At 74.0% G+C, this 57671-nt stretch carries 43 protein-coding genes (2 of these 43 cut by a window edge); 10 read left to right on the top strand and 33 right to left on the bottom strand.

Features of this window, described 5'->3' with window-relative positions; genetic code table 11:
* The 3 genes from LG396_RS05840 to LG396_RS05830 form a co-directional block, all read right to left on the bottom strand.
* On the bottom strand, positions 1-1060 hold the 5' portion of the coding sequence (locus LG396_RS05840; RefSeq protein ID WP_225793903.1) for a golvesin C-terminal-like domain-containing protein. Its footprint begins 2924 nt before the window's first position; only the first 1060 of its 3984 coding nucleotides appear in the window; the start codon lies at positions 1058-1060; its stop codon lies beyond the left edge, outside the window.
* Between the two features lie 49 nt (positions 1061-1109).
* Positions 1110-1664 (bottom strand): hypothetical protein, encoded by a 555-nt coding sequence (locus tag LG396_RS05835; RefSeq protein WP_225793902.1) that lies wholly within the window; start codon positions 1662-1664, stop codon positions 1110-1112.
* A gap of 148 nt (positions 1665-1812) precedes the next feature.
* Complete coding sequence (locus LG396_RS05830; protein WP_225793901.1) at positions 1813-3393, bottom strand: helix-turn-helix domain-containing protein; 1581 nt, start codon at positions 3391-3393, stop codon at positions 1813-1815.
* Positions 3394-3763: 370 nt separating this feature from the next.
* Here LG396_RS05830 and LG396_RS05825 point away from each other — a divergent pair, with 370 nt between their 5' ends.
* A complete protein-coding gene (locus LG396_RS05825) occupies positions 3764-4756 on the top strand; it encodes a LamG-like jellyroll fold domain-containing protein (RefSeq protein ID WP_225793900.1) in 993 nt (330 codons plus the stop codon).
* Between the two features lie 76 nt (positions 4757-4832).
* Positions 4833-6362: a PQQ-dependent sugar dehydrogenase gene (locus LG396_RS05820; RefSeq protein WP_225793899.1), complete on the top strand. Its 1530-nt coding sequence runs from the start codon at positions 4833-4835 to the stop codon at positions 6360-6362.
* A 47-nt stretch (positions 6363-6409) separates the two neighbouring features.
* Here LG396_RS05820 and LG396_RS05815 read toward each other — a convergent pair whose 3' ends face one another.
* Entirely contained in the window at positions 6410-7483 is a 1074-nt protein-coding gene (locus LG396_RS05815; protein ID WP_225793898.1) for a ParB/RepB/Spo0J family partition protein, read from the bottom strand.
* Between the two features lie 278 nt (positions 7484-7761).
* On the opposite strand from LG396_RS05815, the gene LG396_RS05810 reads away from it, so the two are divergent.
* Positions 7762-9204, top strand: a complete 1443-nt coding sequence (locus tag LG396_RS05810) for a vanadium-dependent haloperoxidase (protein ID WP_225793897.1) — start codon at positions 7762-7764, stop codon at positions 9202-9204.
* A gap of 78 nt (positions 9205-9282) precedes the next feature.
* Here the strand turns inward: LG396_RS05810 and LG396_RS05805 are convergent, their stop codons facing one another.
* The 11 genes from LG396_RS05805 to LG396_RS05755 all read right to left on the bottom strand — a co-directional run bounded on the left by LG396_RS05805 (position 9283) and on the right by LG396_RS05755 (position 21438).
* A complete protein-coding gene (locus tag LG396_RS05805; protein WP_225793896.1) occupies positions 9283-10890 on the bottom strand; it encodes an FAD-dependent monooxygenase in 1608 nt (535 codons plus the stop codon).
* 125 nt (positions 10891-11015) lie between these two features.
* Positions 11016-12776, bottom strand: coding sequence for a solute symporter family protein (locus LG396_RS05800; RefSeq protein WP_225793895.1), 1761 nt, complete (start codon positions 12774-12776; stop codon positions 11016-11018).
* Positions 12773-13108 carry a DUF485 domain-containing protein gene (locus tag LG396_RS05795; RefSeq protein WP_018839528.1) on the bottom strand — a complete coding sequence of 112 codons (336 nt, stop codon included), beginning with the start codon at positions 13106-13108 and terminating at the stop codon, positions 12773-12775. Before LG396_RS05795 ends, LG396_RS05800 begins: the two co-directional genes overlap by 4 nt.
* A 187-nt stretch (positions 13109-13295) precedes the next feature.
* Positions 13296-13997: an SDR family NAD(P)-dependent oxidoreductase gene (locus LG396_RS05790; protein ID WP_225793894.1), complete on the bottom strand. Its 702-nt coding sequence runs from the start codon at positions 13995-13997 to the stop codon at positions 13296-13298.
* Between the two features lie 38 nt (positions 13998-14035).
* On the bottom strand, positions 14036-14821 hold the full coding sequence (locus tag LG396_RS05785; protein WP_225793893.1) for a 2,3-dihydro-2,3-dihydroxybenzoate dehydrogenase: 786 nt from the start codon (positions 14819-14821) through the stop codon (positions 14036-14038).
* Complete coding sequence (locus LG396_RS05780) at positions 14821-16026, bottom strand: FAD-dependent monooxygenase (RefSeq protein WP_037748560.1); 1206 nt, start codon at positions 16024-16026, stop codon at positions 14821-14823. Before LG396_RS05780 ends, LG396_RS05785 begins: the two co-directional genes overlap by 1 nt.
* Positions 16027-16036: 10 nt before the next feature.
* Positions 16037-17356, bottom strand: a complete 1320-nt coding sequence (locus LG396_RS05775) for a phenylacetate--CoA ligase family protein (RefSeq protein ID WP_037748558.1) — start codon at positions 17354-17356, stop codon at positions 16037-16039.
* Complete coding sequence (locus LG396_RS05770; protein ID WP_225793892.1) at positions 17353-18153, bottom strand: amidohydrolase family protein; 801 nt, start codon at positions 18151-18153, stop codon at positions 17353-17355. The genes LG396_RS05775 and LG396_RS05770 overlap by 4 nt, the downstream gene beginning before the upstream one ends.
* 11 nt (positions 18154-18164) lie before the next feature.
* Positions 18165-19268: a 3-dehydroquinate synthase II gene (locus LG396_RS05765; RefSeq protein ID WP_018839522.1), complete on the bottom strand. Its 1104-nt coding sequence runs from the start codon at positions 19266-19268 to the stop codon at positions 18165-18167.
* A 63-nt stretch (positions 19269-19331) separates the two neighbouring features.
* Entirely contained in the window at positions 19332-20156 is an 825-nt protein-coding gene (locus LG396_RS05760) for a 2-amino-3,7-dideoxy-D-threo-hept-6-ulosonate synthase (RefSeq protein ID WP_225793891.1), read from the bottom strand.
* 16 nt (positions 20157-20172) lie between these two features.
* Complete coding sequence (locus LG396_RS05755) at positions 20173-21438, bottom strand: aspartate kinase (protein ID WP_018843291.1); 1266 nt, start codon at positions 21436-21438, stop codon at positions 20173-20175.
* A 296-nt stretch (positions 21439-21734) separates the two neighbouring features.
* Between LG396_RS05755 and LG396_RS05750 the strand changes: the two genes are divergently transcribed.
* Positions 21735-22865 carry a sensor histidine kinase gene (locus tag LG396_RS05750; RefSeq protein ID WP_225793890.1) on the top strand — a complete coding sequence of 377 codons (1131 nt, stop codon included), beginning with the start codon at positions 21735-21737 and terminating at the stop codon, positions 22863-22865.
* Positions 22862-23527: a response regulator gene (locus tag LG396_RS05745; protein ID WP_018839518.1), complete on the top strand. Its 666-nt coding sequence runs from the start codon at positions 22862-22864 to the stop codon at positions 23525-23527. Before LG396_RS05750 ends, LG396_RS05745 begins: the two co-directional genes overlap by 4 nt.
* 35 nt (positions 23528-23562) lie before the next feature.
* Here the strand turns inward: LG396_RS05745 and LG396_RS05740 are convergent, their stop codons facing one another.
* The gene (locus LG396_RS05740; protein ID WP_225793889.1) at positions 23563-24453 is read right to left on the bottom strand and encodes an aromatic prenyltransferase; all 891 of its coding nucleotides are present in this window, start codon (positions 24451-24453) and stop codon (positions 23563-23565) included.
* A 247-nt stretch (positions 24454-24700) separates the two neighbouring features.
* On the opposite strand from LG396_RS05740, the gene LG396_RS05735 reads away from it, so the two are divergent.
* Complete coding sequence (locus LG396_RS05735) at positions 24701-27370, top strand: helix-turn-helix transcriptional regulator (protein WP_225793888.1); 2670 nt, start codon at positions 24701-24703, stop codon at positions 27368-27370.
* Here LG396_RS05735 and LG396_RS05730 read toward each other — a convergent pair.
* The 4 genes from LG396_RS05730 to LG396_RS05715 all read right to left on the bottom strand — a co-directional run bounded on the left by LG396_RS05730 (position 27319) and on the right by LG396_RS05715 (position 33097).
* A complete protein-coding gene (locus LG396_RS05730) occupies positions 27319-29409 on the bottom strand; it encodes a LuxR family transcriptional regulator (protein ID WP_225793887.1) in 2091 nt (696 codons plus the stop codon). The genes LG396_RS05735 and LG396_RS05730 overlap by 52 nt on opposite strands.
* 292 nt (positions 29410-29701) lie before the next feature.
* Positions 29702-31906 carry an MMPL family transporter gene (locus LG396_RS05725; RefSeq protein WP_018839514.1) on the bottom strand — a complete coding sequence of 735 codons (2205 nt, stop codon included), beginning with the start codon at positions 31904-31906 and terminating at the stop codon, positions 29702-29704.
* 142 nt (positions 31907-32048) lie between these two features.
* Positions 32049-32525, bottom strand: coding sequence for a DUF6069 family protein (locus tag LG396_RS05720; RefSeq protein WP_225793886.1), 477 nt, complete (start codon positions 32523-32525; stop codon positions 32049-32051).
* 173 nt (positions 32526-32698) lie between these two features.
* Complete coding sequence (locus tag LG396_RS05715; RefSeq protein ID WP_018839512.1) at positions 32699-33097, bottom strand: DUF6223 family protein; 399 nt, start codon at positions 33095-33097, stop codon at positions 32699-32701.
* A gap of 250 nt (positions 33098-33347) precedes the next feature.
* Here LG396_RS05715 and LG396_RS05710 point away from each other — a divergent pair, with 250 nt between their 5' ends.
* Positions 33348-34619, top strand: a complete 1272-nt coding sequence (locus LG396_RS05710; RefSeq protein ID WP_225793885.1) for an MFS transporter — start codon at positions 33348-33350, stop codon at positions 34617-34619.
* 91 nt (positions 34620-34710) lie between these two features.
* Here the strand turns inward: LG396_RS05710 and LG396_RS05705 are convergent, their stop codons facing one another.
* From LG396_RS05705 to LG396_RS05680, 6 genes are all read right to left on the bottom strand, one after another.
* A complete protein-coding gene (locus LG396_RS05705) occupies positions 34711-35451 on the bottom strand; it encodes a DUF6081 family protein (protein WP_130457716.1) in 741 nt (246 codons plus the stop codon).
* A gap of 96 nt (positions 35452-35547) precedes the next feature.
* Positions 35548-36588 (bottom strand): ABC transporter ATP-binding protein, encoded by a 1041-nt coding sequence (locus tag LG396_RS05700; RefSeq protein ID WP_225793884.1) that lies wholly within the window; start codon positions 36586-36588, stop codon positions 35548-35550.
* A complete protein-coding gene (locus tag LG396_RS05695; protein ID WP_225793883.1) occupies positions 36585-37730 on the bottom strand; it encodes an ABC transporter ATP-binding protein in 1146 nt (381 codons plus the stop codon). The genes LG396_RS05700 and LG396_RS05695 overlap by 4 nt, the downstream gene beginning before the upstream one ends.
* A 2-nt stretch (positions 37731-37732) precedes the next feature.
* Complete coding sequence (locus tag LG396_RS05690) at positions 37733-38719, bottom strand: ABC transporter permease (RefSeq protein ID WP_018854384.1); 987 nt, start codon at positions 38717-38719, stop codon at positions 37733-37735.
* Positions 38716-39690 carry an ABC transporter permease gene (locus LG396_RS05685; protein WP_225793882.1) on the bottom strand — a complete coding sequence of 325 codons (975 nt, stop codon included), beginning with the start codon at positions 39688-39690 and terminating at the stop codon, positions 38716-38718. The genes LG396_RS05690 and LG396_RS05685 overlap by 4 nt, the downstream gene beginning before the upstream one ends.
* The gene (locus LG396_RS05680) at positions 39687-41420 is read right to left on the bottom strand and encodes an ABC transporter substrate-binding protein (RefSeq protein ID WP_225793881.1); all 1734 of its coding nucleotides are present in this window, start codon (positions 41418-41420) and stop codon (positions 39687-39689) included. Before LG396_RS05680 ends, LG396_RS05685 begins: the two co-directional genes overlap by 4 nt.
* Positions 41421-41606: 186 nt before the next feature.
* Between LG396_RS05680 and LG396_RS05675 the strand changes: the two genes are divergently transcribed.
* Positions 41607-43088 (top strand): aminopeptidase P family protein, encoded by a 1482-nt coding sequence (locus tag LG396_RS05675; RefSeq protein ID WP_037748523.1) that lies wholly within the window; start codon positions 41607-41609, stop codon positions 43086-43088.
* Positions 43089-43333: 245 nt separating this feature from the next.
* On the opposite strand, the gene LG396_RS05670 is transcribed toward LG396_RS05675, so the two are convergent.
* The 5 genes from LG396_RS05670 to LG396_RS05650 form a co-directional block, all read right to left on the bottom strand.
* Positions 43334-44044 (bottom strand): GntR family transcriptional regulator, encoded by a 711-nt coding sequence (locus tag LG396_RS05670; RefSeq protein ID WP_225793880.1) that lies wholly within the window; start codon positions 44042-44044, stop codon positions 43334-43336.
* 137 nt (positions 44045-44181) lie between these two features.
* Entirely contained in the window at positions 44182-45045 is an 864-nt protein-coding gene (locus tag LG396_RS05665) for a dihydrodipicolinate synthase family protein (protein WP_225794010.1), read from the bottom strand.
* Between the two features lie 299 nt (positions 45046-45344).
* Positions 45345-47741 (bottom strand): M9 family metallopeptidase, encoded by a 2397-nt coding sequence (locus tag LG396_RS05660; RefSeq protein ID WP_225793879.1) that lies wholly within the window; start codon positions 47739-47741, stop codon positions 45345-45347.
* A 123-nt stretch (positions 47742-47864) separates the two neighbouring features.
* Positions 47865-50126, bottom strand: coding sequence for a protein translocase subunit SecD (gene secD, locus LG396_RS05655; protein ID WP_225793878.1), 2262 nt, complete (start codon positions 50124-50126; stop codon positions 47865-47867).
* A gap of 75 nt (positions 50127-50201) precedes the next feature.
* Positions 50202-50648 carry a hypothetical protein gene (locus tag LG396_RS05650; protein ID WP_225793877.1) on the bottom strand — a complete coding sequence of 149 codons (447 nt, stop codon included), beginning with the start codon at positions 50646-50648 and terminating at the stop codon, positions 50202-50204.
* 313 nt (positions 50649-50961) lie between these two features.
* Here LG396_RS05650 and LG396_RS05645 point away from each other — a divergent pair, with 313 nt between their 5' ends.
* Positions 50962-51624, top strand: coding sequence for an HNH endonuclease family protein (locus LG396_RS05645; protein WP_037748515.1), 663 nt, complete (start codon positions 50962-50964; stop codon positions 51622-51624).
* 87 nt (positions 51625-51711) lie between these two features.
* Here LG396_RS05645 and LG396_RS05640 read toward each other — a convergent pair whose 3' ends face one another.
* Both LG396_RS05640 and LG396_RS05635 read right to left on the bottom strand, forming a co-directional pair.
* A complete protein-coding gene (locus tag LG396_RS05640; protein ID WP_225793876.1) occupies positions 51712-51903 on the bottom strand; it encodes a hypothetical protein in 192 nt (63 codons plus the stop codon).
* Between the two features lie 164 nt (positions 51904-52067).
* A complete protein-coding gene (locus LG396_RS05635; protein ID WP_225793875.1) occupies positions 52068-52598 on the bottom strand; it encodes a GNAT family N-acetyltransferase in 531 nt (176 codons plus the stop codon).
* A 282-nt stretch (positions 52599-52880) separates the two neighbouring features.
* Here LG396_RS05635 and LG396_RS05630 point away from each other — a divergent pair, with 282 nt between their 5' ends.
* Positions 52881-57671, top strand: partial view of a SpvB/TcaC N-terminal domain-containing protein gene (locus tag LG396_RS05630; RefSeq protein WP_225793874.1) — the 5' portion only. Its footprint extends 2292 nt past the window's final position; the window shows 4791 of its 7083 coding nt (coding positions 1-4791); the start codon lies at positions 52881-52883; its stop codon lies off the right edge, out of view.

Below are 57671 nucleotides of genomic sequence, written 5' to 3'. Positions count from 1 at the left end.
CGACCGCGCGGCCCCGGGTGCTGGCCACGGCGTCCCTGGCCAGCCCGCCGGGGTGGTGCAGATGCGCGGGGGCCTGCCCGCGGGCGGCGGCCTCCCCGGTGACGTACAGCTCCCCGGACGCCGAGCCGATGAGATCGAACGCGGTCAGCTCGCCGGTGGCGACGAGCCTCGGCTCGGCCCCGGTGCCGCCGCGCCCGGCCGCGGGCACCGCCGAGGCGGGCACGAACCGTACCTCGCCGGGGGTGTCGCCGGTCCGCGCGTCGCGGCCGGGCCGGTCCACGTAGCCGATGCCGCCTGCGGCGTCCCGGGTGAGCCGGAACGGGGTGGCGGCGGTGTCGGCGATCTCGGCGCGCCTGCCGCGCTCGTCGATCCGCACCAGGCGGGTGCCGTCGGCGGCGACGATCGTGTTGCCGTCGTACGGGATGGCGGAGGTGACCTGCCCGTCGAGTTTCAGCGGCGCGGCGGCCCGGCCCGCCGCGGCGTCGACGGTGATCAGCCGGGTGGTGTTCTCCCCCATCGATTCGTCCGCGTACTGCGCGAGCACCGCGCGCTCGCCCGCGCCGCAGCCGGGCGAGAAGTAGGCGAGCGACGCCTGCACCGGCAGCTTGGTGACCTCGCCGGTCCGCAGGTCGACGACCGCGGTGAACGCGCCCCTGCTCATCAGCTCGGGGTCGTTGGTGAAGGTACGCGGTGCGTACGCCACGACGGCCCGGTCACCGGACCCGGTCACGCAGGCGTTGCCGATCCAGGCGTCGGCCTCGAAACCGGGCTCGGCGAGTGTGGCGGCCGTACGCCAGCGGTAGCCGTCCGCGGCGTCGGCCACCAGCACGTGGAAACCGGCGGCATCGCCGGTGGTGGTCCACGCCCGGTCGTCCGACGAGCGGTATCCGTCCCCCAGCACGTCCAGCCGGTCGGCGGGGGCGATCCGGTCGGGGCGGTCGCCGGGGCCGGCCGCCGCCGGGGACACCGGCGCGCCCGGGCCGGCGGGATCGGCGACGGCAGGTAAGGCGAGCGGCAGCGACAGGGCCGCCGCCGCCACAAGGGAGACGACGGTCGGCAACAGGGATCTCCGGCTGCGTCGAAGGTTCGTCATGTCTGTCTTCCCGCCCTCAGTTGCAGGTGTTCGCGGTGCGGACGGCGTCGATGAGGGCGTTGTCGCTCTCCTTCGTGTTCTTCATGATCGCGACGACCTTGGAACACTGCGGGTACCGCCAGTGCAGCCCGGTGTAGACCGGTCCCGCGTACTGGCTGAAGTCACCCTGGTCCGTGCGGCACTCCGGGTCTTCGAGGGTGTACTCGCACGTCCTGAGCCGCATGTACTTCGTGCTGCCGGTGTTGTTGTCGAAAAGCATGCAGTAACGCCAGTTGCCGCCGGACGTCAGCTTCGAGTAGCGGAACAGCGTCCCCAGCCGCCAGCCGTCGTCCGGAAGCTGCTCGGCCCCGACGAGGTTGTAACCGTCGCCGCACAGCGTGGCCGTCGTCCGTACCGCCTGCGGGTCCGCGGCGGCGATCCGCCGCGTCTCCCCGTCCGCCTGCGGCGCGACCAGCTCGTCGAGCGCGTCGGCGGCGGACGCCTGCGCCGACCACGCTCCCACGGGAGTTACTCCTGCGATGCTCAGCGCCAGAGCCGCACCGACGGTTGCGCCGGCCCTCACCCACTTCATGCCGTCTCCCCGGATTCTTCGCTTTGTTCGGTTCATGACCGAACGGACGCTAAGCGGGGCGGGGTCCGGGGACAACGAGCACGGTGCGCAGCCGGGCCGGGCGGGCTGCGCACGGTGCACGGATTCTCAGGAGGTTCTCAGGAACCGTTCATGGCTGACGGGCCACACGCCCGTCCTCGATGGCGAGGGACTGGACGAGGTCATAGATACCGAAGCCGGTGGTGAGCAGGTCCCGGTTGAGCAGCACCTCGGCGGTGCGCAGCCGCGCCCTGACGGTGTTGCGGCTGATGCCGAGGCCCCGGGCGGCGCGCTGGGCGTCGGAGTTGGCGGCGACCCAGGCCCGTGCGGTGGTGCGGAGGGTGTCGTCCAGAGGGTGCAGAAAGGCCACCGCCCAGTCCCTCGCGGGCTGCGAGTGGATCAGTTCGCAGAAGGAGGGGGCGGCATCGCCGCCGGTGTCGCCGATGCCGGGGGCGGCGGCCGGGGGCGGGTCGGCGAGGGAAAGGGCGAGGTTGAGCAGAGCCCGGGAGACAACCTCGTCGAGGTCGAGGTCGAGGAGGCGCTCCGCGCGCCTGAAGTGGGCCGTGACCGTGTTGCGGCTGACGCCCAGGAACCGGGCCGCCCCCGAGCGCGATACGGTCAGCCCGGCCCGCAGAATGTGCGCCGTGAGCCGGGGCGCGACGGCCAGAGGCTGCAGGAACGAGCGTGCCCACGCCACCGCGTCCGGTCGGGGCAGGAGTTGGGCGAGGGGCGACTCGCCGCGATAGGACGCCACGCGGCCGGGCAGGTGCCGGGCCACCGAGAGCGTGTGCCGGGCCTGCTCGTACGCCTGCGCCGTGGCCTCCAGCGAATGCACCGCACTGATACCCAGGGCGTAGCCGGCGTTGTCGCGCGCCAGACGGCGCAGCTCCGCGCCCCGGCCGGCGGGGGCGCGGTCGTCGTCGGAGTCCTGGGAGACGAGGCAGATGAGGTGCTCGCGCATGACCGGGCACTGCACCATGAGGTCGCAGTCGTGGTAGCCCGAGGGGTCCTGGAGGTCGAGGGCGAGCCGGTCCCGCTCGGCCGGGGGGCAATGCAGCAGATAGACGCGCAGGGTGCGGGCGTCCAGCAGTTCGGGGACGGCGCCGGCGGTCATCCGGCGGGCCAGGTCGGGGTCGCCGACCAGCAGCGCCTGGAGCACGGCAAAGCGCACCTGCCGGGCTTTGTTCTGATAGTTGCGGTGCACCGCGGCGGCTTCGTGCAGGCGCAGCAGAAGCAAGGCGGAGCGGGCGGCGTCCGCGGCGAGGCCGGCGGCCTCCCGGGCGGGTGGCACCGCGCCCGCGACGACCAGCACCGGTCGCGGCGGCCACGGGCTGGGTGCGCCGCCGGCACCGAATGCGGCCGTGCGAGGGCGGGGGCCGGCGGGCTCGGGCTGCGGATCGAGGGCTTCGACACGCACGTGCAGCCCGCCGGCCTCCAGCCCGGCGACCCCGACCCGGCCCTGGCCGAGCCGCGCGAGCCCGGTCGCCAGCGCGCCGCCCAGGACGGCACGCGGAAACCCCGCGGAGGCCGCGGCCACCGTGCCCGTACTCCAGACGAGCGCGACGTGCGCGTCGATGTGCCCGCGTAACCAGTCGACGATGCGCGGCAGGTCGGGTTCCAGGGGCCGGGCGGCCTGCCGCTGCACCTCGCGGAGCAGTTCGCCGGAGCGCGCGACGCGCCAGTGCGGGTCTCCGGCCTCTGACAACTGCATGGCAGCTCCCCTCTGCATCAGTCAGATATCCTGCAACTTCTTCCTGAGAAGCGCACCCACCCGGCGAGCCGCACGCGCTCCGGGATCACGGGTCGGCCCAGGGTCGAATGGGAGCGCTTCCATCGGACCTGATCCGGCCTCGGCCCGTCGACGGCGTCGGCACCGCTCGCCGAACACGGGCGGCGCCGCGGCGAGGGGTGCCGACGCCGTCCTCTCCTGCCGCCGGTGACAGAGCCGCGCCCCGCACCCGTCCCGGCCTCGTGAGCCGCAGGCTTGACGCGATCACGTCGCGCGGATACGGTCCGCAGCGAGGCGCATGGAAAGCGCTTACTGGACGTGATCGGTTCCTGCTCGCAGGGGAGATGACGCAATGCCGAAGCACAGCGGAAGCGCTGCCGCGCGGGTCGTCGCGGCCGCCGCCGCGCTGGCACTGGCCGCCCTCGCGGCGGGGCCGGTGCAGGCCGCGCAGGACACCGGCGAGGCCGAGGCGGGGCGCGGAGCGCCCGTCGTGCTGCCCGCGCTCACGCCCGACCTCGTCGCGTACTACGACTTCGGCCACCCGGTCGCCGGCGACCCCGCCCGCGAACGCGACCGCGGCCGCTCCGGCACCGACATCGAGTTGGTCAACGGCGGCGCCGCGATGCGCGTGCCCGACCGCGCGTTCCCGGGCGCGGGCAGCGCGCTGCAGACCGCCCAGGTCTCCCCCGCCACCGCCGGGAACGACGACTGGAAGGCCGGCGTCTACGACCCGCAGGGCGTGCCGAGCATGGGCGCGTTCAACGCGGCGGAGGCCGCCACCGTCATGGGCTGGTTCAAGGTCACCGGCGACAACCCCGCCCCCGACTCCAACACCGCGGCCCCCGACGACCGCTACGGCGCCGTCGGCCTGGCCGGCGTGCTCGCCGGCAACTCCGACGGCCACGGCGTACGGGCCCTGCTGGAGCTGATCGAGGTGGACGGCGAGCTGCGGCTCGTGGCGCTGGGCCGCCGGCTCGACGAGGGCGCCTCGCAGACGTTCGCCGCCGCCGAGGACTGGCGCCGGCTGCTGCCGCCGGACGAGTGGGTGTTCCTGGCCGCGACCTTCGACTACGCGGACGGCACCATGGCGCTGTACCGCAACGGCGAACGCCTCGACGGCTTCTACACCGTCCCCGGCGACCCGTGGCAGGTCGGCGGGCCCGGCGAGCACCGCGCGTCGCCGACGGACCCCGCGGGCATCAAGATCGGCGGGAGCTTCCCGCAGAACACCCGGGAGCGCAATCCCTGCAACTGCCGCATGGACAGCCTGATGTTCCTCGACCGCGAGCTGACCGACGGGCAGGTGCGGGCGCAGTACCGGCTGATGGTCTCGCCGCGGCCCTGACTCCCCGCTCCCGTACGCCACCCGCCGCACCCCGCACGCAGCGCACGCGCAACCGCACCCCCAGAACGGAGCCGGCATGCCGATACCCACCCGCCGAAAGCCCCGCCTCCTCGCCCCCGCGCTCGCCGCGGCCGTCGCCGCGACCGCCCTGCTCACCGCCCCCGCCCAGGCCCGCACCGAGCCGGCCGCCGCACCGGCGGCGCCCCCGGCCGCCGCCGCACCCGGCGACGCCATCCTCCCCAAGCCCGTACCGGCGAAGCTCGGTCTCGTCGTCGAGGAGTACGCGCAGTTCCCGAAGTCCGAGCCGACGCCCCCGCCGACCGACCCGCGGCTGATGCGGCACGCCCGGATCAACGCGCTCGCCGAACTCCCCGACGGCTCCGGCCGCAAGGCGGTGCCGGACCTCAACGGCAAGCTGTACCTCGTCGAGGACGGCGCGCAGCCCCGCACGTACCTCGACGTCGGGGCCACGTTCGCGCCGCAGTTCTTCTCCGGCCAGGGCCTCGGCCAGGGCTTCGGCTACGCGGCCTTCCACCCGGACTTCGCCCGCAACGGCATCTTCTACACCGTGCACACCGAGCTGGCGTCCACCACCGACGAGGAGCCGGACCTCACCCCGCAGCCGAACACCGGCTACCACGGCATCATCACCGAGTGGACCGCCGACGACCCGGCCGCCGGCACCTTCTCCGGCACCCGCCGCGAGGTGCTGCGTCTCGGGTTCAACGGCCGCATCCACGGCATCCAGCAGATCGCCTTCAACCCCACGGCCCGCGAGGGCGGCGCCGACTACGGCAAGCTCTACGTCGCGGTGGGCGACGGCGGCACCGGCGTCGGCAACAGCGAGCCGCAGAACCTCGCGCTGCCGCACGGCAAGCTGCTGCGGATCGACCCCCGCGGCGGCGACAGCGCGAACGGCGCGTACGGCGTCCCCGCCGACAACCCCTTCGCCGGCCGCCCCGGCGCCCTCGGTGAGGTCTACGCCTACGGCTTCCGCGACCCGCACCGCTTCAGCTGGGACACCGGCGGCGAGAACCGGCTGTACCTCGGCCACATCGGCGAGCACGCCATCGAGTCGGTCTACGAGGTGCGGGCCGGGGACAACCTCGGCTGGAGCGAGCGCGAGGGCCCGTTCGTCTTCGACAAGGACCCGGCCGACCCGTGCGACGCGTACAAGCCGCTGCCGCCCGACGACGACAAGTACGGCTACACCTATCCCGTCGCCGCCTACGACCACGACCCGCCGGCCGACTGGAACTGCACCTCCGACATCGGCCGGGCCGTCTCCGGCGGCTTCGTCTACCGCGGCGACGAACTGGGCAAGAAGCTGCGCGGCACGTACGTCTTCGGCGACCTCGTCGACGGCCGCGTCTTCGCCAGCAGGACGGGCGAGATGGACCGCGACGCCGCCGAGATGGCCACGATCCACCAGCTGAGGCTCTACGACGCGGCCACCGGCGAGCGCGTCACGGCCCGGGACCTGGCCGGCGACACCCGAGTCGACCTGCGCTTCGGGCAGGACGCGGCGGGTGAGCTGTACCTGCTGGCGAAGGCCAACGGCAAGGTCTGGAAGGTCACCGGCACCCGCGGCCCCGCGCTGCCGTAGCCGGGGCGACTCGACAGGCCCGCGGGCAGCGGGCAGCGGGTGCGGCGTCAGTCCGGGAGACCGGGCCGGGGCCGCGCCCGCTGCTCCAGTTCGCGGGCGAACTCCAGCCAGGCGGCGGCGCAGGACCGGGCCGCCTCGGCGACGGCCGCACGCCAGTGCGGCGGCACGGCGTCGATCAGGTCGGCCAGGTCGTCCAGGTCGCCCGGCTCCAGCACGTGGCCGTCGGCCCAGGCGAGGAAGGCCCGGCCGCCCGGCGCGTAGCGCACCGAGGGGTCGCGGGCCAGGCCGTCGCGCACAGCGGGCCAGCGGGCGGGCGGCTTTCCCGACGGCGTACGGGGACGGGGCGGGCCGGGTGCGGCGGCGCCGGTCGGGGCAGCGCTGCTCGGGGCCGGGGCCGAGGGCGGGGCCGGGGCCGCGGGGCGGTGCGGGAGGGGGTCGCGGCCGGCGCGGAGGCGTTCGCGTACGTCATGGGCCGTGCCCACCGAGATGCCGGCCGCCCTGGCGATGGCGCGCAGCGACGCGTCGGGGTGGCGGGCGATCCACCGGCTCGCCCGCAGCCGCCCCGCGGTGGCGTCCAGCGGGCGGACCCGGCCGTCCCGGCCCACCCGGCCGGGCGCGTCCGCGCCCCCGGCCGGGACGAAGAAGCGGCGCCGGATGGCGCCCACCGTCGTCGGGGAGAGGCCCGCCGCGGTGGCGACGGCGCGGTCCGACCAGTGCCGGTACGCGGCGAGGATACGGACGGCCGCGGCCTCGCGGTCGTGGAGGGAGAGCGGCAGCCCGTCGGCGAGGTTGCGTTCGACGGCGCGCAGGAAGGCCTCCTTCTCGTCGCCGTCGAAAAAGGTGGCGGGGAGCGTCGTCTCGCCCCTGAGCCGTGCGGCGTGCAGCCGGTGCATGCCGTCGACGACGCGCATGGTGCCGCGGTGGACGAGCACCGGGGGCAGCCGGGGCAGCGCGGCGAGCAGGCGTACGTGGTCGGGGTCGACGCCGGCGAGCCGGGGCGAGTCGCCGGGCAGCAGCGACGCCACCGGCAGCGCGAACGCCGCGTCCGGGCCCGGCTCCCGCCGGGACGGGTTGCCGTGCGGCACCGCCGCCTCCCCGCTGTTCCGCATGCGCGCACTCACCCGTCGGACCGTAGGAACCAGCAAGGAACGTATTCCCGGCGGAATTCTTCCCCTCGGATTCCGCGCGGGCAACGGCCGCAAATGCTCCAGCATGGGTAGTGCGCACTACCCGATCGAGCAGTGGACCGGGGGTGGGTGCGCGTCTAGCCTCCTTGATCAGTGTGCAACTCCTTTGCGCAATACGGCGCGCCCGTTTGCGGATCCACCCCACGCACGAACAAGGAGATCGTCCGGTGGCGAAATTGACACGGCTACGGAACCGGCGTCTGGGATACGCGGTGGCCATCGCCACCGCGGCGGCGCTGACGGGGACATTGACGAGTGCGGTGCCGGCGTCGTCGCAGGACGACGGCTTCGACATCGACCATGACAACGTACTGATGGAAGTCGTCTATCCGAAGTTCCAGCGGGTGTCGCGCGAGGAGAGTTCGGGCCGCGCGGTGTCGCTGACCGTGGATCACGCCATGCTCATCGAAATGCCGTGGTTCGACGCCATCGCGCCCTACCACCCCACGGCGAAGGGCATCTTCTCCGAAATACCGCGCCGTCCCGAATCCGAGCACACGACGCGCAACCAGAACATCGCCGTCACCTACGCGGCGTTCACCTCGCTGAACGCCCTGCTGCCGGAGTACAAGGACCGCTGGATCGAGATGATGGAGGCGGCGGGCCTCGACCCGGCCGCCACCGCCGAGGACCCCACCACACCGAGCGGCATCGGCATCCTCGCGGCGAAGAACGCGATCGCGGCCCGCCAGGACGACGGCAGCAACCGGGACGGCGACATGGGCGGCCGCAAGTACAACAAGCGGCCCTACGCGGACTACACCGGATACAGGCCGGTCAACTCCGCGTACGAGCTGCGCAATCCGTCGCGCTGGCAGCCGAACACGTCCTCGACGCGGGACGTCTACAAGGACCAGCAGTTCGCCACCCCGTACTACGGCAAGGTGAAGCCGTTCACGTACGACAGCCCCACCGAGTTCAAGGTCTCCCCGCCGGCGGACAGCAACCACCACAACCGCCGCGCCTACAAGCGGCAGGCGGACGAGGTGCTGGAGGCGTCGGCGAAGCTGACCGACGAGCAGAAGATGACCGCCGAGCTGTTCAACGACAAGGTGCTCACCTTCGGCCAGTACGCGGGCACCCCGGTGGTGCTCGCGGGCAACCTGAACACCGAGCAGACCGTGCACTACATCACCATGTCGGACGTGGCGTTCATCGACGTCACCATCGCCACCTGGCACTACAAGCGCAAGTTCGACTCGGTGCGGCCGGCCACCGCCGTCAACTACCTCTACGGGGACCGGAAGGTGACCGCGTGGGGCGGTCCCGGCCAGGGCACCGTCGACGACATCACCGGCCGCGAGTGGCAGGGCTACCTGGACTCGGTCTCCGCCGACCACCCCGAGTACCCGTCCGCCAGCTCCGCGCTGTGCCTCGCCTTCGCCGCGCAGGTGCGGCAGTTCACGGGCAGCGACCAGATCAAGGTGACCGCCGCCTTCCCGAAGGGGTCGTCGCTGGTCGAGCCGGGTGTCACGCCGGCCGCCGACGTCACGCTGCAGTGGAACAGCTGGACGGAGTTCGCCGACGACTGCGGCGAGAGCCGGATCTGGGCGGGCGAGAACTTCCGGTCGTCGGTCGAGGCGGCGGAGCAGTACGCGCCGGAGATCGGGGACATGAGCTACAAGTTCGTGCAGCGGAAGGTGAACGGCGGCTGACCGGCCGCGGTCGGCAACCCGGCGCCGGCCGCCGGCGGGTGTTCTCCACCCCGCCGGCGGCCGGCGCCGTCGGCTGCCTCAGCCGGCCGGCTCCGCGCCCCGCACGCGCCGTACCACCGCGGCCGGGTCCGCGGGCGCCCTGTTGCCGCGCCACGCCACGTGGTGGTCGGGGCGGAGCAGCACCAGATCGCGCTCCCACAGCTCGCGCGCCCGCGCGTCGCGCACCACCGCGTGCCGTACGGGCAGGCCCTGCGCGGCGGCGGTGCGCAGCAGCGCGCCGGCGCGGCCGTCGCCGGCGAAGTCGACGAGGGTGAACCCGGCGCCGAAGAGGTCGAACAGGGGTGAGCCGCCGGCCAGCAGCACGCTGGGCGGGCGGCTGCCGGGCCAGGTCGTCGGCGTGTACGCGGCCGGGGACCAGCCGGGCGCCGGGCCGTCCTCGCGGCAGACCACGGGCGAGTCGTCGTAGCGGTAGCCGAGTTCGACGCCGCGGTACTCGTTCTCGCCGCGCTCGTCGTCCAGGAAGCGGGCCACCGCGTCCGGCGGGACGCCTTCGCGCAGCAGCGCGCCGGCCTTCATGTGCACGCCGATGTGCCGGTGCGAGGTGCGCATGTTGCGCAGCCCGACGGGTCGGCGGTCGGTCTCGTAGCTGTCGAGCAGCGCGGGGCCGCCGGTGTGCCGGACCAGGGCGGCGATCTTCCAGGCCGCGTCCATCGCGTCGCCGATGCCGGTGTTCATCCCGTACGCGCCGGTGGGGAACATGCGGTGCGCGGCGTCGCCGGCGAGCAGGACGCGGCCCGCGCGGTAGCGGTCGGCCAGCATGAACCCGGGGCGCCAGCGGGAGGTCAGCAGCACCTTGTCGATCCGCAGCCCGGTGCCCAGGATCTCCCGGAGGTACGCCGCCGGATCGGCCGGCGGGGTGGCGAACTCGTCCGGGTGCGCGGCGTTGACGTGCACGGTCCAGGTGTCCGCCTCGTCCTGGGCGATGACGACGTAGCGGAAGGCGAAGTAGTGCCAGAACGGGCCGTGCCGGTGCAGGGAGCCGAGGTCGCGGCTCTTGAAGTGCACCATGAACGCGCCGGGCAGCCCGGGGACGCCGAAGCCGTCCTCGCCGATGCCCAGCACGGTGCGGACGCGGCTCGACGCGCCGTCGCAGCCGATCACGTACCGGGATCTGATCCGGGTCCGCCCGCCGGTCATGACGTCGCTCAGGCTGCTGGTCACGCCCTGGTCGTCCTGGGTGAGGGTGTCGAACCGCAGGCCGGGGCGCAGGTCGATGAGCGGGTTGCGCGCGCAGTGGTCGCGCAGCACGGGCTCCAGCTCTATCTGGGATATCCGCTGGCCGGGTTCGACCGGCCGGGTGCCGTCGTCGTCCGCGGCGATGCGCCGCCGCTCCTCGTCGACGGAGGGCAGCGCCCAGGTGGTGAGGGGCCGGCCGGCGAGGCCGGTGGACCAGATGACGTCGGCGGGGTGCCGGGGCGCGACGCCGGCGGCGCGGATGTCGCCGGCGATGCCGAGCTGCCGGAAGAACTCCATGCTGCGGGAGTTGACGTAGTCGAGCTTGGGGTGGACGGAGGTCTCGGAGTGCTGGTCGGCGAGGACGCAGGGGACGCCCTGGCGGGCGAGCGCCAGGGCCGTTGCCATGCCGACCGGGCCGGCGCCCACGACGAGTACCGGTGCTGGATCCACGGATGCCTCCCCAGGCGTGTGGGGCGGCACTCGGGCCGCCCCACACGGTTCGCGGTTGTCGTTCGGTCGTGGCTCGGCCGGCCCGGCGGGCGCGGCGGCCCGGCGGGCTCAGCCGGCCGGCGGGCTCAGCGGGCCTCGCTGGGCGTACGGGTCTGGTTGCCGTGGTCGTCCGGGCCGCCGGGGGCGGGGCCCCGGCCGTTCGGCCCGGCGCCGTTCGGGCTCTGCCCGCCGGGGCCGCCGGCGGCCGCCGCGGCGGCGGCGCGGGCCGCGTCCTTGCGGGCGCCGGGTGCGAGTCCGCCGGTCAGGGCGCGTACCTGCATCTCGGCGAAGGCCGCGTCGTCGCGCTCCTTGCTGGAGATCGAGCCGAGCCAGCCGAGCAGGAAGCCGGCCGGCACGGTGATCAGACCGGGTTCGATGTCGACGAACTTGATGTCGTGGCCGGGGAAGATGGCGTCCTCCGGGCCGGTCACGCCGTTGGAGAAGATCACCAGGAAGAACAGCAGGGCCGTGCCGCCGTAGACGATCCACTTCAGCCCGGCGGTGTTGAACCGGCGCCAGAACAGGGCGTAGACGACGGCCGGGAGGATCGCGGTGCCGGCCAGGTCGATGGAGGTCGGGATGAAGATGTGGGTGCGCACCGGCAGCATCGCGACGCCGACGAGCACGGAGCCGATGCCGATCCGCAGGGTGTTGCGGCGGATGTCCTTCAGCTCGTCGGCCCGGCCCGGCTTGCGGCCGCGTGCGACGTTGAGGTCCTTGGTGACGCAGGTGACCGCGTTGATGAGCAGGGCCGCGTAGACGCCGACGATCGTCAGCAGGGCGATCGGCGCGAGCACCCCGATCATCACCGGCCCGCCCAGTTCGTCCACGAGCTTGGGCAGGCTGATGTCGCGGTGGGCCTTGATCACGCCGATCCGCTCGGGGCCGAGCACCGCCACGGAGGCGAAGCCGACGAGCGCCATGCACATGTAGATGCCGACGACGATCATCGACGCCCAGCCGGCGGAGCGGCGGGCGTCCTTGCCGCTGGTCGTGGCGAAGTTGCGCATGAACAGGAACGGGATGGCGGCGACGCCGACGGCGACGCAGAAGAGCTTGGAGAGGTGGACCAGCCGGTGCTGGCCCTCGCCGAACTCGCGTCCCGGGCCGAGCAGGTCGTAGCCGGCGGGGACGTCCTTGCGGTTGGCCTCGGCCTTGTCGAGGATGTCGAAGATGTTGAGGTTGAACTCCGCCAGCACCAGGAGGGTCAGCACCAGCACGACGGTGAGCGTGAGGATGGCCTTGAACACCAGCAGCCGGGTGACGCCCGCCATGCCGGCCATGTACGCGTACAGGACGGTGACCAGGCCCACGACGAGGACGGACGCGCCCAGTCCCGCGACGTTGTCGAGGCCGAACCAGCGGTTGAAGATGAAGGCGATCGCCGCGAGGCTGATGATCGTGAACATCCCGTAGATCAGCAGCGTGACGACCGCCGCCGCCCTGCGTGCGCTGCGCTCCTCCGCGCGCATCGCGAAGATGTCGCCGAGGCTGTAGCCGCCGAGGTTGCGTATGGGTGAGGCGAAGAGGAGCACGCCGAGCACCATCGACGTGGTGAAAGCGGTCAGCAGCATCGCGGCGTCGTAGCCGTTGAGCGCGATGTGCCCGGTGATGATGAACAGGGTGGAGTACATGAGCGGCGCGGAGGCCAGCGCGACGGCGTTCTGTACGGGGCCGATCCGCCGGTTCGCGATGAGGAAGTCGTCGGGGGTGCGGACGCTGTCGCGTACCGACCTGACGACGAAGTACACGGCGACGGCGGCGGCTATGGTCGCCGGTATCGCGATACCCGGCACCGCCCAGGTGTTGTCGATGGGCGGCGGCGGGTCGGCGAGGATCGTGCTCATCGCGGCTCTCCTTCCAGTTCCGCCCGGACCTGGTCGGTCAAGGGGTCGAGCCGGTTGGCGGCATAACGCAGATAACTGGCGCAGACCGTCACGACGACGACGAACGTCAGGAACATGAACAACAGCCCGACGTTGACAGGACCGGCTATCTCCTGCCGGAAGAAACCGGGGGCGAAGGCCGCCAGCGACGTCCCGATGAACCACCATCCGAAGAAGAGGACGCTCGCCCGGATGAGAAACGAATTCGTCTTGCGCTGCAGGGTTTTGAACCCGGCGCTGCCGTGTACGGCGACATAGCGGTCGCCGCCCGCCGGCGAGTCCGTCGAACTCATGACACCTCCTTGACAGGGACGCCTGGACGAGGACGTCCGGACGTGGCGGTCACACTGCAGTCTCGGGCCCCGCGCGCTCGCGCACATGCCCCATTCACGCGGTCTTCCGGCGCGGCCCGGGAATTGGCGTGACCGCGCGGCGGATTCACGTGATCGGGGTACTTTCCGAAATGCGGGAGAGGCGCCGTCAGATGAGGACGTCGCCGCCGTCGATGTTCAGGTTGACGCCGTTGATCGCGGGGTTCTCCAGCAGGAACGTGAGGGCGTGGGTGCAGTCGCGCATCGTCACCGGCCGTCTGGTGAGCGCCTTTTCCTCCGCGGCGGCGCGCGCGGCCGGCTTGTCGCTCCAGAACGGGGTGTCGGCGACGATGCTCGGGTGCAGGGCGTTGACGCGGATCGGCGACAGCTCGAACGCCAGGGTCCGCACCAGCGCGGCGATGCCGCCGTTGGCGGTGGTCACGGTGGTGGAGCCCGGGTACGGGCGGTGGCTGGCCAGGCCGCCGAGGAGGACGGCCGCGCCGTGGCCGGGCATCTTGGGCGCCAGCGCGTGCAGGACGGCGGTGTAGCCGGTGAGCTTGACGGTCAGCAGCCGGGTGGCCGCGTCGGGGCGGTAGTCGCGCACGGTGTTCTGGTCCCGGTCCAGCGCCGTGAGCACCAGGTGGTCGACGCGCTCGACACCGGCCAGCGCGGCGATGGCGGCGTCGGGGTCCGCCAGGTCGAGCGCGAGCCCGCGGGTCCGGCCGCCGATCTCGTGGGCCGCGGCCTTGGTGCGGTCCTCGTCGCGGCCGGTGACGACGACGTCGCTGCCGCGGTCTGCGCAGGTCTGGGCGAAGTGCCGCCCGATGCCCGACGTGCCGCCGACGACGACGACGTGAGTGCGATCCGACACGGTGGTGTTCCCTTCCTCGGGGCCTGGGGCCGGCGGTGTCATACGTGCAGGGAGGCGCCGCCGTCCACGTACAAGTCGTGCATCGTGACATGGCCCGCCTGGTCGGACACCAGGTACGCGACGGCCTCGGCGACGTCGCGCGGCTGGGCGAGCTTGTGCAGCGGGATGCCCACCCGGTACTCGGCCGGCATGCCCTCGACGACCTCCCGCAGCTGCGGGTCGTCCTCGTGCATGGCACGCAGCATGGGCGTGTCCGTCGAGCCGGGCGAGACGACGTTGCACCGGATGCCGTAGGCCGACAGCTCCAGGCCCAGGCAGCGGGTGAACTGGGCGGAGGCGGCCTTGGAGGCGGCGTACGCGGCCATCTCGGTGCGCGGCACGCCGGCGGCGTTCGACGCCACGGTGACGATCGCGCCCCGCCCGCGGCGGATCATCCGCCGCGCCACCGCGCGCGAGACGTGGAACACCCCGCCGGCGTTGACCGCGAGGGTCTCGGCCCACTGCCGGTCGTGCAGTTCGACGACGCGGCCGGTGTGCATGACGCCGGCGGCGTTGACGAGGATGCCGACGGGCCCCAGCTCCTCCTCGGCGCGTGCGACGGCCGCGTCCACCGCCGCGCTGTCGCACACGTCGAGGACGTAGCCGCGTGCCTGCACGCCCTCGGCGGCCAGCTTGGCGACGACGGTGGCGAGCTTCTCCTCGTTGCGGTCGGCGGCGGCGACGTGCGCGCCGGCGCCGGCCAGGGTCGTGGCCACGGCGGCGCCGATGCCTTGTGCGGCGCCGGTGACCAGGGCGACGGCCGACTCGATTCCGGTCAGTTCCATCATCTGCTCCTGCCGGTCATGGCGACTGCCTGCTCGGCGTCGTAGCCGAACAGCCACTGGTGCCGGTCCAGCCCCGGCTCCGCGAGGGCGCCCGCGTCGCGGCGCCGCTGCGCGGCGCCGTCGGCCAGGTGGAAGGTCTCGGAGTTGGCGCGGGACCGGCGCTGGATCCGGGTCGTACGGGGCAGGCGGATCCGCTCGTAGCGGTGCACGGCGGCGCGCAGCCCGTCCCGGCCGGCGTCGGGGCCGGCGTCGGTGAGGCAGCGGGCGAGGACGACGGCGTCCTCGATCGCCTGGTTCGCTCCCTGCGCCTGGAACGGGAGCATCGGGTGCGCGGCGTCGCCGATGACGGCCACCCGGCCCCAGCCCAGCCGGTCGATGCTGTCGCGGTCGTGCAGCGCCCATCTGCTGACGCCCGAGGCCGCGTCCAGCAGCCGGACGACGTCCTCGTGCCAGCCCTTGTACGCGGCCCGCAGCCCTTCGGCGTCGCCGCGCGCCGACCAGGACTCCACCTCCCAGGCGGCGGCCGGGACGGTGGCGCCGAAGCTGATCTGCCGGCCGCCCGAGACGGGGTAGCACACGCAGTGCTGCTCCGGCCCGAACCACAGCCGCACCCGCGGCTCGTCGAGGAGATGGGGCACCCGCTCGGCCGGCACGAGGCCGCGGTAGATCGTCTGTCCCGAGTAGCGGGGCCAGTCCGCGACGAACCACTCGCGGACCGCCGAGTGGATGCCGTCCGCGCCCACCACCGCGTCCGCCGCGACCGTCCGCCCGTCGGCCAGGTGCAGCCGCGCCTCCGCCTCGTCCTGGGTGACGGCGACGAGGCGGGCGCCCAGGTGCAGCCGGTCCGGCGGCAGCGCGGACAGCAGCGCGGCGTGCAGGTCGGCGCGGTGCACGGTGTAGTACGGCGCCCCGAAGCGGCGCAGGCACCTCTCGCCCAGCGGGGTGCGCTGGAGCATCAGCCCGTCGTCCCAGCGCCGCATCTCGATCGCCTCCGGGGCGACCGCGGCGGCGCGCAGCCGGCCGCCGAGGCCCAGGCGGTCGAGGAGCCGGGTGGCGTTGGGCGCCACCTGCACCCCCGCGCCCACTTCGGCCAGTTGCTCCGCCTGCTCGTAGACGTGGCAGTCCGCCCCGCCGCGGCGCAGGGCGGCGGCGAAGGCGAGGCCGGCGATCCCGGCGCCGACGACGGCCACCCTCATCTGCGACATGGCTTCCACCTCAGTAGTAGAGGAGCGCTTTGCTCCAGTCCTCGTCGGGGCCGAACAGGCTGCGCGGTTTGACCACGTCGGGCATGTTCGTGAGCGCCTCGGTCGGGATCAGCGATCCCGGCGGCAGCCCGGTGACGTCGGCGTCGACGCCGAACTCGGCGCGTATGCCGGCCGTGAGCGCCGCCTCGGCGGCGGCACGGTGCTCCGGGGGCACCTCGATCTCGACGCGCAGCGAGACGACTTCGGCGCGGGCGCGCCAGAAGTACACCTGGTGGGCATCGGGGAGGGAGAAGACGACCTCCTCCAGCCGGTGCTGGGTGACCTGCGCGCCGCCGACCCGGTGGCCGAAGGCCGCGCGGCCCAGCACGCGGACGGTGGGCAGGTGCCAGCCGCAGTCGCAGTCGTCGTACGAGACCTCGACGTCGTCCTCCAGGTTGTAGCGGAGCAGCGGCATCGCCTCGCGGTACAGCGGGGTGACGACGAGCTGCCCCGCGCCCTCGGCGGCGACGGTCCCGGTCTGCGGGTCGTACACCTCGAACAGCGCCCGGTCGGCCCAGAGGTGCATGCGCCCGTGCTCGCACTCCCCGGCGAGGCTGCCGGTCTCGGTGGAGCCGTACTCCTCGATGACCGGCACCCCCCACAGGCGGCTGATCCGCCGGCGGCGGGCGTCCGTCAGCGGCTCGCCGCCGACGAACAGCGCGCGCAGCGAGGGGAAGTCGGCGCCGGGGCGGTGGCCGGCGGCGGTCGCGGCGGCGGCCCAGATGAGGCACTCGGTCGGCACCGACCAGGTGAGGGTGACGTCCAGGTCGTGCAGGGTGCGCACGACGCGGGCGTACGGCATGGCCAGCGACCGGTTGTCGCCGGGCACGACGGTGGCGCCGCGCAGCCGGGCGGCGGCGTGCGCGAGGTGGCCGGTGAGCAGCAGCGCGTACGGGGTGCGGACCAGGAAGACGTCCGCGGGCGAGATGCCGATCCACTTGCGGGCGAAGCGTTCGGCGAGGTCGAGCCAGTCCTCCTGGGTGTAGTACGAGGGCGTGGGCCGGCCGGCGGTGCCGCTCGACTCGTGGTAGGTCGCCAGGCGTTCCTTCGGGACGCCGAGCATGCCGTACGGGTAGTTGTCCCGCAGGTCCTGCTTGGTCGTCAGCGGCAGTCCCGCCAGGTCGGCGGCGGTCGCCGGCAGGGCGGCGGCGGTGGCCAGCCGGGGCCGGTAGAAGGGCGAGCGGGCGGCCCAGGCGACGGTCTGCGGAAGCTGCTTCTCCTGCAGGGCGAGCAGTTCTCCGGGGCTGTTCCACTGGCCGATGTGCGGCAGGTGCGCCGTCGTGTCGGTCACGGTTTCTCCTCCCCCAGTAGTCGGTGTGCGTTCTCCCAGGCGATCTGCCGCCACTGCGCGGGCGGCGTGCCGATCGCCGTGAACTTGGCGAGTTCCACGGCCGGGTGCTGGAGCGGGTACTCGGAGCCGAAGACCACCCGCTCGGCGCCCAGCCGGTCGATCGCGGCCTCGGCCACGCACGTGTAGCCGCCGGAGGTCTCCAGCGAGATGCCGGGCACGTCGCGGATCAGGGCGAGGGCGTGGAAGTCGATGTTGCCGATGCCGCTGTGCCCGAGTACGAAGTCCGTGCCGGGGAAGCGGCGGGCCAGGGTGACGAGGTCGGCCACGCCCGCGCCGGGGCGGGCGAGGCAGACCGTGTAGACGGGGTGGCCGCTGTCGGCGGCCACCCGGACCAGCGCGGCGACGCGCGGGTCGGTGAGCGCGACGCCGTGCACCGCGGGCGAGATCTCCAGGCCGCGGAACTCCGCCGCCCGCTCGCGGTACGCGCCGGGCGGGCGGTGCGGGTTGCCGAACCAGAACGGCACCAGCCGATTTCCCCCACCGGCTACGCCCTCATTGGCGGGGGTACCCCCATTGGTACCCGCGCAGGCTGCCAGTACGGCGTCGTTGTCGGCGTCGGTCTCGACGTGCCCGCCGTCGACGAGCTGGCGGGCGAGCGTGTCGAGGTCGATCGTGCCGCCGGCGCAGACCACCGCGCGCGCCACGCCGCAGCCGTCCAGCGCGGCCAGCAGCCGCGCGGCGGCGCCGGGCCGGGGCGCGAGGCGTACGTGGAAGTCCAGCACGGGCTGTGCGGTCATCGCGGCCCCGCTCACTTCTCGATGCAGAACTCGTCGATGGGGTAGCCGACGTGCCGCTGCTCGACGGGCAGGTACCCGAGCACCTTCGTGCCGGCGGTCAGGTCGGTGACGTTGAGCACCTCGCCGCCGGGGCCGAGGACCCGTACGTGCCAGTCGTCCTGCACGATGAGGTTGACCGTCACCCCGGACGGCGCGATCGCGTCGATCGCGAGCAGCGGCCGGGTCTCGATCTTGACCCGGCCGACGGTGACGACGCGGGACTTGCCCGCGGAGTCGACGGCGAGCACCTTGCCGCCGGAGGACAGCTCGCTGAGGTAGTTGGTGCGGCCCTCGGCGGAGAGCGTGTACGAGTGCAGCGCACCGGCGTTGACGCGGAACGGCCGGGTCGGCATGTACGGCAGCGGGTGGGTCTCGCTGCAGCACAGGATCATGCCGGTGGAGTGCGAGCCGACGAGGATGCCCTCGTCCAGGCGGAAGTTGGTGCACGTGTCCACGCAGGCCCGCTCGCCCATGCCGACCCGGCGGATGCCGGTGACCTCCAGCTCCACCAGCGACAGGTCCGCGGCCTGGGTGACCGCGGCGGCCTTCAGGTCGGTGGCCTCGCCGGGGGCGCGGGGCGCGAGCATCACGCCGTCGGAGCCGTGTTCGAGGACGCCGAAGACGATCTCCGCCTCCTCGACGTCGGCGACCCTGGTGACGATGCTGCCCTCGGCCCCGGCCGCGGCGGCGAGCACGATCTCCAGGGGGATCTTGGTGGGGTCGCGGAAGTCCAGCAGGCTCCACCGGTCGTGGCGCGCGGCGCGGCAGGCGTCCTCCAGGCTCTCGGCGTCGGTGATCTCGACGTAGCGGCCGAACTCCACGCCGGCGTGTGCGAGCGCCAGCTCCGCGGGGTCGCCGTGGCGGGCGGGGTCGACGATGACGAGGTCGGCGGGCTCCAGCTTCTCCGGCAGCGGCCGGCCGAGCGGGAAGAGGACCTTCTTCACCGTCGGCGGCAGCGGCTCCAGGTCGGCGGGGTCGGCCGCCACGATGGCGTCGACCCGCTGGTGGACGGCTTCTTCGACGATGGCCTCCTTGGCCCCGTCGGCGGCACGGATGTCGAGCCAGCACAGCTTCACGGATCTCTCCTCAGAGCAGGACGTCGGCGGGGATCGGTCGGGACGGGCGGGACGCGCGGGGCGTCAGGTGGTGAGGGCGAGGCGGGTGTCGACACCGGTACGGCCGGGCCCGCGCCCGGGTGCGTGCACGAGTCCGGCGATCGACGCGGCCATCCGCCCGGGCTTCTCGGCCTGGAAGACGTTGCGCCCCATCGCCACCCCGGCGGCGCCGCCGCGCAGGGCGTCGGAGACGAACGACAGGACGGCCGCGGAGTCGGCCGCGCGCGGGCCGCCGGCCACGATCACGGGGATCGGGCAGGCCCGTACGACGTCGGCCATCTCCTCGGGGGTGCCGGCGTAGTCGGTCTTGACGACGTCGGCGCCGAGGTCGGCGGCGAGCAGCGCGGCGTGCGCGACGAGTTCCGGCGCGTGCGAGTCGGGGATCTCCGGGCCGCGCGCGTAGACCATGGCCAGCAGCGGTACGTTCCAGCGGTCGCAGTCCTCCGCCACGGCGGCCAGGTCGGCGACCTGCCGGGCCTCCTGGCGGGAGCCCAGGTTGACGTGCACGCTGACGGCGTCGGCGCCCGCCCGCAGCGCCTCCTCGACGTGCGCCACCAGGTACTTGGCGTCCGGGTCGGGGGCGTGCCGGGTGCTCGCGTTCAGGTGCAGGATCAGCGACATGCCGCCGAACCAGCCGTGGTCGAGGTGGCGCAGCGTGCCCTTGTGCAGCACGACGGCGTCGACGCCGGTGCCGGCCAGCTCGCCCAGCAGCGGGTCCAGCTCGCCGGGGCGCAGCGGCCCGTCGGTGACCGAGTGGTCGAGGGGGACGACGAGCAGCCGCCCGTCGCCCTGCCGGAAGAGGCGTCGCAGGCGCAGCCCGCGGCCGAACGAAGCGTTGAGTACAGCCACTTGTGTCCTGCCTCTCTCAAACGGTGGCGGAGCGGCCGGGTGCCGCGGGCGCGGCGCCCTCCGGCGGCGGTCCGCCGAGGTCGAACTCGCGGTGCAGGGTCTCGACGGCGTCGACGGTGCGCTCCCGCGGCACGATCACGGACAGCCGCGTCTGGGAGGTGGAGATCCAGCTCGTCGGGATCCCGGCCGCGGCCAGCGCGGCCATCAGCCGGGCCGCGTACTCCGGGCGGCTGAGCAGGCCCATCCCGACCACGGAGACCTTGCCGGCGTCCGTGTCGAAGTGCACGCCGCCGCCGAAGGAGGCGGCGACGCCGTGCAGCGCGTCGCGTACCCGGTCGGCCTCGCTGCGGCGGATGGTGAAGCCCATGCGGAACTCGTTCTCGTACGGGCCGGACCTCGCCACCAGGTCCACCACGGTCCCCCGGGCGGCCAGCACCTCGAACACGTCGGGCGCGAGGTCGCGGCGGCTGTCCCGGCAGTGCACGAGCACCCGGGCGACGTCGGTGTCGTGGGTGACCGCGACGACCGCCCGCCGGGTCTCCAGCGGGCGGTCGTCCTGCCGCTCGGCGACCGTCGTACCGGGCGCCTGCGACGACACGTTCCTCACACGCACTTCGACCCCTTCCATGGCGGCCAGCTCGATGCAGCGGGTGTGCAGGACGCGGGCGCCCGCGAACGCCATCTCCGCCATCACCACGGGGTCGACCCACGGCAGGCAGCGGGCGGCGGGCAGCACGCGGGGGTCGGCGCTGAACACGCCGTCCACGTCGGTGTAGATCTCGCAGGTCGCCGCGCGCAGCCGGGCCGCGAGCGCCACGGCGGTGGTGTCGGAGCCGCCGCGGCCCAGGGTGGCGACGTCCCCCGCGCGGTCGACGCCCTGGAACCCGGTGACCACGGCCACCTGCCCCGCGGCCAGCGCGGCGCGTACCCGCTCGGCGCCGATGCCGGAGACGAGCGCGTCGCCGTGCCGGTCCGTGGTGCGGATTCCCGCCTGCGCGCCGGTCAGCGAAACCGCCGGCACGCCCATGGCCGCCAGCGTCAGCGCCATCAGCGCCGCCGACTCCGCCTCGCCCACGGCCAGCAGCTGGTCCAGCTCCCGGGACGCGGCCGGGGCGCCGACGTCGGCGGCCAGCCGCAGCAGTTCGTCCGTACGGCCGCCGCGGGCGGAGACGACCACGGCCACCTCCGGGCTGCGCCGCCACGCCGCCTCGATGCGCAGGGCGGCGCGGCGGACGCGGTCGAGCGTCTGCAACGAGGTACCGCCGTATTTCTGGACGAGCACAGGCACAGCCGATTCACCGCCTTCGTCGACCCGGTATGTCACGACAGTAAGCGCGGTTTTCCGCCCACCCCAACTACTCACCCGGGTAGTGGCGTCGAATTCAATGGGTCACGCCATCGCGAACGCCGTTACCGCGAATACGCGATGGCGTTGCACGCCATAGGGAATTCGCGGTCCGCGGAATTCCGGGGCGCCGCTCCCGGCGTACCCGCCGTCAAACTACTGTGTGCGCGGTAGTCGGACTGTCCTCCGCAGGCAGTACTCGGATGCCCGGAACTGCCGTTATGGTGCTGCCTATGAGCGCACGGCTGGCCAAGGTCTGGTCCCGGGTCAAGAGCTTGGTGATCGCGGTCTGCGTGGCGGCCGTGCTCCTGATCACCGCGCTGGCCGGGGACCACGCCGCCTCGAAACTCGACCTGCTCGGCTACGGGCTGCTGGTGACCAGCGGCCTGGCGCTGGCCGGCACCGCGCGCGCCCCCGTGCCGATACTGGCGGTGACCGGGATGTGCGTGGTGGGCTACAACGCGGCGGGCTTCGACGTGCCCGCCGTCGCCTACCTGTTCGCCGTCTACGCCGCCGTACGCTCCGGGCACCGGATCGTCACGGTCTCCGTGAGCGTGGTGCTGGTGCTCTCCCTCCCGTACGCCGTGATGGCCGCCCCCGGCGACGGCCCCGCGGACGCCTTCGCGCAGGCCCGCGGCGTGCTCGAACTCGCCTGGCTGATCGCCGCCGGCGCCGCCGGCGAGGCGCTGCGGCAGGCCGAGCGGCGGGCGGACGAGGCGGAGCGCACCCGCGAGGAGACCGCGCGGCTGCGGGCCAGCGAGGAACGGCTGCACATAGCGCGGGAGCTGCACGACTCGCTCACCCACCAGATCTCCATCATCAAGGTGCAGTCGGAGGTCGCCGTCCACCTGGCCCGCAAGCGGGGCGAGGACGTCCCCGAGTCGCTGCTGGCGATCCAGGAGGCCGGCCGGGAGGCGACCCGCGAGCTGCGCGCGACGCTGGAGACGCTGCGCGACGAGGACGAACAGGCCCCGGCGCACGGGCTCGACCGGGTGCCGGAGCTGGTCGAGCGCACCCACGGCATAGGGCTGCACACGACGCTCACGATCGAGGGGCAGCGGCACGAGGTGCCCGAGGCGGTGGGCCGTACCGCCTACCGGATCGTGCAGGAGTCGCTGACCAACACCGCGCGGCACGCGGCGGCCTCCACCGCCTCGATCCGCATCTCCTACCGCCCCGACGCCCTCGCCATCCGCATCGACGACGACGGCACGGCCCGGCCGGGTGCCGCGGCCAAGCCGGGCGTCGGCCTGCTCGGGATGCGCGAGCGCGTCACCGCCCTCGGCGGCAGCCTGCGCGCCGAGCCGCGTACCGAGGGCGGCTTCACCGTCCAGGCCGAACTCCCGGTGGCGAGAATCCCGTGATCCGTGTGCTCATGCTCGACGACCAGCCGCTGCTGCGCAGCGGGTTCCGCGCGCTGCTCGACGCCGAGGACGACATCGAGGTGGTGGCGGAGGCGGGCGACGGCAAGGAGGGCCTGGCGCTGGCGCGCGAGTACCTGCCTGACCTCGCGCTGGTGGACCTGTCGATGCCGGTGATGGACGGCATCGAGACGACGCGGCAGATCGCCGCGGACCCGGCGCTGGCCCACATCCACGTCGTGATCCTCACCAACTACGGCCTGGACGAGAACGTGTTCAACGCGCTGCGCGCCGGCGCGGCCGGGTTCCTGGTCAAGGACATCCTGCCCGAGGACCTGCTGCACGCCGTGCGGGTGGCCGCGCGCGGCGACGCGCTGCTGGCGCCGTCGATCACCCGCCGGCTGATCAACAAGTACGTGTCCCAGCCGCCGCTGGACCCCTCCGCCGTCCGCGGCCTGGAGGAGCTGACCAACCGGGAGCGCGAGTCCGTCGCGCTGGCCGCGCAGGGGCTGTCCAACGACCAGATCGCCGACCGCATGGTGATCAGCCCGCTGACCGCGAAGACGCACATCAACCGGGCGATGTTCAAGCTGCACGCCCGCGACCGCGCCCAACTCGTCGTCATCGCCTACGAGTCCGGGCTGGTGACCCCGCGCGGCCGGTGACGGGCCGCGGCGGGGGACGGGCCGCGGCCGGCCGGTCAGATGAAGTCCATCGTCCCGGCCTGCCAGCGGTAGTGCGACTCCAGCTTGTAGTACTCGCCCCCGGGCGCCACGGCGACGCCGTAGACGAACTTGCGGTCGCCGTCGCCGGCCGGCACGCCGCGCACGAACCGCTCGATCTCCGGCTCCACCCGGACCGGCAGCGCGGCCAGGTCGGGGGTGGTGACGGCGTAGCAGATCCGCTCGATGCGCGGCGCGTCCCAGCCGACGGTGACGTACAGGCCGAACGCCTCCCGGCCGAGCTTGAGCATGTGCGCACTCGGCGCCGCCATGCCCAGCTCGCGGAGCGCCGCAGTGATGGCGTCCGGCTCGAAGAGGCGCGGGGGCACGTCGTTGAAGTACACGTTGAGGGTGCGGTGGTGGTAGTCGACGCCGATGACGCCCACGCGGTCGGCGAGGCCGTGGCGGGCGAAGAAGTCCGCGTGCGCGGCCAGGGCGGGCGGCATCGCCGGCAGGTCGGCGAACTTCGCGAGGTCCTGGAGGTCGTCGGGGGTGAAGAAGGCGTAGACCTTCTTGAAGCCGCCGACGACACCGAAGTCGACGCCGTGGCTGTCGACCCGGCAGCGCCCCTGCACCTGCGCGAGGACGGCGCCCACCGGGTGGTCCGTCGGCCGGGTGAGGCCGGCCGCGAGCGCGGTCGCGTACGGGTCCCGCTCCTCTGGGTGCGTCGTGAAGCGGCAGTCCAGCTCGCCGGCGTGGCGCAGGCTGGTGGCGACGCGGAAGGCGACGACGGCCGCCTCGTGCCCGAAGGCGTCGGCGTACGCGTCGAGCACCGGGCGCACGGTCCCGGGCTCGCACGGCACGCCGAGCGTCCGGGCGGACTGCTCGATGACCGAGTACAGCTCGTCCGTCTCGGCGGTTGCGGACATAACGACCCCTTGGTCGGCGCGGAATGTATTGCGTTACGTATCGGGGGCTGCGGCGAATGCGCGGGTTATCGGGTACGCAAAAAAGTAATCCCGACCCCGCGGCGCTGCCCACTACCCGTACGGGTAGTGGCGGCTACCCGAGTTGTCGGGGCGGATTTCATTGACCCGCCATTGCCGCTCGATGACCATAAAAGACAAGGCTCATGGTTCGTGTTCGAGGATTCTCCACGGCACCGCGGGAGCGATCATGGCACCACTCGTAGGGCGTGAGGGCACGCTGTCCGTGCTGGGCGGGCACCTGGACGCCGCGGCACAGGGCGCCGGCGGCTGCGTCGTCGTCGAAGGGCCGCTGGGCATCGGCCGGAGCCGGCTGCTGCGCGCCACCGCCCGGGAGGGCACGGAGCGAGGTCTGACCGTGGTCGCCGGCCGGGCCGGGGCGGGTGGGGACACCCCCGTCAATGGGGGCGTAGCCACCGGGAGAGCGCAGCCGCTGCCCGTCCACCTGCTGCTGAACTACCTGCGGCGCGTGCTGGCGGCCGACATCGACGTGGACGACCTGGTACGGCCGGACGGCAACCCGTTCCGGCTGATGGACCAGGTCGGCGAGCTGGTGGAGATCGCCGCCCAGCGACACCCCCTCGTCGTCCTGGTGGACGACGTGCACCGGGTGGACGACATGGGCGGCCTCGCGCTGCGGGGTCTCGTGCAGTCGCTCGCGGGCTCGCCGGTGCTGTGGCTGCTGACGCGGCGTTCGGTGGCGCCGCGGTCGCTCGCGCAGCACGCGGTCGACCGGCTGATCGACGGCGCCGCGGTACGGCTCCACCTCGGGGCGCTGGACAACGAGGCGGTGGCGGAGCTGTGCACGGGGCTGCTGGGCGCCAAGCCGGACTCCTCCGTGCTGGACTGGGCGGCCCGCTGCGGGGGCAACCCGTGGCTCCTCGCGCGGGTGCTCGAAGCACTGGTCGCGGCCGGGCGGGTGGTCTTCGTCGACGGTACGGCGGCGGTGCTGGGCGAGCAGGTGCCCGGCGAACTGCTCGGCGTCGTCCGGGGGATGCTCGACGAGTTGCCGGCGGCGGTGGGCCGGCTGCTGGCGGCCGGCGCCGGCATCGGCGCGGCGTTCACCGCCGGGCAGGCCGCGGCGGCACTCGGCGGGCCGGGGGTCGCGCCGGTGGCGGGGACTCCGCCGGCGGGAGTGGACGAGGCGGTACGGGCCGGGCTCCTGCAACGGCACGGGGAGGAACTGGCGTTCGTGCACGGGGTGGTCGCGGAGGCGCTGCGGCAGCCGGGCTGCCTGCTGCCGGCACCGGACGCGGACCCGGCGCCCGCGGCGGCGCTCCCGGGGGCGGCGGCCGGGGCCGCCGCGCCGGAGGCCGTAGCTGACGGACACCGCGAACGGCCGTACCCCGTACCGGCGGAGGAGTCCACCGCCGTGCCGCGGCAGGCCGCGTGCGGCTGCGCGGGCCCGCTGGCCGCGGCGGTGGCGGCGCTGGCGGACCGCTCCGACGCGGCGCCCCGCACCCTCGCGCGCGCTCTGCGGCTGCTCGCCCGCGCGGGGCGCGCCGCCGAGGCCGCGCGGCTCGCGGAGGCCGCCGCACGCTCCGGTCTCGACGTGCCGGACGTCACGGATGTGACGGGCGCCGCCGGTGCCGACGGTGCGGTGGACGCCGAGGGCCCGGCGGGCGCGTCCGCGAATGACGCCGCCGGGCCCCCGGCGGATGCGGCGACCGCCTCGCACTGCGAGGTGTGCGCCCGCCCGCTGTGGACGTGGCTGGTCCGTGCCCTCGTCGCCGCCGACGCCTTCGAGGAGGCCGCCGCCGCGTGCGACGCCGTACGGCAGCGGGCCGCGGCGCGCGGCGGGCCGTGGGCCGCGGGCCTGTGGCACGGCCACCGCGCCGAGTTGCTGGCGGCGGCGGGCCGGCTGGAGGAGGCGCGCGCCGAGGCCGGGACGGCGCTGGGCCTGGCCGACCGGACGCCGCCGGAGGACCTGCTGCCGGCGCGGCTCGTGCTCGCCCGGATCAGCATGCACTGCGGTGATCTCGCCACCGCCAGCCAGCAGTTGCGCATGGCGGAGCGGCCCGCGGGCGAGGCCGCGGCGGCTGTCAAGTCGCGGCTGGACTGGGCGCTCGCGCAGTTCCACGCGGCCAGCGGGCGGGCGGCGATGACGGTCCGCTCGCTGCTCGACGCCGAGCAGGGCGCGGCCCCCGACCCGCTGCTGTTCGCCGAGGCGCCGACGGCGGCGGCGACGCTCGTACGCCTGGCCGGGCAGATGGGGCTCGGCGACGAGGCCGCGCAGGCGGCCGGGTTCGCCCGGCGGCTCGCCGAGCGCAACCCGGACGTGACGGCCCTGGCCGCCGGCGCCGCGCACGCGGACGGCATCCTCGGCGACGACCTGGACGCACTCCGGCGGGCGGCCGAGCTGTACCGGCTCGCCGGCCGGCCGCTGGCGGCCGGCGGCGCGCTGGAGGACGCGGCCCGGGCGCGCGGGGCCCGGCACGAGGACGCCGCCGCGCGGCTCCTCGCGGCGGCGGCGGACCTCTATCTGGACTGCGGCGCGCAGCGCGACACCGCCCGGGTGCAGCGCAGGCTGCGCCGCCTCGGTGTGCCGCACGCGCGCGCCGCGCTGGGCGCGCAGCGGCCCAAGTCGGGCTGGGAGAGCCTGACGGGCGCGGAGCTGCGGGTGGTGCGGGCCATCGTCGACGGCAGGACCAACAGGGAGGCGGCGGGCGTGCTCTTCCTGTCGCCCCACACCGTCGACAGCCATCTGCGGCGGGTCTTCGCCAAGCTCGACATCAACAGCCGTGTCGAGCTGACGAAGCAGTTCCTGGCGCACGAGGCGGCCGCGCCCGAGGGCACGGCCGCCTCCCGTCAGCTCGCCGCCGCGGGCCCTAAGCTCCGCTTGTCCTCGGTGACCGAGTAGATCGCCGCGGCCCCGGAGTACGTGGCGGCCTCGCGGGCGAGTTCCACACGCGTGCCGATGCCCAGCTTCTTGTAGATCTTCCGCAGGTGGTAGTTGACCGTGTGCGCCGAGAGGTGGACGCGCCGGGCGATCTGCCGGTTCGTCATCCCGACGCTGACCAGGTAAGCGATGCGCCGTTCCATGTCGGAGAGCACGGCCCAGCAGGAGTTGGGCTGGTGCCCGGCGGGACCGTCGGCCACCACGGCGGCGGGGTCGGTCGGGGCGGGCACGGCCCGGGGCCGGCGCGCGGAGGTCTGGGTGGCGTGCAGCCTGGCGAGCTCCTCGGTCGCCAGGGCGACGGACAGGGGGTCCGGCGACTGCACGACGATCTGCGCGAGCCCCGTCGCGTCGCGCCCGGCGAGCGCGTTGGCGTGCAGGGCGCTGAGGCCGACGACGGCGATGCCGGGGTTGTCCCCGGCGAGGCCGTTGACGGTGTCGAGCACGGTGCGCTTCAGGTCCGCGTCGCCGGCGTCGAGGGCGAGCCGGACGAGGAACGCGGCGGCCGCGGAGTCCTCGACGTACAGCCGGCGCTCCGCCGGGAGCCGGTCGTACGGGCCGGACAGCAGGGCGACGCCCGCGCGGGGGCCCTCCCTTCTGACGGCGACCCGCACGTCGGTCCAGGCGTACCGCGGCGAGTGGCGTATGTCCCGGTCGCGCCCGGGAGAGGTGCGGGCCCGCTCCAGGTGCTCGGCCGCCGTGGGCAGGTCCCCGGTGTACAGGGACACGGCGGACAGGACGGCGTAGGCGAGCGGCAGGAGCGCGGGGACGGCGTTCTGCTCCGTCGCCGCGGTGACCTGCTCCGCGTGCCGGCGCGCGTCCCGGAACCGGCCGGCCGCCAGGTACAGCCGTGCCCGCATCGCGGCCGGGGCGGCGTGCCAGACGTCCGCGGACGGCTCGTACAGGCCCGCCTCCGCCTCGTCCACCAGCGTCCCGGCCTCGTCGAACTCGCGCAGGTCGGTGAGCTTGGCGGCCAGTTCGAGGCGGAAGTGCAGCCGCCACAGGGGGTCGGCGCCGCCGCAGTACCGCACCGCCGCACGGCCCAGCCTGATGCCCTCGGCCAGCTCGCCGGCCCGCCAGCTCAGGTGCGACAGCGCCGTCAGCGCCATCAGCGCGGCGACGTCGCCCGGCTGGTCCGTCCGCTCCCGCAGGATCTCCCGGGCCCGCCTCTCGGCCTCCTCCTCCCGGCCCAGCAGCAGGCCGCCCAGGAGCGCCGACGCCTCGGCGTCGAGCCGTTCGTCCTCGGCAACTCCCGGGGCGGACCGCGTCCGCTGGGCGAGATCCGTGCCGACGGCCACCTTCCCCTTCATGATGAGCCCGTGTGCCCGTGAATAAGGGCCGCCGTCGCCCTCCGTCACCACGGCGGCCTGTGGGGCCCGGTACTCGGGTACCCAGGATCTTCGGTCTGTTTCCTCCGTACTTCTGCCGGAATGGTGCATCGCCTCACGCTGCAGAGCACCGCGCGCGGGCGCGGGAATGGCGGCGACGGCGCCGCGCATCAAGAAGTCGCTGCGGAATACGAATTGACGCTCCGTCGCCAGCACGAAGCCCGCGGACATGGCCTCGTCCAGCGGCGCGAGTAAGGTCGCGAGCGGTCGGTTCAGCATCCTGGAGACATCCTCCAGAAGGAACGACCTCCCCTGCAGTGCGGCGATCTTCAACAACTCCTGGCAGCCGGGGCTCAGCTCGCCCAGCCGCAGTTTCACAAACGTCGGCACGCAGCGCGGAGTCCGCGACTCCGCGAGCCGGACCGTGCCGCCGTGCCGGGCCACCAGACCTTCTTCCACCAGCCCGTAGGCCAGCTCCGCGAGCAACTGGCTGTTCTCCCCGGCCGCGACCGCCAGGCCGCGCAACTCGTCATCCAGCTCGGCACCGAGAAGCTCGCTCAGGAACTGCTCGTTCGCCTCCGCGTGCAGCGGCCCCGGCGGCGGACGACCGGACGGGCCGGCGTCGTCGGGTATCGTCTCCGGCTTCCGCGTCGCATTTTTCGACCACGTTGTCATATTGCCCCCGACTATCCAGGTATATCCCGGGACTTACTCAGCCGTTACAGTGCCCTCCTCTAGACTCGTGTTCAACTTGATTTTCAACCCGCGGTCTTGGGCTGCACTTGGCGCTGACTTGGCGGCGAAATCTGCGAGTTGCTGTCATTTCCGTATTATGGTGCACTCTTTACTTGGTTTTTACTCGGCGGGAATTCACCGGACAAAAGGGCGCACGGAAAACAGCGGAAAACGCCATGCCGAAGCGGGGAACCCCGGTTGAGGGATTCCCCGCTCGACGTTCCGGGAAAAGTCAGACCTTCGCCTCTTCCCCGACCTCGGCCGGCGGTGGCGAGGCCGTCTCCGGTGCCCGGCGGCCGGGCATCCACCAGTTGGTCTTGCCGCACAGCTCCATCACCGCGGGCACGAGCACCATCCGCACGATGGTGGCGTCGATGAACACGGCGACGGCCATGCCCAGTCCGATCTGCTTGACCGACACGTCGTGGCCGAGCAGGGAGGTGGTGAAGACGGCGATCATGATGGCCGCGGCGGCGGTGATGACCTTCGCGGTCCGCGCCAGTCCGCGGGTGACGGCCGTGCGGGTGTCGCCGGTGCGCTCGTACTCCTCGCGGACCCGCGAGATCAGGAAGACCTCGTAGTCCATCGACAGGCCGAAGAGCACCGGGAACATCATCATCGGCACCCAGGTGGTGATGGGCATGTCGGTCGGGAACCCGAGGGCCGAGCCCAGCCAGCCCCACTGCACCACCGCGACCAGCACGCCGTACGCGGCACCGATCGACAGCAGGTTCATCACGGCGGCCTGGAGAGCGATCGTCACCGACCGCACCAGCGCGACCAGCAGCACGAGCGACAGCACGATGACGACCGCGATCATGAACGGCAGCCGCGAACTGGTCTCCTCGGCGAAGTCGATCGCCCCGGCGTTCGGCCCGCCGACCCGCACGGCCTCGCCGCCGGGCACCTCGGGCAGCACGTCGTCGCGGAGTTCGTGCACGAGGTCCGCGGTCTTCTCGTCCTGGTAGCCGGTCTCGGGGAACGCCATGAAGGTGGCGGCCTCGCCGTCCTCGCTGACCCGCGGCTGCGTCACGTGGGCGATGCCCGGCGTGCCGTCGACCGCCCCGACCGCGGGGGCCAGGTCGCCGCCCGCGGCGTCGACCTCCGCGGCGAAGATCAGCGGTGCGCCGTAGCCGGGGCCGAAGCCCTCGGAGACGATCTCGTACGAGGTGTAGCTGCTCCGGTCGCGCGGCTGGACGCTGGCGTCCGGCAGGCTGAGCCGCATCGACAGCGCCGGCGCGGCGAGCAGCAGCAGCCCCGCGACCGCCAGCACCGCCGCGACCAGCGGCCGGCGCTGCACCACGCCGGCCCAGCGCTCCGCGGGGGTGCGGCGCTCGGCGGCGGGGGCGTCGTCGCGGGCGCCGCGGGCCGTGCGGCGGGGCAGCCGGAGCGAGTTGATCCTGTGCCCGGTGAAGCCCAGGAACGCCGGCAGGAGGGTCACCGCGGCGACCATCGTCACCAGCACCGTCAGCGAGGCGGCGACGGCCACGCCGGTCATCAGCCGCTGCCCCATGGTGACGAGGCCGAGCAGCGCGATCACCACGGTGGTGCCGGCGAAGAGCACGGCGCGGCCCGCGGTCGTGATCGCGCCCACGGTGGCGTCCTCGGGACTCTCCCCGTTCTGCAGTTTCTCCTTGTAGCGGGTGACGATGAACAGCGCGTAGTCGATGCCCACGCCGAGGCCGATGAGCGCGGAGACCAGGACGGTGAAGTCCGGCGAGGGGACGACGTGCCCGACGATCTTCATGAGGGCGATGCCGCCGAGGATCGCCATCAGCGCGGTCACGATCGGCAGCCCCATCGCCACCAGCGAGCCGAAGGAGATGAAGAGGATCACCGCCGCGGCCAGCACGCCGACGCTCTCGGCGGGGCCCTGCTTGGGCGTCTCGGCCTTCTCCGCCTTGTCACCGCCGAGCCCCATGAGCACACCGTCGCCGGAGGCCTCCTTGACGGTGGTCACCAGAGGCTTGACGTCGTCCTTCGTCGCCTCCTTGTCGGTGAGCGGGATGGTCGTGCGGGCGATGCGGCGGTCCTCGGTGACCAGTTGCTCGTCGTCGTACGGCGACGTCACCGGACCGGTGACCGGCGAGTCGGCGAGGTCGGCGACGACCTTCTCGACCTTCTGCCGTACGGCGGGATCGTCCATCCCCGCGTCCGCCTTGACGGCGAGGGTCAGGGTGTCGCCCTGCTCCTCGGGGAAGTGCTTCTCCATCAGGGCCTGCGCCTTGGCCGACCCGGAGTCCCCGCCGGAGAAGTCGTTGTCGGGGTCGGCCGCGAGGCCGAAGCCGGCGGCCGCCACGACGAGCACGCCGGCGATCCAGGCCAGCAGGACCAGGCGGCGGCGCCGGTGGCAGAACCGGGCCAGTCTCGCCAGAGCCCCGTCCGGGCGGGCGGTCTCGGTGGACATCATCGTCTCCTCGGGTTTCGTGCGGTGCACCCCTCATCCTCGGGACGGGGATCACCGGAGTCGACGTACAGACGCAGGCACTCCGCGGGCCGCACTACCGCGGCCGCGGTACTCCTCTTGCAGTACATGTCAAAGCAGGGGCCGCGGGGGGCGCGGCCGCGGGGGCTGCGGATCAGACGAAGGAGAGCCGGCGCGCGACGACGGGGATGACGACGCCGCCCGCCAGCAGGTGCGTGCAGACCAGCACGGCCTGCGTGGTGTCCGCGGTGTGCGGCGCGAAGCCGGGGCCCGCGAGGGACAGGACCGTGAACGCCCCCGCGCACGCCGCGAAGACGCGGGCCGGGCGGCGGAGGCCGCGCCCCGCGCGCCGGGCGAGGTGGGCCAGGAGCACCGCGAGGGCGATGCCGCCGAGCGACCACAGCACGACGCTGCGCGCGACGCCGCCCACCGGGATGGCGGTGGCCTCGTCCTCCCCGATCCCGGCCGCGACCATCTCGACGCCGGCGCCACGCGCCAGCAGCGTGAACGACTCCGCCACCACCGCGGCGGCGAGGGTGGCCAGGACGGCGACGAGCCACACCGGCCGCGCGGCCAGCCAGGCGGCCGACGGCGACGACGGGGAGTGGGACTGGGGGGCGGTCGCGGCCATGGCGCTGCCTCCTGTTCCGGCGCGGGAAGGGGGTGGACCTTCCGTACGGTAAGGCGGCGACAGGCCGATGCCCATCGGGGCGTGGTCAGTTGAGCACGGGGTTGACGAACGGGGCGGCTCCGGCGTACGCGTCCGCCGGAGCCGCCCGTACGCCCCGGGGGGGCTCAGAGGGCTTACGCGGAGACCGCGCGCCGGGCCTTGGCCAGCGCGAGACCGCCGAGGGCCAGTCCGACCACGCCGAGCAGCAGGGCGACGATCGCCCCGCCGCGGCCGGAGCCGGAGCCCACGTCGTCGGAGCCGGCGAGCGCCACCGCGCCGATGACGATGCCGGCCGCCGACGCCACCACGGACGCGACCGGCCCGCCGAGGCCGGAGCCGAGCTTGCGGGCAAGCGCGAGCCCGCCGAGCACCACGCCGATCAGTGCCACGATGGACGCGGCCATGGCCGGTCCGCGGCCGGAGCCGTCGTCTTTCTCGGCCGCGACCGCGACCTGCGCGGCCGCCGGCGCCGCGCACACGACGACGGCGAGCACGGCGGCCGCAGCGGCGGTGGACAGGTGACGGACGGACATCGGGGACCCCTTCGGTCGCACGGCGGTTGGCGGCGTCAGCGTACGAACCGGGCGGGCCGCGGGTCGTCCTCCAGACGCGGCCGATTTGCGCTACCACCGCGGCGGTACCCGGGCGGGGTGAGGACTGCGGCCACAGCATCCGGCTACCGCAGCCGCAGCACCGGCACGCCCGCGCGCCGCCGCGGGGTTTCTCCGAATGGCGTCGAAACGCCCTGGAAATGCCCCTCCACCGCGGCGTTAGCGTGCGGCCATGGCTTCCAAGGTGAGTTCTTCTCCGCCGGCGCGGGGCGCGGGATGGCTGCTGTGCCTGATGTTCGCCGCCTTCGTCATCGGCACCGACGACTTCGTCATCGCGGGCGTGCTCCCGGACATCGCCGCCGACCTGGACGTGAGCGAGGCCGCCGCCGGGCAGTTGGTGACGGTCTTCTCGGTGACCTTCGCGGTGGCCGCGCCCGTGCTCGCGGTGGTCACCGCGCGGCTGCCCCGCAAGACCCTGATCGTCGGCGGCCTCACGGCCTTCGCCGTGGCCAACACCGCCACCGCGCTGGCCCCGAACTACGCGACCCTGATGGGCGCGCGCGTGCTGACCGCGCTGATCGCGGCCACCGTCTCGCCCGCGGCCTTCGCCGCGGCGGCGCGGCTGGCGGCGCCGGAGCGGATGGGCCGGGCCATCGGCACGGTCGCGGCGGGCCTGACGCTCTCGCTGTTCACCGCCGTCCCGGCGGGCACGCTGCTGGGCGACGCCTTCGGCTGGCGGTCGACGTTCGTGGCGGTCGCCGCGGCCACCGCGCTGGTCGCGGCGGCCTCCTCGGCGGCGCTGCCCCGGCTGGCCGGCGCCCCGCAGCTCGGCGTACGCGGGCAGTTGCGGATCCTGGGCCGCCCCGCGGTCCTGCTCTGCGCGTCCTGCACCGTGGTCTGCGCCGGCAGCGGCCTGATGGTGTACACCTACGTCGCGCCCCTGACCCGCGACCTCACCGGCCGCGGCGGCGGCGTGCTGGCGCTGTTCATCGCCGTGGTCGGCGTCGCCGGGGCGGTGGGCACCGGCGCGGGCGCGCTGCTGACGGACCGCTGGGGCCCGGACCGTACGCTGCGCGCCTCGATCGGCGGCGTCGTGGCCGCGACGGCGCTGCTGGCCGTCATCGGGGCGACGGGCCGCACGGCGCCGGTGTGGCTGGTCGCGCTCAACCTGGCGGTGTGGGGGTGCGCGGCGTGGAGCTTCACCCCGCCGACGAACACCCGGATCCTGCAACTGGCGGGCGAGGCCGGCACGGAGGCGGTGGCTCTCAACACCAGCGGTCTCTACGTGGGCGTCGCGCTGGCCGGCGCGGGCGGCGGCGCGGCGCTGGCCGTCTCCGACGGCACCGGCGTCGCGGTCACGGCGACGGCGGTGGGACTGGTCGCGTACGCCGTGACGGCGGTGGCGATACGCCGCTACCCGGCGGGCGGCCCGCCGCCCGGGCCGGCGGCCGCGCCCGTGCCCGTACCCCCGCGCCCGCGCCCGCAGCCGGAGGAAATACCGTGAACACGGGATGAGCCCCGGGGCCCCCGCCGGGGTACGGTCGGTGCACCGGCTGTCCCCGGCCCTCCGGGTCAACGGCATCCCCGCGCCGCGCTCAGCGGTCGCTCGTCGTGATCCGCCACGGGCCCCACCATCCGGTCGCGCCCTGCCCGCGCTCCCGCTCCGCGCGGGAGTAGCGGGCGAGGTCGCGGGCCGAGAACAGGGCCATCCCCGCGTGGAAGCCGGCCACGGGCACCGGCACCCGGGCCCAGTAGGCCAGCCGCCCGTCGACGTACCACTCCACCTCGGACGTCCCGGCCCGGTAGCCGACCGCGTAGCGGTGCGGACGGCCGGGTGCGGTGGGCACGTCCATGACGACGCGGTGGATGTAGTGGTCCTCCGGCCGGCTCACGCCGGGGATCACCAGCCGCTCGACGACCGCGTACACGGTGTCGTTGGTGGCGGCGGCGTTGATGACGACGCCGCTCTGCAGATCGAAGAGGTTGACGGTGCCGAAGGCGTCGAGCAGGTCGTACGGCACCTGCCCGTAGGTCCGCACCGCCATCTCCACCTCGAACGTCAGCCGCCCCGCCGCCGGCACGTCGAACCGCCGCACCGACCGGTACATCTGCTTGGCGTTGTTGCGCCGCGGGTCGGTGTCGTGGAAGCGGCTGAACGGGTTCACGGTCAGCGTCAGCCGCCCGTCCCCGGTGGCGACCCGGGCGTTGTCGTCCCGGTACTCGTGCCGTGCGCCCCCGGCCCCCGTCATCTCCATGACCCGCCAGCGCGCCGGGTCGAGGGCGCCGCGGGTGAAGTCGTCGTAGAGCCACGTACTTGCCACGGATGCGGAAGTCATGTGACCCACCATCGACCGGCCCGCGGGGCCCGGAACATCCCGGATTCACGCGGTCCGCCCGCCGGCCGACGCCAATTCCGGCCGGCGGGGCGGGCGTCAGCCGGCCTCCGGGAAGTGGCACGCGGCCTCCCGTGGACCGCCGCCGACGGTCAGCAGCGCCGGGCGTTCCGTCCGGCACACGTCCTGCGCCTTCGGGCAGCGCGGGTGGAACGTGCAGCCGCCGGGCGGCGCGGCGGGGCTGGGCAGGTCGCCCTTCAGCACGATGCGCTCGCGGGTGCGCTCCACCGCGGGGTCCGGCACGGGGACCGCGGAGAGCAGGGCGCGGGTGTACGGGTGGGCGGGACGGGCGTAGACCTCGTCGCGGGGGCCCAGCTCCACGATCCGGCCCAGGTACATCACCGCGACGCGGTCGCAGACCCGCTTGACCACGGACAGGTCGTGGGCGATGAACAGGTAGGCCAGGCCGAGTTCGCGGCGCAGCCGCTCCATCAGGTTGACGATCTGCGCCTGGATGGAGACGTCGAGCGCGGAGACCGGCTCGTCGGCGACGATCAGCCGCGGCCGGGTCGCCAGCGCCCGCGCGATGGCGACGCGCTGCGCCTGGCCGCCGGAGAACTGGTGCGGATAGCGCCGCAGGTGCTCCGCGCCGAGCCCGACCTGCTCCAGCAGTTCCGCGGCCCGCGCCCGCGCCTCGCGCGGGTCGGTGCCCTGGACGGTCATCGGGTCGGTGAGGGTGCGGATCACCCGGTGGCGGGGGTTGAGCGAGGAGACCGGGTCCTGGAAGACCATCTGCACGTGGCGGCGCACCGGCCGCAGCGCGCGCTGCCCGATGTGGGTGATGTCCGTCCCGTCGAACGTCACGGATCCGCCGGTCGGCTCCAGCAGCCGGACGAGCATCCGCCCGGTGGTGGACTTGCCGCAGCCCGACTCCCCCACCAGGCCCAGGGTCTCGCCGGGCCGCAGGTCGAAGCTGACGTCGTCCACCGCCCGCACGGCGGGGGCGGCGCGCCCGGTGCGGGTGCGGCGGCCGGGGAAGGTCTTGACGAGGTTGCGCGCCGACAGCAGCGGGGCGCCGGCGGCCGGGTCCCCCGCGTCCTTGGTGAGCGCCGCGGGGGCGGCCTCGGGGATGGGCGTCATCGGGTTCCCTCCGGGGCGGGGGTCGGGTCCTGCGGGTCGGGGAGGCCGCCGGCCGGCCTGTCCGACGGCCGCCGGGACGGCCGCCCGGACGGGCCGTCGGCCAGGGGCAGATGGCAGGACGCCAGCCGTCCCGCCCGCAGCGGTACGAGATCGGGGCGCGTCCCCTCGCACCGTGCGCGTACGTCGCCGGAAGCCTCGGCGGCGCGGAAGCAGCGCGGCGCGAACGCGCAGCCCGGGCCGGGGGCGAGCAGCGAAGGCGGGCTGCCGGGGATGGTGTGCAGGGGCACGCCGGGGTCGTCGTCGAGCCGCGGCAGCGAGTCGAGCAGCCCGCGGGTGTACGGGTGCGCCGGGTCGGCGAACAGCTCGTCCACCGGCGCCTGTTCCGCCGGCCGGCCCGCGTACATCACCAGGACCTCGTGCGCGACGCGCGCGACCACTCCGAGGTCGTGGGTGATCATCACGACGCCGAGGCCGCGTTCGGCCTGGATCCGGGCGATCAGCTCCAGGATCTGCGCCTGCACGGTGACGTCGAGCGCCGTGGTCGGCTCGTCGGCGATGAGCAGGTCCGGCTCGCACGCCAGCGCCATGGCGATCATGACCCGCTGGCGCATGCCGCCGGAGAACCGGTGCGGGTGGTCGGCGGCCCGGCGCGCGGGCTCGGGGATGCCGACCTCGCCGAGCATCTCCACCGCCCGGCGGCGCGCGGCGCGGCGGCCGGCGCCGAAGTGCACGCGGTACGCCTCGGCGATCTGCTCGCCCACCGTGTAGAAGGGGTGCAGGCTGGACATCGGGTCCTGGAAGATCATCGCCATCCGCCGCCCGCGCAGCTTCGCCAGCTCCCGGTCGGGGAGCCCGCGCAGCTCGCGGCCGGCCAGCTCGACGGACCCGCTGACCTCGGCGCCGCGGAGCAGCCCCAGCACGGCCAGGGACGTCACGGACTTCCCCGACCCGGACTCGCCGACGATGCCGAGGGTGCGGCCGGCCCGTACGGTGAAGTCGATGCCGTCCACGGCCCGTACGGGCCCGGCGGCGGTCGGGAACGCGACCCTCAGGTCGCGTACGCGCAGCAGCGGCGGCTCGCCCGCCCGGTCGGCGGCCCGGTCGCCGGCCGCGGCGGCGGCGGTCGTGGGGGCAGTGCTCATGTTCAGTACCTCACCCTCGGGTCGACGACCGCGTAGAGGATGTCCACGACGAGGTTCGCCGCCACGATGAAGAAGGCCGCCAGCAGCGTGACCCCGAGGATCACCGGCTGGTCGGAGCGTTGGAGTGCGTCGAAGAAGAGCCTGCCGACGCCGGGGATGCCGAAGATGCTCTCGGTGATCACGGCGCCGGCGAGCAGCCCGCCGAGGTCCATGCCGAAGATGGTCAGCACCGGGGTCATGCCGGAGCGCAGTCCGTGCTTGACCACGACGGCGCGCTCCGGCATGCCCTTGGCGCGCGCGGTGCGGATGTAGGGCTGCGCCATGGCCTCGATCATCGAACTGCGGCTCTGCCGCGCGTACATGGCGGCGTACAGCAGTGCCAGCGCGGTCCACGGCAGCAGCAGGTTCGCGGCCCAGTCGAGCGGGTCGTCGGTCAGCGCGGCGTACTCGGGGTACGGCAGCACGCCGGCGACGCGGACCACGCCGTGGATGAGCATCACCGCGGTGAAGTACACCGGCAGCGACGCGGCGGCCACGGCGCCGACCATCAGGGTGCGGTCGGTGCGCGTGCCCTTGCGCAGGGCCGCGGCGATGCCCGTGCCGAGGCCGAGGACCAGCCACATGAGCGCGGCGCCGAAGGCCAGTGACGCGGAGACCGGCAGCCGGTCGGTGAGCAGGTCCCACACCGGCAGGGAGTACTCGTAGGAGTAGCCGAAGCAGGGGAAGCCGCACTGGAGCGCGTGCGGCCCCTCCCCCAGCTCCCGGCCCGCGAAGATGCCGGTGAGGTAGTCGGTGAACTGGCGCCACAGCGGCTCGTCGAGCCCCATGGAGTGGCGCACCTCGGCGAGCCGTTCGGGGGTGCAGGTCTTGCCGCACGCGGCGGCCGCGGGGTCGGCGGGCAGCAGGTAGAAGATGGTGAAAGTGACGAGGCAGATGGCCAGCATGACGCCGGCGACGCCCACGAGCCGGCGGGCGAGGTAGAGGATCACGCGCGGTCTCCCCGGGGGTCGAGGGTCTCCCGGAGGGTGTCGGCGAGGACGGTGAACGCCAGCACGGCCAGGAAGAGGAAGGCGCTGGGGATGACGAAGTACATGGGGTCGGTCTCGTAGTAGGAGACCGCCTCGGAGATCATCTGGCCCCAGGAGGAGGTCGGCGGCTGTACGCCGACGCCGAGGAAGCTGAGCGCGGCCTCGGTGCTGATCATCCCGGGGATCAGCAGGGTGGTGTACGCGATGACGGGGCCCGAGACGTTCGGCAGGATCTCCCGGGTGACGATCCGCCAGGCCCCGAAGCCGCCGGCGCGGGCGGCGTCGACGTACTCGCGGTGCTTGACCGACAGCGTCTCGCCGCGCACGACGCGGGCGATGCCGGGCCAGCCGAAGATGCCGATGACCCCGGTCATCAGCAGCACGCGGTTGACGTCCTGGGCCACCGCCATCATCGCGATCATGAAGATGAGGGAGGGGAAGGACATCGTGAGGTCCATCAGCCGGCTGAGCACGGTGTCGACCCGGCCGCCGAAGTAGCCGGCCGCGATGCCCGCGGCGGTGCCCACGACGACCACGATCGCGGTGGCCGCGAACGAGATGAACAGGGAGACCTGCCCGCCGTGGACGACCCGCGCGAACAGGTCGCGGCCGGTCACCGGCTCCACGCCCAGCCAGTGCTCGGCGCTGATCCCGCCGAGCGGCCCCTTGGGCAGGCCGCCGAGGTACGGGTCGACGGCGGTCTTGTCGAACTCCGTCGGGGACCAGCCGCCGAGCGCGCTGAGCAGCGGCGCGGCGGCGGCCATGAAGACGAGGAGCGCGACGACGACGAGGGCCGCGCAGGCGCCGCGGTCGCCGCGTACCGCGTGCCACGCCAGGCGCCAGGGGCTCCGGCCGGCCTCCTCCTCGGGGTCGGCCGGCGCCCCGGCGCGCTCGGACCTCGGCCGCCCGGAGCCCTTGCGGAGTACCGTCATGAGGTGCCCGGGTCCTTGAGACCGATCACGGCGTAGTCGAACTGCCCGGTCCAGACCGGGTGTCCGAAGGCGCCGGCGATGTTGTCGCCGACGAGCAGCGGCTTGCGCTCCCACAGCAGCGGGACGGCCGGCGCCTTGGCCATGATCTGCGCGTCCAGCTCCGCCCACGCCTTGTTCGCCTCGGCCACGTCGGTCAGGGTGGCGATGCGGTCCATCTCCCGCATCACCTCCTCGTCGCGGAACTGGGCGTAGTTGCCCTTGTTGCCGGTCTCCTGGATGGTGCGGCCGTCGAAGACGAACGGCAGGAAGGTGGCGCCGGAGGGGTAGTCGGGGCACCAGCCGCTGATCGCCATGTCGGGCGCGTTCTCGGTGTCGCCGATGGTGTCGTAGTAGACGGAGGGGTCGACCGTCTGGATCTTCACGGTGACGCCCACCCGGTCCAGGCTCTGCTGGAGCGCCTCGGCCCTGGTCTTGTCGCCGGTGGAGACGGTGAGGGTGGCGGTGAAGCCGTCGCCCTTGCCGGCCTCGGCGAGCAGCTTCTCCGCCTTGTCCACGTCGCCGGCGGGCGGGATGCCGAGGACGTCGGCCTTCTTGCCGCCGGCGAGCGCGGGCGGCAGGTAGGCGGTGGCGACCTCGTTGAGCGCGGGACCGCCGTTGGCGGTGGCCTGGGCCTCCCGGTCGACCGCGTACATCATCGCCCGGCGCACGGCGGGGTCGTCGAAGGGGGCGCGCGCGGTGTTGAGGTGCAGCATGTCGGTGCAGCCGGTGGTCTCGGCGGCGAGCCGGGCCTTCACGTCCTCCTTGGAGAGCACCTTGGCCACGCTCTCGGGGCGCATGTCCGACCACTCCACGGCGGAGGCGTCGCCGCCGCCGCCGGCGATGAGCCGGTCGTCGATCTGGTCGCCGCCGAGGCCCATCTTGACCACGATCCGGTCGGGGTACGCCTTGCGCACGGGATCTGTCGACGCCTTCCAGTGCTCGTTGCGTACGAGCACCAGCTCCTTGCCGCGGTCGTAGCGGTCGATCTTGTACGGGCCGGAGGAGAACGGCCGCTGGTCGTACTGGACGCCCTTGTCCTGGGCCCGGGGCACCGGCGCGAACGTCGGCAGGGTGGCGGTGTAGGAGAACTCGGCGATGGGCCGGTTCAGATGGAAGACGATGGTCCGCTCGTCCGGGACCTCGACGGAGTCCAGGTGCTCGCCCTTCAGCGGGCCCGCGTACCCCTCGGTGTCCGCGAGGTACTGCTGCGCGTAGTCCGGCCCGCCGGTGAGGTCGGGGGCGAAGGACCGCTCGACGTTGTACTTCACGTCCGCGGCCGTGACGGTGCTGCCGTCCTCGTACTTCAGCCCCTTCTTCAGCGTGAACGTCCACACCTTGCCGCCCTCGGAGGGCGTGCCGAGGTCGGTGGCCAGGTCGGGGACGATCTCGGTGCCCTTCTTGCCGGGCTCGGCCCGGAAGGTGGTCAGGGTGCGGTAGAGCAGCCGGATGCCGAAGTCCATGTCCGGCATCGTCCAGTTGCGGACCGGGTCGAGGTGGGCGAAGTCCTGGTTGGACAGCACGGTCAGCGTGCCGCCGCGCTGGGGGGTGCCGCCGATGACGCCGGTGGCGCCGGGGTTGCGGCGGTCGCCGCCCCCGGAGTCACCGGAGTCGGCCGAGCAGGCGGCCGCACCTGCGGTGAGGGCTGCCGCGAGAGACGCCGCGAGCGCGGCGCGCACACTTCTGCTGATCATGTTCCACTCCGTCGTGGGTGGGTCCGGGGGGGGATCCGAGATCACCGAGGGCAGCGGGGCCGTCCGGCCCGCTTCCCTCCACTGGCGCGGTGTGTAACATAATAATGTGCAATTTTATTGGCAAGGGATCAGCGGACTCGTTACGCACCCGTGTCCGGCACCCCACGCTCACCAGGAGCCGCCCCGATGGACAAGCCCCTCGCCCGTCCGCACACCGGCAGCCACGACCTCGACGTCTCGGCCGCCCTGCACACCTTCATGGGCAGCGCGTGGGCGCCCAGCCCGCTGCCGTCCGGCGTCCGCGTCCCCGGGTACGACGCGCTCGCCGGCCGCCGCGCCCGGCTGTCCGCCCGTTTCCCCGGCGAGCGGCTGGTGCTGCCCGCCGGGGAGCTGAAGGTCCGCTCCAACGACTGCGACCACCGCTTCCGCCCGCACAGTGCGTACGCCTGGCTGACCGGCCTGACGGGCGAGGACCAGGCCGGACACGTCCTCGTCCTGGAGCCCGCCGGGGCCGAGGGGCACGAGGCCGCGCTGTACGTGCGCCCGCGCTCGGACCGGTCCACGGACGAGTTCTACCGGGACCGCCGCTACGGCGAGTTCTGGGTCGGCCGCCGCCCCGACCTCGGCGAGGCCGCCGAACTGACCGGGCTGGCCTGCCGGGACCTCGACGACCTGGCCAAGCTCACCGCGGGACCGCGGCCGCCGGCCCGGGTGCTGGCCGGGGTCGACGCCCGCACGGACGGCCTCTTCGACCGCGGCCCGCACAGCGCCGCCGAGCCGGACCGGGACGCCGAACTGGGCACGTACCTCGCGGAGTTGCGGCTGCTGAAGGACGAGTGGGAGGTCGGCCAGCTCCAGCTCGCCGTCGACCACACCGCCGCCGGCTTCGAGGACGTCGTACGCGCCCTGCCCGCGGCCCTGCGCCACCCGCGCGGCGAACGCTGGATCGAGGGCGTCTTCCAGACGCGCGCCCGCGCCGAGGGCAACGGCACCGGCTACGAGACGATCGCCGCCTCCGGTGCACACGCCTGCGTCCTGCACTGGATCCGCAACGACGGCCCGCTCGACCCGGGCCACCTGCTGCTCCTCGACGCCGGGGTGGAGACCGACACCCTCTACACCGCCGACGTCACCCGCACCCTCCCGCTGTCCGGGCGCTTCTCACGCATCCAGCGGCAGGTGTACGAACTCGTCCTCGCCGCCCAGAACGCCGGCATCGCCGCCCTCCGGCCGGGCGCCCGCTTCCGCGACTTCCACCGGGCCGCGATGGCGGTGATCGCCGAGGGGCTGTACGACTGGGGCGTCCTGCGGATCACCCCGGAGGAGGCGCTCGCGCCCGACAGCGGGCTGTACCGGCGCTACACCCTGTGCAGCAGCGGCCACATGCTCGGCCTCGACGTGCACGACTGCGCCAAGGCCCGGGCGAGCCAGTACCTCGACGGGGTGCTGGAGGCCGGCCAGGTCCTCACCGTGGAACCCGGGCTCTACCTCCAGCCCGACGACGAGACCCTGCCGCCGGAACTGCGCGGCATCGGCGTGCGGATCGAGGACGACCTGGTGGTCACCGAGGACGGTGCGCGGCTGATGTCGGACGCGCTGCCGCGTGACCCGGACGCGGTCGAGGAGTGGATGGGGACGCTCCTCGACGGCTTCCGCCCGGGGGCCTGAGCGAGGGCCGGGCCGGGCGCCGTCCACGCCCGCGCCCGGCTCCGCCGGGCCCTCCCCCGCCGCCCGCGGCGCGCCGCAACGCGCCGCGGCGGCGATGCGTCGGGGCGCGGGGCATCGGGGCGCGTGCGCCGGATAGGGCAGTGCGCCGGGGACGGCGGGTCGCGGGAACCGGGCGCGGGGAGCGCTCCGGTGCCCACGGTCGTGGCCCTGCGCCCCGCGCCCCGCGCTCCGACGCGGCGGCGGGCTCAGCCCTCGCCGAGGCGCAGCGCGCTGGCGCGCTTCGCGGCGCTGCGCTGCCCGGCCGCCCACAGGGTGCGGATGTGCCCGAGGTGCCCGGCCATCAGCTCCTGTGCCGCCGCGGCGTTCCCGGCGATCATCAGGTCGAGCAGCGTGATGTGCTCCTGCGCGGAGTCGACGAGCGCGCCGGCGCGGTCGAGGTCCGTCAGCCCGTACAGCCGGGAGCGGTTGCGCAGTTCGGCGACGACGGTGACCAGGTGGTCGTTGCCCGCGAGCGCGAGCAGGCTGAGGTGGAAGCGGCGGTCGGCCTCCAGGTAGCCGATGAGGTCGTGGTCGCGGGTGGCGGTGACGATGTCCTCGGCGAGCGGCCGCAGCGCCTCCAGCTGCTCCGCGGTGGCCACTTCGGTCACCCGGCCCACGGTGGGGATCTCGATCAGCTCGCGGATCTCCGTGTAGTTGTCGAGATCGCCCTCGGTCATCTCGGTGACGCGGAAGCCCTTGTTGCGCACGGCCTCGACCAGGCCCTCGCGGGCGAGGTCGAGCATGGCCTCGCGCACGGGCGTGGCCGAGACGCCGAACTCCGTGGCCAGCGCGGGCGCGGAGTAGATGACGCCGGGGCGCAGCTCGCCCGCTATCAGCGCGGCCCGCAGGGCGTTGGCGACCTGGTCGCGCAGGTGCTTCTGCACCGAGATGAGCTTGCCCCGCTTCGCCTCAGCCATGGTGTTCCCTCCGCAGGCGGCAGGGGCTCGATGCGCGATGTGACATTTTTGTATCGTACCCCGCTCGTCCGCCCCGGCGGCCGAGGGCCGGGGCGGACGAGCGGCCGGGGGTCCCGTACGCGAGGTGGTGCGGTGGGTCAGCTCAGGCCCTCGGCGAGCAGCTTCTCGGTGATGCCCCGTACCGCGGCGGCCTGTTCGTCGGTCAGCGGCGAGCGCGGCGGGCGGCAGGGGCCGCCGTGCAGCCCGGCGACGTCCATCGACAGCTTGATCGCCTGGACGAACTGCGGCTTGGAGTCCCAGCGGAGCAGCGGGTGCAGGGCCCGGTAGAGCGGCTTGGCCAGCGCCAGGTCGCCGTCGACGGCGGCGCGGTACAGGGTGGCGCAGGCTTCGGGCAGCGCGTTGGGGAAGCCGGCGATCCAGCCGGCGGCGCCGGCGACGGCCAGCTCCAGCAGCACGTCGTCCGCGCCGATCAGCAGGTCGAGTCCGGGCGCCAGCTCGGCGAGTTCGTACGCGCGGCGGACGTCGCCGGTGAACTCCTTGACGGCGACGATGCTCTCCTCGCCGTGCATGGCGGCGAGCAGCGCGGGGGTGAGGTCGGTGCGGGTGTCGTACGGGTTGTTGTACGCGACCACCGGCAGGCCGACCTTCGCCACCTCGGCGTAGTGCGCGCGCACCGCCGCCTCGTCGGCCCGGTAGGCGGTGGGCGGCAGCAGCAGGACCGAGCCGACGCCGGCCTCCGCCGCCCGCTCGGTCCAGCCGCGGGCCTCGGCGCTGCCGTACGCCGCGGCGCCCACCATGACCCGGTCGCCGTCGCCCGCCGCGGCCACGGCGGTGTGCACCAGGCGGATGCGCTCGTCGTCGGTGAGGGTCTGGTACTCGCCCAGGGAGCCGTTGGTCACGACCCCGTCGCAGCCGGCGTCGAGGAGCCGGCGGACGTGCTCGGCGTAGGCGTCGAAGTCCACGGTCAGGTCGGGGCGCAGCGGGAGGGCGGTGGCGACCATGAGGCCGTGCCAGGGGCGGGACCGTTCCTGTGGGGCAGAGGTCATGGAGTCTCTCCGGATGAGTCGCGGCAGGCGGGCGGGACCGCGCGGTCGCGGACCCGTGGACAACAGTACAATGTCACATGGTTCAGGCGGTACCGGGCCGGGTGCCCGATGCCCGCGCGGCGGGCGCACACGGACGGCCCGGGTGGCGGCGGTGGTGCGCTCCGCTCGCCACCCGGGCTCCCCCGGCTTCCTCCCTCCGCTGTCGTCGTGGTGCCCTTCCGCCGTTACCGGGCCGCCGCCCGGTCGCTACCCGGTCAGTACTCCGTGGTGACCGTGGCCCCGCTGAAGTCGGCGGCGGCGGCGAGGCTGAGGTAGTTGTATCCCGCCGGCGGGTTGCTCACCGTCAGGGTCTCGCTGTTGTCCGGCCCCGTCGACCTGCTGGTGTAGCCGCCTGTCGTGGCCCAGGTGGCGCTGTTGTAGTAGAGGTCCGCGTTGCCCGTGCCCCCGGTGGCGGTGATCTTCAGTTGCCGGGTGCCGGCCGGGACGTAGAGGTAGAAGTACGCGTAGTCGCCCACCGCCGCGGAGACGCCGCTGCGCCTGCAGTTGCGGTCCATCTGACGGGTGTCGGCGCCGGTGCACTCAGTGACGCCGCCACCGCCGCCGCCTCCGCCGCACTCGCCGGCGGCGCACGCGGTGAGCCACGAGTACCAGTCGCCGTCGTGGCGCGAGCCGATGCTCCCGGTCAGATAGCTGCGCGCGGCACTCCAGTTGCCGGCGCGGTAGTGGCCGAGGACGGTGTCCGCCTCGGCGCGGTGGGACTGGAGCATGTACCGGACGGCCAGGTAGCCCCACCGGTAGACGCGGGTCTGGTCATGGCTGTACGTGGTGTCGAAGAGCGTGCTCAGCGCGTAGGTGCGCCGGCCCGCCTCGGTGAGGGCGGCGTCGTAGCGCAGGTTGCGGTACGAGTAGGACACGTACTCGGCGAAGCCCTCGATCCACCAGATCGTCGGGGTGGAGACGTTGGCGGTGAAGTCGCCGTACATGTTGAAGCGGCCGTCGAGGTAGTGCGTGTACTCGTGGTTGAGGTTCCAGATCTCGAACGCGGGCCGCACCCACTCGGCCTCGTAGGCGATGAACCGGGGCTGGTTGCCGGCGGCCGAGGGGTCCCCTTCCAGGTACATGCCGCCGTTGTTGGTGTCGATGCCGAACATCGCGCCGGCGTAGGTCTGGTAGTCGGTGCTGGAGTCGAACGCGACCACCTCCAGGGTGGTGTTGCGGTCCCCCGCGACCGGCCCGCTGTCGCGCGCGATGCCGTGAAAGAACGCGTCCTGGCCGGCCAGGCTGCCGCACGACTCGCTGAGCTGCGCGGCGGTCATGTCCTGGGCGCGGATGCGCAGGCTGCCGCTGCACGTGTGGCTGATCGGCAGTACGGCGGCGAGCAGGCGCTCCTGGAGGTTGCAGGTGCCGTAGTAGGTGCAGTTGGCCCTGTCGTAGAAGTCGGCCATCTCGGCGAAGCCGACCCACAGGGGCGCGGTCCTGCCGGTCATGGAGGTCTGGCCCAGCAGCCCCGCGCCCTTGGGCCGGACGTCGGACTGGAGGGCGGAGTGCTGGAGGAATCGGCCCAGTTCGCGGCCGGCGTTGGAGGCCAGATAGCCGCGGTCGGTGCCGAGCAGGCCGAGGTGCCCGGAGGCGAAGTCGTACAGCGTGGTGAGCACGCTGCGGTCGGAGGTGACGGCGCTGACGAACTCCGGCACCTGGTGGCCGCGGAAGAGCACCGTGTAGACGCTGTTGACGGCGTTGAGCATCCACCAGGAGCCGTCGTACGAGCTGTTGTAGCCGTTCAGCAGCCGCTTGACGACGTGCAGGTAGCGGGCGTTCTCCTCGGCGCTGTCGATGAGGATCACCGCCTCCGCGAGGGTCTCGCCGTTGGCGTCGCTGACGTCGAAGGCGTGGCTGCTCGCGAAGAAGGCGTCCAGACCGGACCGGATGGCGGTCGTCAGGCCCGGGCCGTACGGGCCGACCGCGGACTCGTTGTACCAGTGCACGTAGTAGCCCGCGCGCAGGTAGAGCACCAGCTGCGGCATGCCCGTGCTGCTGTTGCCGGGGTAGGCGGACGAGCCGTCGCGCAGGGCGTACGCGACGCTCGTCATCTGCTCCTCTCTGAAGGCGTAGTAGGCGTCGCCGCCGGTCAGGCTGAACAGCGTGTTGACGCAGTCGGTGGTCGACGCCTTGATCTGCGCGACCAGCGCGCTGCCGGTGCGGCCGGTGAAGTCGCCGGTGCTGCACGCGGCGGCGGCCGCGTCGGCGCCGGCCCCGCCTTCGGCCGCCCGGCCCTCGGCGGCCGCGCCCTTGCCGGCCGCCTTCATCGACGGACGGACGCGCTGCGCGGAGGTGGCGGGGCCGTCGTAGTCCCGCTTCAGTTCGTCCTTCGACGCGGGCAGCGGCGCGCGCTGCCGCGGCTTCTGCGCGCCCTTCCCGACGTGCTCGGGCTCGGCGCCGTCCTGCGCGACCGCCGAGGACCGCGGTGGTGCCTGCGCCTTTCCGGGGTCCTGCTGGTGCCCTTGCGCCCGCGGCTGCGACTGCGCTTGCGACTGCGCCTGCGCCGCGGGGCGTTCGGGTGCCGTCCCGGCCTGTGCCTGCGTGGCGAGCAGGCCCGTGCCCAGGCTGAGGGTCAGGGCCAGGACGAGGACTCCTGGCCCCCGCCGTCTCACCGGTCTCCGTCTCACTTGCCGCCTCCCGGGTTGCGAGATTCTTGGCATGAACACGTGCATGACGGTGCAGTAATATGTCACACATCACATGTCCGAGGAAGGCGTCGCGCAGGAAGTCGTCGCTCACCGCCTCTTCTTGCCGGTCATGGCGTCGAGTTCGATGGCCAGGGGGGTGGCGGTGAAGACCGAGGAGTACGTGCCCGCGGTGATGCCGATGAGGAGCGCGAGCGCGAAGTCCGTGAGGGCCCCGCCGCCGAGCAGCGCCAGCGCCGCGAGGATGAAGACGGCACCCATGCCCGTGTTCACCGTGCGCGGCACGGTCTGCAGGATCCCCGTGTTCGCGGCCGCCCGGAACGGCTTCTTCCGGTCGCCGGCGACGAGTTCGCGGACGCGGTCGTACAGGACGACGGAGTCGTTGACGGAGTAGCCGATGACGGTGAGCAGGGCGGCGAGGAAGATGCCGTCGATGGGCTTGCCGAGCCAGGCGAAGACGCCCACGAGGATGACGGCGTCGTGCATGAGGGCCACGACGGCGGAGGTCGCGTACGTCCAGCGGAAGCGGACGGCGAGGTAGACGAGTTGCGCCGCCAGGGCGACGCCGAGCGCGATGAGCGCGCCGGTGCGCAGCTCCTCGCCGAGGCTGGGGCCGATCATCTCGTCGCGGACCAGCTCCGCGCCGCCGCCCAGCTCCACCACCGCGGCGGTGACCCCGGCCGCCTCGTCGTCGGACATCTCCTCCGTACGGACGGTCAGCTCGCTGTCGCCGGAGGTGTTGACGACGGCGCGCGGCTGCCCGGCGTCGGCCAGCGCGGTACGGGCCTCGTCGGCGTCGACGGGCTGGGTGGTCGAGTACTCGATGAGCCGGCCGCCGGTGAACTCGACGCCGAAGTCCGGCCCGCGGAGCACGATGCCGCTGCCGGCCAGCAGCAGGGCGACGCCGGAGACCGCGAGCCAGCGGCGCGAGTGCCGCATCAGCTGGGGGTTGCGCCGGACCAGCCAGGCCCGTACCCGGCCGTGGCCCGCGATCCCGGAGCGGCCGGGACGCCGCCGCACGGAGCGGCGGCCCGCGGCGAACTCGGCGAGCACCCGGGTGACGACCAGCGCCGAGAACATCGACGCCAGCACGCCGATGGCGAGCGTGACGCCGAAGCCGCGCACCGGCCCGGAGGCCAGGAAGAAGAGCAGGCCGGCGGCGATGAGCGTGGTGACGTTGGAGTCGGCGATGGCACTGAACGCCTTGCGGAACCCGCCCGCCAGCGCGGTGCGGACGGTGGGCCGCCGGAGGCCGGCGTACTCCTCCCGCGCCCGCTCGAAGACCAGCACGTTCGCGTCCACGGCCATGCCGATGGCCAGCACGAAGCCCGCGAGCCCCGGCAGCGTCAGGGTGGCGCCGAGGGCGGCGAGTGCGGCGTACGAGACGAGGGCGTAGCAGGCCAGCGCGACAGTGGCCAGGAAGCCCATCAGCCGGTAGACGAAGACGATGAACAGCGAGGTCAGCGCGGCGCCGATGAGCGCGGCCCAGGCGCTGGCGGAGATGGCGTCGGCACCCAGGGTCGGGCCGACGGTCCGCTGCTCGACGGTCTCCAGCGGCACGGGCAGGGCGCCGCCGTTGACGAGCAGGGCCAGCTCGCGGGCCTCGTCGCGGTCGAAGTCGCCGGTGATCTGGGTGGAGCCGCCGGTGATGCCGGTGCGGCAGCCGACGCCGGGGTCGACCTGCGGCGAGGAGATGACCTTGCCGTCCAGCACGATGGCGATGCGCCGCGCCGGGTCCCCGGCGGACGCGCACGCGGCGGCGCCGGTCAGCCCGGCCCACTCGTCGCCGCCGGCGCCGTCGAAGCCGACGGTGACGAACCAGCCGCGGGCCTGCTGGGTGTCGAAGAGAGCCTCGGCTTCGGCGACGTCCGCGCCGGTGAGCGCGGAGGGCCCGAGCCGCAGCGGCTGCCCGGCCTCGTCGGGCAGCACCTTGCCGTCCTCGTCCTTGCCGTCCGCCTTCTTGCCGTCCGCCGGCTTGCCGTCGGCCCTCGCGTCCGCCGCGATGCCGAGGACGGGGTGGAAGGTGAGCTGGGCGGTACGGCCGAGGAGGTCGGCGGCCTCCCGGGGGTCCTGGACGCCGGGCAGGTCGACGATGATCCGCTTGTCGCCGGAGCGGGTCAGGGTGGGTTCGGTGACGCCGAGCGCGTCGATGCGGTTGCGTAGCACTTCGAGGGTGTGGTCGGTGGTGTCCGCGTCGGCCTTCGCGGTGTCGGAGTCGTGGGCCTCCAGGACGATCTGGGTGCCGCCGCGCAGGTCGAGCCCCAGGTGTACGGGCACGAGCAGGGCGACGGTGGCGGACAGGGCGAGAACGGCGAGGGCCAGCACGGCCCGCACGCGGAAAGCGCGTGTCATGGGTTTGCTCCAGCCAGGCATGGCGCGGCGGCCCGCGTGCGCGGGGCGCGCCGGGGTGGATGAAAAGGGGTGGTGTCAGCTGCCTGGAGCCGGCGGAGGTGCGCGTTCCGTGCCCGGTGCGGGGCTGAAGCCCGGGAGTGTGCCGCCGTCCGGCGGGGCCGGGGCGGGGACGGAGGGCGTCCGGGGGATGTCGTACGGGGGCCGGGGTGCGGCGACGTACGGCGCGGAGGGCCGCTCCGCGGCGGCGCCGCGCTGGCCCTGCTGGGGCGCGGCGTGGTCCTCGGGCCCGGTGCCGGGGGCGCCGGCAAGGTGCTGGTCCGCGCTCGGTGCGGGGTCGCCGGCGACGCCGGCGGCCTCGGCGGCGTAGGACGACGGCCCGCCGTACGACAGCCCGCCGTGGACCGTCGCCCCGCCGCCCTGCCCGGCCCCGACGCCGAGCACGCCGGCGACGGCGAGCACGACGGCGACGACCACGCCCCGCCAGCGGGCCCCGCCGCCGACCGCGTGCGCGTACCTGCTCATACGCGGTCTCCTCGGTCGCCGGGCGGGGGCCCGCGGAGCGGGCACGAATAGGCCAGGCTACTCACCCCCACCCGACAAAGACACCCGGCCCCGCCATGGGCCGTCGGGGCCGGGGCGCCGGCGGCGGTCGGCACAACCCTTCGCTGTGCATGACAACGACATGTCATGGGCATGTCTATTCGCGTAGACAGCACCGCCCCGGTTCGAACCCGTGTCAACCGTAGGGCAGTTCCGGCGCCGTGCGGCGGGCGCGTACCGCGTGGCCGGCGTTCCCGACCGGTCGCGGATTCTCCTCCTCACCCCACTGGAGGCCATGTTGCTCAGTTCCCCGGCGATATCCCCGCGCGGCTGGACGGCCGCGCTCGCCCTCCTGGCGCTCGTCCTCGGCGTCGCGCTCGGCGCGGCGCCGCCGGCGGCCGCGTTCCCGCCGGACGTGCCGCCCAAGGCGCAGGTGCAATCCGAGCTCAACAGCCTGACCGTGGCCGCGGAAGGCTCGATGAGCGGCTACTCCCGCGACCTGTTCCCCCACTGGACCACGGTCTCCGGCACCTGCAACACCCGCGAGACGGTCCTCAAGCGCGACGGCACCAACGTGACCACCGGCGCCGACTGCTACCCCACGGGCGGCTCCTGGTACAGCTACTTCGACGGCGTCACCCGCAGCTCGCCCGCACAGATCTCCATCGACCACGTCGTCGCGCTGGCCGAGGCATGGCGCTCCGGCGCCAGCAGCTGGACCACGACGCGCCGCCAGCAGTTCGCCAACGACATCACCGGCCCGCAGCTCATCGCGGTGACCACCGAGGTCAACAGCTCCAAGGGCGACCGCGACCCGGCCGACTGGAAGCCCCCGCGCACCGCCTCCTGGTGCGGATACGCCAAGTTCTGGATCCACACCAAGTACCGCTGGAACCTGAAGATCGACTCCGCGGAGAAGTCCGCGGTGCAGAGCATGCTCAGCCGCTGCTCGTACTAGAGCCGCTCGTACTGGAACCGGCCCTTCCGGGAACGGATCGCCGGGGCATCCCGCCCACAGCCGGGGTGCCCCGTGCGGCCGCGGCGGTCAGTTGAGGGCGCGCGTCACGAGCCGTACGAGTCCCGTGACCCCCCGGACGATCCAGCCGAACGCCCCCGCCGCCACGGCCACGTCCGCGCCCTCGGCGGCCACGTCCGCCCTGCCGGACCCGGCGCGGCACGCCGGGCAGGACCGGGGCCAGCGGCGCTTCCGCGCACCGCACTTCCTGCATGTCGCCACGAACTCGATCTCCCCGCTGCTCCCGGCCCGGGCCCCTACGGGCTCCGCGCAAGCGGCCGGCACCGTCTGGTCGGCCGGCGCCCACGTCCCCACCCGCCGCCTCGGCCTCGGTCCGGACCAGGCTACACAGCCGCCGCCGGCGACGCCCCGCAGACCGGGAGGGCCTACCGGCCGCCGGGGGCCCCGGGGCCGGCCTGGACGCCGGCGGGCAGGTCGCGCTGGTACCACGTGCCCGGCTTGCCGCCGAGGTGCACGGGGTCTGCCGGGCCGGCGGCCACGAACCCGGCCTTGGCCAGCACCCTCTGCGACGCGACGTTCCCGTGCACGGTGGCCGCCCGCAGCACGCGCAGCCCGTACCGGTCGGCGGCCAGCCGGCACAGCTCGCGGACCGCCGCGGTCGCCACGCCGCGGCCCGCGGCGTGCTCCGCGACCCGGTAGCCGAGTTCCGCGGCCCCGTCCTCGATGTCCATGAGGTTGAACCTGCCGAGCACGGGGCCGTCGGGGTCGACGAGTACGTGGAACGCGCAGACACCCGCCTCCTGCTCGGCCATCAGGGCGTCGAACCGGTCGGGGAAGGCGTCGAAGAAGGCGTCGCCGCGGTCCGGGACCGCGGCGGCGAAGTAGGCGCGGTTCGCCAGCTCGAAGGCCAGCACCGCGGGGGCATGACCGGCACGCAGCCGCTCCAGCTCAGGCACCGCCCGACCCTACCCACACCCCCCACCCGCAGTCCCCTGGTTTTCCCCGTCCCCGCGGTGGCGCTCGCGCGGCGGCGGTGTGAGCGGTGACCGTCCATGTGGGGCCGGCCTGTTCCACCGCCGCGCCCGACGCGTGTGGCCCGGGCCGTGTGCGCCGGGCGTGTGCGTGGTCTCGCGCGCTCAGTCTTTCAGGTGCCTATGCGCTCTTGACACGCACTCTGTCCCGATTCCCCTCCCTACTCTGAGCGCGATTACTCGGCTCGGCGGCCCGGGGAGGGACGTATGGGTGAGGGGCGGACCAGTGGCGCGGCGGTGTCCGGGGACGGGGAGGCGGGCGGCCAGGAGGCCGGGGGCACACGGGAGTTGCCGGCGTTGTCGCTGCCCAAGGCCGGCGGGGCGCTGCGGGGCATGGGAGAGAAGTTCACGACCGACCCGGTGTCCGGGACCCCCTCCCTCTCCGTGCCGCTCGCCGTCTCGCCGGCCCGCGGCGCCGAGCCCGCGCTCGCCCTCGGCTACGACTCCGGGGCGGGCAACTCGCCCTTCGGGCTGGGCTGGTCGCTCGACGTGCCGGCCATCTCCCGCCGCACCGACAAGGGGGTCCCGCGGTATCTCGACGGCGACGTCTTCCAGTTGTCCGGTGCGGAGGACCTGGTCCCGGCCGCCGTGCCCGCGCCCCGCACCGACGGCGCGTACGACGTCACCGCGTACCGGCCGCGCACCGAGGGCGCGTTCCTGCGGATCGAGCAGTGGCGGCACCGCGGCAGCGGCGACCTGCACTGGCGCGTGACGTCGCGGGACAACGCCACCAGCGTCTACGGGCGCGACCCGCAGGCCCGGATCGCCGACCCCGCCGACCCGGACCGCCGCGTGTACCGGTGGCTGCTCCAGCGGACCGAGGACGACCGCGGCAACGTCACCGTGTACGAGTACAAGGCCGAGGACCGCGCCGGCGTCGACACCGCCGCGCCCGAGGAGCGCAACCGCACCCGTGTCGCCAACCGGTACCTCAAGCGCATCCGGTACGGGAACACCGAGCCCGGCGCCGCCGCCGGCTTCTGCTTCGAGGTGGTGCTCGACTACGGGGAGCACCGCGAGGACGCGCCCGCGCCCGACGAGGTCCGCCCGTGGCCCGTGCGCGCCGATCCGTTCTCCACCCGCCGGCCCGGCTTCGAGGTCCGCACCCACCGGCTCTGCCGCCGCGTGCTGACGTTCCACCGGATCCCCGCACTCGGGCCGCGGCCGCAGCTGGTGAGCGCCCTGCTGCTCGGGTACGACGAGGACCCGGCCGTCACCAAACTGGTCTCCCTCACCCACCGCGGCTACGTGCCGGACGGGCGGGGAGGGTACCGGTCCGCCGATCTTCCCCGGGTCTCCTTCGGGTACACCGAGCGGACGGTGTCCGGCGCGGTGGGCTCGCTGACGTCCGACGACGGCGGCGTACGGCTCGACGGCCCGTACCGGTGGACGGACCTCGACGGCGAGGGGATCGCCGGCGTCCTCGCCGAGCAGGGCGGCGCCTGGTACTACCGGCGCAACCTCGGCGGCGGGCGCCTCGGTCCGCCCCGGCCCGTCGATCCGCTGCCGGGCGGGGCGGCCGGGCGGCAGCTGCTCGACCTCGACGGCGACGGGCGGCCCGCGGTCGTCCGCCTCGGCGGCGGGAGCCGTGGGAGCCGCGGGGGCGGCGGCTCCGGCAGCGGCGGCTCCGGTGATCCCGGGTACCACGAGCGCACCCCCGACCGCGGCTGGGCCGGCTTCGCGACCTTCCGCCACCTGCCGTCGCTGGACTGGGACGACGCGAACCTGCGGTTCGCAGACCTCACCGGTGACGGCCTCGCCGACGTGCTCGTCACCGCCGACGACGGCCTCACCTGGTATCCGTCCGCCGGCGCCGACGGGTTCCGCGACGGTGAGACCGTCGCCGCGGGGCGCACCGAAGAGCACGGGCCGCGGCTGCTGTTCGCCGACGCCGAGCAGAGCGTGTACCTCGCGGACATGACCGGCGACGGCCTCACCGACCTGGTGCGGATCGGCAACGGCGAGATCGCGTACTGGCCGAGCCTCGGCCACGGCCGCTTCGGGCCCAGGGTCGCCATGGACAACGCGCCCGTCTTCGACCATCCGGACCGCTTCGACCAGCGGCGGATCCGGCTCGCCGACGTCGACGGCAGCGCGCCCGCCGACGTCCTCTACCTCGGCCCGGACGGCGTGCGGCTGTGGTTCAACCAGGCGGGCAACTCCTTCGCCCCGCCCGAGCACGTCGACGGGGTGCGGCACACCGGCGCCCTCGCGCTGGCCTCGGTGGCGGACGTGCTCGGGCAGGGCACGGCCTGCCTCGTCGTCGCCGAACCCCGGCCGGACGGCGAGCCGCAGGTGCGCTACGTGGACCTGATGGCCGGCGGCAAGCCTCACCTGCTGAACCGCACGGAGAACGGGACGGGCCGGGTCACCACCGTCCGGTACGCCTCCTCCACCGACTTCCACCTGGCCGACGAGGCGCGCGGCGAACCCTGGCTGACCCGGCTGCCGTTCCCCGTCCAGGTGGTCGCCGAGACCGTCACGTACGACGCCGTCGCCGGCACCGAACTGGCCGCGGCGTACCGCTACCGGCACGGCTACTTCGACGGCGCGGAGCGGGAGTTCCGCGGCTTCGGGTACGTCGAGCAGCGCGACGCGCTCACCACCGCCGCCGGCGAGCTGCACCAGCCGCCGGCGGTGGTCCGGCGCTGGCAGCACACCGGCTGGTACCCGGACCGGAACCGGCTCGGCACCCCGTACGCGGACGAGTACGGCGGCCCGCTGCTGCCCGGCACCCCGCTGCCGCCCGGCCTCACCCCCGCCGAGGAGCGCGAGGCGGCCCGGGCGCTGCGCGGGCAGGTGCTGCGGGCGGAGACGTACGCCGAGGACGGCACGGCGAAGCAGCGGCGCCCGTACTCCGTGGTCGAGTCGAGCCCCCGGGTGCGGCTGGTGCAGCCCGCGGGCGCGGGCGGGCACGCGGTGGTGTTCGTCCACCCCGGCGAGGCGCTGACGGTGTACACCGAGCGGCAGGCGGACGATCCGCGCACCGTCCACGAGGTCACCCTGGAGGTCGACACCTGGGGCAACGTCCTGAAGTCGGCGCGGATCGCCTACCCCCGCAAGTCCCCCGCCGACCCCGGGCAGGGCCGGCTGCGGCTCACCGTGGCCGAGCGGGCCGTGGCCAACGACACGGCCGCGGCGGACCGCTGGCGGATCGGCGTGCCCGTGGAGAGCCGCGACTACGAGATCGGCGGGGTCGCGCCGCGCACCCCGGGCGAGCCGTTCGCGGCCGGCCACCTCCTCGCAGGCCTCGCGGAGGCGGCGCGCCACGAGGTTCCGTACCACGAGGAGCTGTCCGGCGGTGAGCCGCAGCGCCGGCTGGTCTCGCGCACCCTCACCACCTACGCCTCCGACGACCTCGGCGCCGAACTCCCCCTCGGCTCCCCCGGGCTGCGCGCGCTGCCGTGGCGCACCTACCGGCTGGCGTTCGCCCCCGGCCAGACCGCCGCCCTGTACGGCGACCGCGTCGGCGATGCGGACCTGCGCGAGGCCGGCTACGTGCGGCGGGCCGAGGGCGCCGGGTGGTGGGCGCCGTCGGGGCGGCAGGTGCCCGACCCCGGCGAGTTCTACCTGCCGACGCTGTACGTCGACCCGTTCGGCGCCGAGTGGGAGACCGAGTACGACGAGAACCACCTGCTGCCCGTGCGGGTGTACGACCCGCTGCGCAACAGGGCCGAGGCCACCCCGCACTACCGCGTCATGCGGCCCTGGCTGCTCACCGACCCCAACGGCAACCGCACCGGCGTGCGGTACGACGCGCTCGGCCTGGTCGTCGCCACCGCGGTGCTCGGCAAGGAGGGCGGTTCGGACGGCGACGTGCTCGACACCTCCACGCCGGAGGCGGCGGCCGGCGACGACCCGACCTCCACGGTCGCGTACGACCTCGCCGCGACTCCCGTCCGGTTCCACGTCTCCACCCGCGAGCGGCACCGCGACCCGGACTCGCCCCGGCAGGACACGTGGACCTACCTGGACGGCAGCGGGCGCGACATGCTGACGAAGGCCCGCGCGGAGCCCGCGCCGGGCGGAGGTGCCGAGCGCTGGGTGGGCACCGGCCGCACGGTGTACGACAACAAGGGCAACCCGATCCGGCAGTACGAGCCGTACTTCGCGCCCGACAGCGGCTTCGACACCGAGGACGAACTCGTCCGGCGGGGCGTGACCCCGGTACTGCGCTACGACCCGCTCGGCCGCCTGGTCCGCACCGACTTCCCCGACGGCACCCGGTCGGAGGTGGTGTTCACGCCGTGGGAGCGGCAGGACTGGGACCGCAACGACACGGTACGGGACAGCCGCTGGTACGCCGAGCGGGCCGGGCTGCCGGACACCGATCCGCAGGGGCGGGCCGCCCGGCAGGCGCTGGCGCACGCGGGCACGTACACCGAGGTCCGCTACGACACGCTCGGCCACCCGCATCTGACCGTCCAGGACAACGGCGGCGGCAGCCGTCTCACCACCGAGGTCCGGCGCGACATCCAGGGCCGGGAGCGCGAAGTCGTCGACGCCCGCGGACTCCTCGCCCTCGCCCAGGACTTCAGCATGCTGGGCCACGCCGCGCACACCGCGGGGGCCGCCGCGGGCGAGCGGTGGAGCCTGGTCGACGTGCTCGGCAAGCCGGTGCGCGGCTGGGACGGCCGCGGCAGCGAGATGTGGTGGGGGTACGACGAGCTGCGGCGGCCCGCGCACTCCAGCGCCACCGCGCCGGGCGAGGAGTCCGAGCGGCTGCGGCTGCGCTACTACTACGGCGAGTCGCTGGCCGACGGCCGGGCCCGCAACCTGCTCACCCGGCTGTGCCTGGTGTTCGACGGGGCCGGGGCGGTGCGCACCGAGGACGTCGACTTCAAGGGCAACGTGCTGGCCACCGTGCGCCGGCTGGCCGCCGACCCCGAAGGTGAGCCCGACTGGTCCGCGCTGGCGGGCATCGACGACCCGGTGGCGGCGCTGGCGCTGTCCGCCCCGCTGCTGGAGCGCGCCGCCCACCGGTCAACGACCGCGTAC

The organism is Streptomyces aculeolatus (genome assembly GCF_020400605.1).
GTDB classification, from domain to species: domain Bacteria; phylum Actinomycetota; class Actinomycetes; order Streptomycetales; family Streptomycetaceae; genus Streptomyces; species Streptomyces aculeolatus.
This window is presented reverse-complemented; position numbering and strand designations above follow the sequence as displayed.

Coding starts and splice junctions, on each gene's coding strand:
- LG396_RS05830 (WP_225793901.1), bottom strand. CDS start 3,393: ATGCAGTTGTCAGAGGCCGGAGACCCGCACTGGCGCGTCGCGCGCTCC.
- LG396_RS05740 (WP_225793889.1), bottom strand. CDS start 24,453: ATGTCCGCAACCGCCGAGACGGACGAGCTGTACTCGGTCATCGAGCAG.
- LG396_RS05680 (WP_225793881.1), bottom strand. CDS start 41,420: ATGATCAGCAGAAGTGTGCGCGCCGCGCTCGCGGCGTCTCTCGCGGCA.
- LG396_RS05770 (WP_225793892.1), bottom strand. CDS start 18,153: ATGACCGCACAGCCCGTGCTGGACTTCCACGTACGCCTCGCGCCCCGG.
- secD (WP_225793878.1), bottom strand. CDS start 50,126: ATGACACGCGCTTTCCGCGTGCGGGCCGTGCTGGCCCTCGCCGTTCTC.
- LG396_RS05665 (WP_225794010.1), bottom strand. CDS start 45,045: ATGGTCGCCACCGCCCTCCCGCTGCGCCCCGACCTGACCGTGGACTTC.
- LG396_RS05695 (WP_225793883.1), bottom strand. CDS start 37,730: ATGAGCACTGCCCCCACGACCGCCGCCGCCGCGGCCGGCGACCGGGCC.
- LG396_RS05750 (WP_225793890.1), top strand. CDS start 21,735: ATGAGCGCACGGCTGGCCAAGGTCTGGTCCCGGGTCAAGAGCTTGGTG.
- LG396_RS05705 (WP_130457716.1), bottom strand. CDS start 35,451: ATGACTTCCGCATCCGTGGCAAGTACGTGGCTCTACGACGACTTCACC.
- LG396_RS05730 (WP_225793887.1), bottom strand. CDS start 29,409: ATGACAACGTGGTCGAAAAATGCGACGCGGAAGCCGGAGACGATACCC.
- LG396_RS05710 (WP_225793885.1), top strand. CDS start 33,348: ATGGCTTCCAAGGTGAGTTCTTCTCCGCCGGCGCGGGGCGCGGGATGG.
- LG396_RS05645 (WP_037748515.1), top strand. CDS start 50,962: ATGTTGCTCAGTTCCCCGGCGATATCCCCGCGCGGCTGGACGGCCGCG.
- LG396_RS05670 (WP_225793880.1), bottom strand. CDS start 44,044: ATGGCTGAGGCGAAGCGGGGCAAGCTCATCTCGGTGCAGAAGCACCTG.
- LG396_RS05685 (WP_225793882.1), bottom strand. CDS start 39,690: ATGACGGTACTCCGCAAGGGCTCCGGGCGGCCGAGGTCCGAGCGCGCC.
- LG396_RS05715 (WP_018839512.1), bottom strand. CDS start 33,097: ATGTCCGTCCGTCACCTGTCCACCGCCGCTGCGGCCGCCGTGCTCGCC.
- LG396_RS05675 (WP_037748523.1), top strand. CDS start 41,607: ATGGACAAGCCCCTCGCCCGTCCGCACACCGGCAGCCACGACCTCGAC.
- LG396_RS05785 (WP_225793893.1), bottom strand. CDS start 14,821: ATGGAACTGACCGGAATCGAGTCGGCCGTCGCCCTGGTCACCGGCGCC.
- LG396_RS05650 (WP_225793877.1), bottom strand. CDS start 50,648: ATGAGCAGGTACGCGCACGCGGTCGGCGGCGGGGCCCGCTGGCGGGGC.
- LG396_RS05825 (WP_225793900.1), top strand. CDS start 3,764: ATGCCGAAGCACAGCGGAAGCGCTGCCGCGCGGGTCGTCGCGGCCGCC.
- LG396_RS05700 (WP_225793884.1), bottom strand. CDS start 36,588: ATGACGCCCATCCCCGAGGCCGCCCCCGCGGCGCTCACCAAGGACGCG.
- LG396_RS05735 (WP_225793888.1), top strand. CDS start 24,701: ATGGCACCACTCGTAGGGCGTGAGGGCACGCTGTCCGTGCTGGGCGGG.
- LG396_RS05835 (WP_225793902.1), bottom strand. CDS start 1,664: ATGAAGTGGGTGAGGGCCGGCGCAACCGTCGGTGCGGCTCTGGCGCTG.
- LG396_RS05720 (WP_225793886.1), bottom strand. CDS start 32,525: ATGGCCGCGACCGCCCCCCAGTCCCACTCCCCGTCGTCGCCGTCGGCC.
- LG396_RS05820 (WP_225793899.1), top strand. CDS start 4,833: ATGCCGATACCCACCCGCCGAAAGCCCCGCCTCCTCGCCCCCGCGCTC.
- LG396_RS05780 (WP_037748560.1), bottom strand. CDS start 16,026: ATGTCGCAGATGAGGGTGGCCGTCGTCGGCGCCGGGATCGCCGGCCTC.
- LG396_RS05795 (WP_018839528.1), bottom strand. CDS start 13,108: ATGAGTTCGACGGACTCGCCGGCGGGCGGCGACCGCTATGTCGCCGTA.
- LG396_RS05800 (WP_225793895.1), bottom strand. CDS start 12,776: ATGAGCACGATCCTCGCCGACCCGCCGCCGCCCATCGACAACACCTGG.